Source organism: Mycobacterium sp. GA-2829 (assembly GCF_001499965.1).
GTDB lineage: Bacteria > Actinomycetota > Actinomycetes > Mycobacteriales > Mycobacteriaceae > Mycobacterium.
In genome coordinates this window covers 1-57,671 of sequence record NZ_LQIT01000024.1, presented here as the reverse complement: position 1 = coordinate 57,671, position 57,671 = coordinate 1, and the positions used below count along the sequence as shown (strand labels likewise).

Annotated in this window: 49 protein-coding genes and 2 pseudogenes (1 of these 51 running past the window's edge); 21 read left to right on the top strand and 30 right to left on the bottom strand. The window is 69.0% G+C overall.

All coding sequences use genetic code 11. The annotated features are described in order from the left end of the window. Positions 1-716 carry the 3' end of a carbon starvation CstA family protein gene (locus tag AU194_RS16240; protein ID WP_059090284.1) on the top strand. It extends 1,564 nt beyond the left edge of the window, so 716 of the gene's 2,280 nt are visible here — the last part of the coding sequence; its start codon lies beyond the left edge, outside the window; the stop codon is at positions 714-716. An 8-nt stretch (positions 717-724) separates the two neighbouring features. Then, the gene (locus tag AU194_RS31225; protein ID WP_231743407.1) at positions 725-862 is read left to right on the top strand and encodes a CstA-like transporter-associated (seleno)protein; all 138 of its coding nucleotides are present in this window, start codon (positions 725-727) and stop codon (positions 860-862) included. Here the strand turns inward: AU194_RS31225 and AU194_RS16235 are convergent. Next, the gene (locus AU194_RS16235) at positions 859-2,094 is read right to left on the bottom strand and encodes a cytochrome P450 (protein WP_059090283.1); all 1,236 of its coding nucleotides are present in this window, start codon (positions 2,092-2,094) and stop codon (positions 859-861) included. The two genes, AU194_RS31225 and AU194_RS16235, sit on opposite strands and share 4 nt — an antisense overlap. Continuing rightward, positions 2,091-3,149, bottom strand: a complete 1,059-nt coding sequence (locus AU194_RS16230; RefSeq protein WP_059090282.1) for an LLM class F420-dependent oxidoreductase — start codon at positions 3,147-3,149, stop codon at positions 2,091-2,093. The genes AU194_RS16235 and AU194_RS16230 overlap by 4 nt, the downstream gene beginning before the upstream one ends. 60 nt (positions 3,150-3,209) lie before the next feature. Here AU194_RS16230 and AU194_RS16225 point away from each other — a divergent pair, with 60 nt between their 5' ends. Next, positions 3,210-4,706: an acyl-CoA carboxylase subunit beta gene (locus tag AU194_RS16225; RefSeq protein ID WP_059090281.1), complete on the top strand. Its 1,497-nt coding sequence runs from the start codon at positions 3,210-3,212 to the stop codon at positions 4,704-4,706. A gap of 57 nt (positions 4,707-4,763) precedes the next feature. On the opposite strand, the gene AU194_RS16220 is transcribed toward AU194_RS16225, so the two are convergent. From AU194_RS16220 to AU194_RS16200, 5 genes are read right to left on the bottom strand one after another with little or no spacing between them, the layout of a single operon-like run. Beyond that, entirely contained in the window at positions 4,764-5,843 is a 1,080-nt protein-coding gene (locus AU194_RS16220; protein ID WP_197417638.1) for a TIGR03857 family LLM class F420-dependent oxidoreductase, read from the bottom strand. Then, positions 5,807-6,181, bottom strand: coding sequence for a nuclear transport factor 2 family protein (locus AU194_RS16215; protein ID WP_059090279.1), 375 nt, complete (start codon positions 6,179-6,181; stop codon positions 5,807-5,809). The genes AU194_RS16220 and AU194_RS16215 overlap by 37 nt, the downstream gene beginning before the upstream one ends. Further along, positions 6,178-7,260, bottom strand: a complete 1,083-nt coding sequence (locus AU194_RS16210; RefSeq protein WP_082698676.1) for a phosphotransferase — start codon at positions 7,258-7,260, stop codon at positions 6,178-6,180. Before AU194_RS16210 ends, AU194_RS16215 begins: the two co-directional genes overlap by 4 nt. Before the next feature lies 1 nt (position 7,261). Next, positions 7,262-8,881 (bottom strand): NAD(P)/FAD-dependent oxidoreductase, encoded by a 1,620-nt coding sequence (locus AU194_RS16205; protein WP_059090278.1) that lies wholly within the window; start codon positions 8,879-8,881, stop codon positions 7,262-7,264. Next, positions 8,878-9,939 (bottom strand): NAD-dependent epimerase/dehydratase family protein, encoded by a 1,062-nt coding sequence (locus AU194_RS16200; RefSeq protein ID WP_369804133.1) that lies wholly within the window; start codon positions 9,937-9,939, stop codon positions 8,878-8,880. Before AU194_RS16200 ends, AU194_RS16205 begins: the two co-directional genes overlap by 4 nt. A gap of 72 nt (positions 9,940-10,011) precedes the next feature. Here AU194_RS16200 and AU194_RS16195 point away from each other — a divergent pair, with 72 nt between their 5' ends. Genes AU194_RS16195 through AU194_RS16185 form a run of 3 tightly spaced genes read left to right on the top strand, consistent with a single transcriptional unit; the run spans position 10,012 to position 13,270 of the window. Beyond that, positions 10,012-11,010 carry an aromatic ring-hydroxylating dioxygenase subunit alpha gene (locus AU194_RS16195; RefSeq protein ID WP_059090276.1) on the top strand — a complete coding sequence of 333 codons (999 nt, stop codon included), beginning with the start codon at positions 10,012-10,014 and terminating at the stop codon, positions 11,008-11,010. After that, a complete protein-coding gene (locus tag AU194_RS16190) occupies positions 11,007-11,624 on the top strand; it encodes an isochorismatase family protein (RefSeq protein WP_059090275.1) in 618 nt (205 codons plus the stop codon). The genes AU194_RS16195 and AU194_RS16190 overlap by 4 nt, the downstream gene beginning before the upstream one ends. Next, complete coding sequence (locus AU194_RS16185; protein ID WP_059090274.1) at positions 11,624-13,270, top strand: acyl-CoA synthetase; 1,647 nt, start codon at positions 11,624-11,626, stop codon at positions 13,268-13,270. Before AU194_RS16190 ends, AU194_RS16185 begins: the two co-directional genes overlap by 1 nt. On the opposite strand, the gene AU194_RS16180 is transcribed toward AU194_RS16185, so the two are convergent. Both AU194_RS16180 and AU194_RS16175 read right to left on the bottom strand, forming a co-directional pair. Continuing rightward, on the bottom strand, positions 13,260-14,462 hold the full coding sequence (locus AU194_RS16180) for a cytochrome P450 (protein ID WP_059090273.1): 1,203 nt from the start codon (positions 14,460-14,462) through the stop codon (positions 13,260-13,262). The two genes, AU194_RS16185 and AU194_RS16180, sit on opposite strands and share 11 nt — an antisense overlap. A gap of 9 nt (positions 14,463-14,471) precedes the next feature. Further along, positions 14,472-15,961, bottom strand: a pseudogene (locus AU194_RS16175) (aldehyde dehydrogenase family protein). 88 nt (positions 15,962-16,049) lie between these two features. Between AU194_RS16175 and AU194_RS16170 the strand changes: the two are divergent. After that, positions 16,050-17,264 carry a cytochrome P450 gene (locus AU194_RS16170; RefSeq protein WP_231743406.1) on the top strand — a complete coding sequence of 405 codons (1,215 nt, stop codon included), beginning with the start codon at positions 16,050-16,052 and terminating at the stop codon, positions 17,262-17,264. Here AU194_RS16170 and AU194_RS16165 read toward each other — a convergent pair. Next, positions 17,261-18,724 carry an aldehyde dehydrogenase family protein gene (locus tag AU194_RS16165; protein ID WP_369804136.1) on the bottom strand — a complete coding sequence of 488 codons (1,464 nt, stop codon included), beginning with the start codon at positions 18,722-18,724 and terminating at the stop codon, positions 17,261-17,263. The two genes, AU194_RS16170 and AU194_RS16165, sit on opposite strands and share 4 nt — an antisense overlap. A gap of 186 nt (positions 18,725-18,910) precedes the next feature. On the opposite strand from AU194_RS16165, the gene AU194_RS16160 reads away from it, so the two are divergent. Further along, on the top strand, positions 18,911-20,122 hold the full coding sequence (locus AU194_RS16160) for a CaiB/BaiF CoA-transferase family protein (protein WP_059090308.1): 1,212 nt from the start codon (positions 18,911-18,913) through the stop codon (positions 20,120-20,122). Between the two features lie 12 nt (positions 20,123-20,134). Here AU194_RS16160 and AU194_RS16155 read toward each other — a convergent pair whose 3' ends face one another. After that, on the bottom strand, positions 20,135-22,309 hold the full coding sequence (locus AU194_RS16155; RefSeq protein WP_082698675.1) for a molybdopterin-dependent oxidoreductase: 2,175 nt from the start codon (positions 22,307-22,309) through the stop codon (positions 20,135-20,137). A gap of 66 nt (positions 22,310-22,375) precedes the next feature. On the opposite strand from AU194_RS16155, the gene AU194_RS16150 reads away from it, so the two are divergent. Next, complete coding sequence (locus tag AU194_RS16150) at positions 22,376-23,521, top strand: thiolase family protein (RefSeq protein WP_059090271.1); 1,146 nt, start codon at positions 22,376-22,378, stop codon at positions 23,519-23,521. A gap of 72 nt (positions 23,522-23,593) precedes the next feature. Here AU194_RS16150 and AU194_RS16145 read toward each other — a convergent pair whose 3' ends face one another. The 7 genes and pseudogenes from AU194_RS16145 to AU194_RS16115 form a co-directional block, all read right to left on the bottom strand. Then, on the bottom strand, positions 23,594-24,778 hold the full coding sequence (locus tag AU194_RS16145; RefSeq protein ID WP_059090270.1) for an acyl-CoA dehydrogenase family protein: 1,185 nt from the start codon (positions 24,776-24,778) through the stop codon (positions 23,594-23,596). Positions 24,779-24,781: 3 nt separating this feature from the next. Next, positions 24,782-25,822, bottom strand: a complete 1,041-nt coding sequence (locus AU194_RS16140; RefSeq protein ID WP_059090269.1) for an acyl-CoA dehydrogenase family protein — start codon at positions 25,820-25,822, stop codon at positions 24,782-24,784. After that, complete coding sequence (locus tag AU194_RS16135) at positions 25,822-26,703, bottom strand: amidohydrolase family protein (protein WP_059090268.1); 882 nt, start codon at positions 26,701-26,703, stop codon at positions 25,822-25,824. Before AU194_RS16135 ends, AU194_RS16140 begins: the two co-directional genes overlap by 1 nt. Then, the gene (locus tag AU194_RS16130) at positions 26,652-28,277 is read right to left on the bottom strand and encodes an acyl-CoA synthetase (protein ID WP_059090267.1); all 1,626 of its coding nucleotides are present in this window, start codon (positions 28,275-28,277) and stop codon (positions 26,652-26,654) included. Before AU194_RS16130 ends, AU194_RS16135 begins: the two co-directional genes overlap by 52 nt. Positions 28,278-28,280: 3 nt before the next feature. Then, positions 28,281-29,483 carry an amidohydrolase family protein gene (locus AU194_RS16125; protein ID WP_059090266.1) on the bottom strand — a complete coding sequence of 401 codons (1,203 nt, stop codon included), beginning with the start codon at positions 29,481-29,483 and terminating at the stop codon, positions 28,281-28,283. After that, positions 29,480-30,310 carry an enoyl-CoA hydratase gene (locus AU194_RS16120; protein WP_059090265.1) on the bottom strand — a complete coding sequence of 277 codons (831 nt, stop codon included), beginning with the start codon at positions 30,308-30,310 and terminating at the stop codon, positions 29,480-29,482. Before AU194_RS16120 ends, AU194_RS16125 begins: the two co-directional genes overlap by 4 nt. Positions 30,311-30,429: 119 nt before the next feature. Beyond that, a pseudogene (locus AU194_RS16115) lies at positions 30,430-31,228 on the bottom strand (SDR family NAD(P)-dependent oxidoreductase). 288 nt (positions 31,229-31,516) lie between these two features. Between AU194_RS16115 and AU194_RS16110 the strand changes: the two are divergent. Continuing rightward, positions 31,517-32,251 (top strand): TetR/AcrR family transcriptional regulator, encoded by a 735-nt coding sequence (locus AU194_RS16110; protein WP_059090306.1) that lies wholly within the window; start codon positions 31,517-31,519, stop codon positions 32,249-32,251. Between the two features lie 2 nt (positions 32,252-32,253). On the opposite strand, the gene AU194_RS16105 is transcribed toward AU194_RS16110, so the two are convergent. The 4 genes from AU194_RS16105 to AU194_RS16090 all read right to left on the bottom strand — a co-directional run bounded on the left by AU194_RS16105 (position 32,254) and on the right by AU194_RS16090 (position 35,844). Next, positions 32,254-33,429, bottom strand: a complete 1,176-nt coding sequence (locus tag AU194_RS16105) for a thiolase family protein (RefSeq protein ID WP_059090264.1) — start codon at positions 33,427-33,429, stop codon at positions 32,254-32,256. A 101-nt stretch (positions 33,430-33,530) separates the two neighbouring features. Further along, the gene (locus AU194_RS16100) at positions 33,531-34,442 is read right to left on the bottom strand and encodes an enoyl-CoA hydratase/isomerase family protein (RefSeq protein WP_059090263.1); all 912 of its coding nucleotides are present in this window, start codon (positions 34,440-34,442) and stop codon (positions 33,531-33,533) included. After that, positions 34,439-35,194: a FadR/GntR family transcriptional regulator gene (locus AU194_RS16095; protein ID WP_059090262.1), complete on the bottom strand. Its 756-nt coding sequence runs from the start codon at positions 35,192-35,194 to the stop codon at positions 34,439-34,441. Before AU194_RS16095 ends, AU194_RS16100 begins: the two co-directional genes overlap by 4 nt. Next, positions 35,191-35,844 carry a hypothetical protein gene (locus AU194_RS16090; RefSeq protein WP_059090261.1) on the bottom strand — a complete coding sequence of 218 codons (654 nt, stop codon included), beginning with the start codon at positions 35,842-35,844 and terminating at the stop codon, positions 35,191-35,193. Before AU194_RS16090 ends, AU194_RS16095 begins: the two co-directional genes overlap by 4 nt. 113 nt (positions 35,845-35,957) lie before the next feature. Between AU194_RS16090 and AU194_RS16085 the strand changes: the two genes are divergently transcribed. From AU194_RS16085 to AU194_RS16060, 6 genes are read left to right on the top strand one after another with little or no spacing between them, the layout of a single operon-like run. After that, a complete protein-coding gene (locus AU194_RS16085; RefSeq protein ID WP_197417637.1) occupies positions 35,958-36,758 on the top strand; it encodes an enoyl-CoA hydratase/isomerase family protein in 801 nt (266 codons plus the stop codon). 29 nt (positions 36,759-36,787) lie between these two features. Next, the gene (locus tag AU194_RS16080; RefSeq protein ID WP_059090305.1) at positions 36,788-37,600 is read left to right on the top strand and encodes an enoyl-CoA hydratase/isomerase family protein; all 813 of its coding nucleotides are present in this window, start codon (positions 36,788-36,790) and stop codon (positions 37,598-37,600) included. Beyond that, positions 37,597-38,379, top strand: coding sequence for an enoyl-CoA hydratase/isomerase family protein (locus AU194_RS16075; protein ID WP_059090304.1), 783 nt, complete (start codon positions 37,597-37,599; stop codon positions 38,377-38,379). Before AU194_RS16080 ends, AU194_RS16075 begins: the two co-directional genes overlap by 4 nt. Then, positions 38,379-39,845: a class I adenylate-forming enzyme family protein gene (locus AU194_RS16070; RefSeq protein WP_059090259.1), complete on the top strand. Its 1,467-nt coding sequence runs from the start codon at positions 38,379-38,381 to the stop codon at positions 39,843-39,845. Before AU194_RS16075 ends, AU194_RS16070 begins: the two co-directional genes overlap by 1 nt. Continuing rightward, on the top strand, positions 39,838-41,385 hold the full coding sequence (locus tag AU194_RS16065) for a class I adenylate-forming enzyme family protein (protein ID WP_059090258.1): 1,548 nt from the start codon (positions 39,838-39,840) through the stop codon (positions 41,383-41,385). The genes AU194_RS16070 and AU194_RS16065 overlap by 8 nt, the downstream gene beginning before the upstream one ends. After that, positions 41,378-42,943 (top strand): class I adenylate-forming enzyme family protein, encoded by a 1,566-nt coding sequence (locus AU194_RS16060; protein ID WP_059090257.1) that lies wholly within the window; start codon positions 41,378-41,380, stop codon positions 42,941-42,943. Before AU194_RS16065 ends, AU194_RS16060 begins: the two co-directional genes overlap by 8 nt. 37 nt (positions 42,944-42,980) lie before the next feature. Here the strand turns inward: AU194_RS16060 and AU194_RS16055 are convergent, their stop codons facing one another. Genes AU194_RS16055 through fabG form a run of 4 tightly spaced genes read right to left on the bottom strand, consistent with a single transcriptional unit; the run spans position 42,981 to position 46,792 of the window. Next, a complete protein-coding gene (locus AU194_RS16055; RefSeq protein WP_059090256.1) occupies positions 42,981-43,649 on the bottom strand; it encodes a GntR family transcriptional regulator in 669 nt (222 codons plus the stop codon). Position 43,650: 1 nt separating this feature from the next. Continuing rightward, positions 43,651-44,841 carry an acyl-CoA dehydrogenase family protein gene (locus AU194_RS16050; protein WP_059090255.1) on the bottom strand — a complete coding sequence of 397 codons (1,191 nt, stop codon included), beginning with the start codon at positions 44,839-44,841 and terminating at the stop codon, positions 43,651-43,653. Then, entirely contained in the window at positions 44,838-46,052 is a 1,215-nt protein-coding gene (locus AU194_RS16045) for an acetyl-CoA C-acetyltransferase (RefSeq protein WP_059090254.1), read from the bottom strand. The genes AU194_RS16050 and AU194_RS16045 overlap by 4 nt, the downstream gene beginning before the upstream one ends. Next, positions 46,052-46,792 (bottom strand): 3-oxoacyl-ACP reductase FabG, encoded by a 741-nt coding sequence (fabG, locus tag AU194_RS16040; RefSeq protein ID WP_059090253.1) that lies wholly within the window; start codon positions 46,790-46,792, stop codon positions 46,052-46,054. The genes AU194_RS16045 and fabG overlap by 1 nt, the downstream gene beginning before the upstream one ends. Positions 46,793-46,912: 120 nt before the next feature. Between fabG and AU194_RS16035 the strand changes: the two genes are divergently transcribed. Next, a complete protein-coding gene (locus tag AU194_RS16035; protein WP_059090252.1) occupies positions 46,913-48,082 on the top strand; it encodes an acyl-CoA dehydrogenase family protein in 1,170 nt (389 codons plus the stop codon). Then, positions 48,079-48,897 carry a mycofactocin-coupled SDR family oxidoreductase gene (locus tag AU194_RS16030; protein ID WP_059090251.1) on the top strand — a complete coding sequence of 273 codons (819 nt, stop codon included), beginning with the start codon at positions 48,079-48,081 and terminating at the stop codon, positions 48,895-48,897. The genes AU194_RS16035 and AU194_RS16030 overlap by 4 nt, the downstream gene beginning before the upstream one ends. On the opposite strand, the gene AU194_RS16025 is transcribed toward AU194_RS16030, so the two are convergent. The 4 genes from AU194_RS16025 to AU194_RS16010 all read right to left on the bottom strand — a co-directional run bounded on the left by AU194_RS16025 (position 48,884) and on the right by AU194_RS16010 (position 52,347). Beyond that, positions 48,884-49,810: an alpha/beta hydrolase gene (locus AU194_RS16025; protein WP_059090250.1), complete on the bottom strand. Its 927-nt coding sequence runs from the start codon at positions 49,808-49,810 to the stop codon at positions 48,884-48,886. The genes AU194_RS16030 and AU194_RS16025 overlap by 14 nt on opposite strands. Beyond that, on the bottom strand, positions 49,807-50,457 hold the full coding sequence (locus AU194_RS16020; protein WP_231743405.1) for a TetR/AcrR family transcriptional regulator: 651 nt from the start codon (positions 50,455-50,457) through the stop codon (positions 49,807-49,809). The genes AU194_RS16025 and AU194_RS16020 overlap by 4 nt, the downstream gene beginning before the upstream one ends. Then, on the bottom strand, positions 50,454-51,806 hold the full coding sequence (locus tag AU194_RS16015; RefSeq protein WP_059090248.1) for an NAD(P)/FAD-dependent oxidoreductase: 1,353 nt from the start codon (positions 51,804-51,806) through the stop codon (positions 50,454-50,456). The genes AU194_RS16020 and AU194_RS16015 overlap by 4 nt, the downstream gene beginning before the upstream one ends. A gap of 88 nt (positions 51,807-51,894) precedes the next feature. Further along, positions 51,895-52,347 carry a MaoC family dehydratase gene (locus AU194_RS16010; protein ID WP_059090247.1) on the bottom strand — a complete coding sequence of 151 codons (453 nt, stop codon included), beginning with the start codon at positions 52,345-52,347 and terminating at the stop codon, positions 51,895-51,897. Between the two features lie 1,159 nt (positions 52,348-53,506). On the opposite strand from AU194_RS16010, the gene AU194_RS16005 reads away from it, so the two are divergent. The 3 genes from AU194_RS16005 to AU194_RS15995 form a co-directional block, all read left to right on the top strand. Further along, a complete protein-coding gene (locus AU194_RS16005; RefSeq protein ID WP_059090303.1) occupies positions 53,507-54,247 on the top strand; it encodes a hypothetical protein in 741 nt (246 codons plus the stop codon). Then, positions 54,247-56,373 (top strand): Rv1355c family protein, encoded by a 2,127-nt coding sequence (locus tag AU194_RS16000; RefSeq protein ID WP_059090246.1) that lies wholly within the window; start codon positions 54,247-54,249, stop codon positions 56,371-56,373. Before AU194_RS16005 ends, AU194_RS16000 begins: the two co-directional genes overlap by 1 nt. Continuing rightward, the coding region (locus AU194_RS15995; RefSeq protein ID WP_304438549.1) for a diguanylate cyclase domain-containing protein at positions 56,370-57,671 on the top strand (1,302 nt) is incomplete at its 3' end. The genes AU194_RS16000 and AU194_RS15995, both read left to right, overlap by 4 nt.

Below are 57,671 nucleotides of genomic sequence, written 5' to 3'. Positions count from 1 at the left end.
ACGCGGGCACCCGCGTGGCGCGGTTCATGCTGTCCGACGGGCTGTCGAATCTCGGTGGGCCGCTGCGCAAGTTGAAGGATCCGAGCTGGCGGGTCGGGGCCTGGGTGTGCAGCGTGATCGTCGTGGCCGCATGGGGCAGCATCCTGCTGATGGGGGTCACCGACCCGCTCGGCGGCATCAACACCCTCTTCCCGCTGTTCGGTATCGCCAACCAGTTGCTGGCCGCGATCGCGTTGACGGTGGTGACCGTCGTCGTCCTCAAGCGGGGGTACTTCAAGTGGGTGTGGGTGCCCGGGGTTCCGCTGGTGTGGGATCTGGTGGTCACGCTGACCGCGTCGTGGCAGAAGATCTTCTCCGGTGACCCGAAGGTCGGCTACTGGACACAGCATTTCCAGTACAAGTCGGCGCTCGCGCAGGGCAACGAATCGTTCGGGGCGGCGAAGAACGTCGATCAGATGCACGACGTCATCCGCAACACGTTCATCCAGGGCACCCTGTCGATCGTGTTCGCGCTGCTGGTGGTGATCGTGGTGGTGGCCGGGGTGGTGATGGCGGTGCGGGCGTTCCGCGGCACCGCGCCCCCGACCACCGACGACGAGCCGGTGCCGTCGCGGATCTTCGGTCCGTCGGGATTGTTCGCCACCGCAGAGGAACGGGAGGTGCAGAAACAGTGGGACGCGTTGGGCGTGCGGTCGGTCAAATCCGTTGGTACGTGAGCTCGTTGATGGGCGACAACCACTACCGCCGGTACGTCGAGCACCGGCGGCGCCGCCACCCAGGTGAACCGGTGCTGAGCGAGCGGGAGTACTGGCGGATGCGGCACGCGGCCGCCGACGCCAATCCCGGGGCGCGGTGCTGCTAGCCCAGTGCGTAGCGGATCGGCAGGTGTTTGAGGCCGCCGACGAACGTCGTCGCGACGTGCTCGGGGCGGCCGGCGAGTTCGACCGACCGCAGCCGGGGCACCAGCTCGGCGAAGAAGCTGTTGACCTCCATGCGGGCCAGCGCCGCGCCGAGACAGAAGTGCACCCCGTAGCCGAAGGAGACGTGCCGGTTGGGGTCGCGTCCGACGTCGAAGCGGAACGGGTCGTCGAACACGTCGGCGTCGCGGTTGCCCGAAACGTAGGACAGCAGTAGCGATTCCCCCGCCGCGATCGGCACACCCCGCACCGCGGTGTCCTCGGCGGCGGTGCGCATGAACGCCTTGACGGGGGTGACCCAGCGGATCATCTCCTCGGCGGCCAGCCCCATCAGACCCGGATCCGCCTGCAGGCGCCGCAACTGGTCCTGATGTTCGATCAACGCGAGCATGCCGCCGGAGATGGTCGCGCTCGTGGTGTCGTGCCCGGCGGCGGCCACGATCGCGTAGTAGGACATCGTGTCGATGTCGGACAGCGGTTCGCCACCGAGCCGTGCGTTGGCGATCGCCGACGCCAGGTCCTCGGTCGGGCGCTCCCGGCGGGAGGCCGTCAACGCGGTGAAGTACTGGAACATCTCCAGCAGCGCCGCCATCTGATCCTCCTGCGTGGCACCGCGTTTGAACTCCTCGTCGTCGCTGCCGAACAGCTCCTGGGTGAGTTTGAGCATCAACGGGAAGTCATCCTCGGGCACCCCGAGCAGCGACATGATCACGTACAGCGGGTAGTTGACCGCGACCTCCTGCACGAAATCGCATTCCGGGCCGCGCTCGAGCATCTTGTCGACGTAGATCTTGGCGAGCTCGTCGACGCGAACCTTCAATGCGCGCATGGCTTTCGGCCGGAACCAGTCGGCACCGATCGTGCGCAGCTCCCGGTGCTCGGGGTCGTCGAGGTGGATGAGGGTGCGGATACCGACGCCGGCCTGCAGGTCGTCGGCCGCCGCGGTCATCAGGACCGAGCGCGGCGAGTTGGTGAACAGCGTGTTCGCGCGTTCGATCGCCATGATGTCGGCGTGCCTGGTGACGGCCCAGAACGGCCGGTAGCCGTCGACCTCCACCCAGGACACCGGTGCGTGCTCACGCAGATGGGTCAGCGCGGCGTGCAGCGCCGGTTCGTCGGTGTAGGCCTTGGGCGTGGCGAAGACCCTGGCGGCCTCGTCGATGATGGGGGCACTCACGGCACACTCCTTCCTGCGGCCGACAGCCCGCGCAACTCGCGTAGGACCGCCGTGACGGCGTCGTCGGGCACGCCGGCCGGAAACGCGGGCAGCACACGGTCGATCACCCCCGCGCACCGGTCGCGCAGTCTCTCGGCGAGCGTGTCCAGCGGGGCGACGACGGCGAACGCGTCGAGCACGTCGTCGTCGATCAGCGCTCCCATGGCATCCCATTCGCCCTGCCGGGACAGCCGGTGCAGTTCGGTGTGCAGATCGCCCCAGCCGTGCAGGTCGAGCACTCTGCGATAGGCAGGTGTCGACCCGTAGAACGCGAGCTGTTTGCGCGTGGCGACCGACGCCTGCCGGATCTCCTCGGAGGTCCGCCCGGTGACCACGAAGACCGGACAGGACACCTGGAAGTCGACACGGTCGCGTCCGGTGCGAGCCATCCCGTCGAGCAGTGCCGGCGTGGTCACCTCGTCGAGGTAGCGCCTGGTGGTGAAGGCGTGGGCGAGAAGGCCGTCAGCCACCTCGCCGCACATCCGCGTCATCGCCACACCGACCGCGGCGATGAAGATCTTCGGCACGCCGTACGGATGCGGTTCCGGGACGAACATCGGCGTCATGATCTTGTGGGTGTAGAACTCGCCCTCGAACCGCAGTGGGGTGCCGTCGTGCCAGCAGGTCCAGATCGCGCGCAGCGCGGTGACGAATTCGCGCATCCGGCGCACCGGGTGGCTCCACGTCATCGAGAACCGCTTCTCGATGTGGGGTTGGATCTGGGTGCCGAGTCCGAGGTTGAAGCGGCCGCAGGAGTACGCCTGCAGGTCCCAGCCGATGTTGGCCACGGTCATGGGATTTCGGGCGAACGCCACCGCGATGCTCGTCCCGATCTCGAGGCGGGTGGTGTGTTCGGCCGCCAGCAGCAGGGGCAGAAACGGGTCGTGGTTGATCTCGCCGGTCCAGCCGCCGTCGAAACCCTGGTTCTCGGCGTCGGCGGCGACGCGGGGGACGCGGGCAAGTCGACTGGGGATGCCTCGGTCCACCTTGAGGCCGGGCACGGCGCCGTCACCCATGCGTGATGACGCTACAGTAAGCAATTCAGTATGGTCAACGACGGTGAGTGAGGACCGCGCATGACGGACGCACAGGACTGGCAGGAGACACTCGACGACCTCGACCGTCGGCGTGTGCACGCGTACGGGATGGGCGGTCCGGAGCGGGTCGCCAAGCACCGCGGCCGCGGGAAACTCGACGCCCGCGCGCGGATCGCCCGCCTGCTGGACCCGGATACGTTCTGCGAGTTCGGCACACTCGTCGGCGGCGACATCGCCGCTGACGGCCTGATCGCCGGTTCGGGCCGCGTCGGCGGCACACCGGTCATGGTGGGCGCCGAGGACTTCACGACGCTGGCGGGCAGCATCGGCCCCGGCGGGAACGCCAAACGGTACCGGCTTGCGGAGTTGGCCCTGCGCAACAAGATTCCGTTGGTGATGCTGCTGGAGGGCGCGGGGTTCCGGCCCAGCGGCGAACACTACGGCCGGACCCCGACCGATCTGCTCGCCCAGGCCCGCTGCTCGGGGAAGGTCCCGACGGTCTCGGCGGTGCTCGGGCCGTCGGCGGGGCACGGCGCGCTGGTGGCTCCGGTGTGCGACTTCACGATCATGAGCTCCGGCGGCGCGATCTTCACCGCGGGGCCGCCGGTGGTCAAAGAGTCGACGGGAGAGGACATCTCGAAGGAGGATCTCGGCGGTCCGGACGTGGCGTTGGCCAGCGGCGTCATCCACAACCACGCCGACGACGACGAAACCGTCATCGACGACATCCGCCGCTACCTGTCGTACTTCCCGTCCAGCGCATGGTCCTACCCCCCGACCCGACTGGCCGACGACACCGCGGGCCCGCGCCCGACCCCCGAATTGCTCGACATCGTCTCGCGCGACAACCGGCACATCTACGACATGCGCACCGTCCTCGACATCGTCTTCGACCGGCCGGACTGGTTCGAGGTGCAACCCCGCTTCGGCCGCGCCATCATCTGCGCGCTGGCCCATCTCGGCGGCTATCCCGTCGCGGTGGTGGCCAACCAGCCCGAGGTGATGGCGGGTTCCATCGACGCCGACGCCGCCAACAAGGCCGCCCACTTCATCACCGTGGCCGACTCGTTCCATCTCCCGATCGTCTTCCTCGCTGACAATCCGGGGATGCTGCCCGGCAGTCGATCCGAGCGCAGCGGTGTGTTACGCAGTGGCGCACGGATGTTCGCCGCGCAGACCGCCGCCACGACGCTCAAGTTGCACGTCACGCTGCGCAAGGCGTTCGGCTTCGGGTCGATGGTGATGTCGCTGCTGGGTTTCGACGATCAGGTGGCGACGTTCGCCTACCCGGGTGCCACGATGGGCGCGATGAGCGCGGCGGCGATGAGCCGGGCCACGCACGCCGGCGAGGACTACACCGCGGTGCTCAAGAAGATGGAGCTGGAGGCCAGTTACCGGTCGGCAGGCCACCTCGGCTTCGACGAGCTGATCTCCCCCGTCGAGACCCGCGACCGGTTGCTGGCCGCGTTGCAGCACGGGGTGTTCAGCCGCCAGCAGGTCGCCGAACCGGTGAGCCGCACGGTCATCATGCCGTAGCCCCCGGGGCGATTTCGGTGTAGTTGGTTGCGCTCAGCGCAACCAACTACACCGAAATCACGAGGTGCGGCGGTACTCCGCGACGATCGGGGCGAGTTCGTCCGGGGTGGCGCCGTGCATGATCAGCGCATCGGCGCCGTAGTCGAACTCCTTGCGGATTCGGTCCACGCACTGCCGGGCCGAACCGGTCGCCGCCGGGGCCAGCCACTCGTCGGGCAGCAGCGTCGCGATGTGCTCGATCTGTTCGGGGGTGGCCTTGTGGTCGATGCCACCGGGCACCGACTTGACCACCTCGTCGTCGCGAAACCGTTGCAGCACAGCGGGATCCCAGCCGTTGGTCGTGACCAGCAGATCGCCGTAGCCCTGCAGATAGGTGGCGAGCCGGGCGACGGTCTTCTTCAGCCGCAGCTCCTCGGGCAGGTGGTCCCCGACGGTGGCGAAACACGACCACACCCGCACGCTGTCGGGGTCGCGACCGGCCTGTTCGGCGGCCTGTTTGACCGTCTTCACACACCGCTGCAACGTCTCCGGCGTGAAGTAGGTGTGCAGGATGACGTCGTCGAAGGCGCGGCCGCCCAGCGCGAGCGTCTGCGGTCCGAACGCGACGATCGCCAACCGGATGTCTTCCTTGAAGTCGGGGTCGAGGAACAGCACGGGGTACTTGCCGAGCGGCCCGTCGTGGTTGAAGATCAGCTCCCCCTGCCACAGGCGCCGCATCACCTGCGCGAAGTCCTCCATCTGCGCGGTCGTGACCGCGGGGATGCCGAACGCCCCGTAGATGGCGCCGATACCGCGGCCGATGCCGAGCGTGAACCGGCCGCCCGACAACCGGTGCATGGTGGTGGCCCACGATCCGGTGATCAACGGGTGGCGGGTGTTGTGATTGGTTGCCGCCGTGGCGATCTGCATCCGGCTGGTCACCGCGCACGCCGCGCCCACCAGCGACGACGCCTCCTTGACGTTCCACCGTTCGGAGATGAACGCGGTCCCGAATCCGAGCTCCTCGCCGCGGCGGGCCTCGTCCATCAGCGTGGCCGGGCCCTCCCCGCCGGCACCGGCCAGCAGGTAGTACCCGAGTTCGTCCAGTACGCCGTCTCTGCTCAACACCAGATCCCTTGTTTGTAGCCGCAGTTCCACACCTCGGTGATCCTGCCATCGACGACGCGGAACACCTCCATACTGCTGATCGTCGTCGTGGTGCCGTCCGTCAGCGTCATCGGTGACTGGTAGACGATCGCGACGTGCTCGCCGTCGTCACCGGCGATCACGAGGTTCAGGTCGAACCGCACGGTGTCGAACATCGCCCAGTGGTCGACGATGCGCTGCACGGCCTGTTCGTGAGTGAGGGTGACCGGCTCCCCCACGTCGTGGCGGATCACGGTTTCTCCCATCAGTTCCTCGGCCAGAGCGAAGTCGCGCTCGTTCCACACCTGAAGGTTGTAGAGTTCGACGACCTCGCGGGCCGTGCGGCTCATCCGAACACCGCCAGCGCGTCGGTCTCGTCGATCGCGGCGACCGCGCGGTCGGTCAGGGTCAGGCACAGCTCCCGGGACCGCTGCGGCAAGCCATCCCATCCGATCAGCGTGATCACCGGCAGCACGATCAGATAGGCGACCGCGACGCGGTAGTGCCGCCACGCCTCGTCGAACGCGTAGTCGGTGACGCCGCCCCGGGTGAGGTGGTCGAGGTAGTCGCGCACCAGCGCTTCGTCGTGGCCGGAGCGGACGGCCGTGGGCAGCCCCTGGCTGACCAGGTAGGCGACGTCGGCGGCCCCGCAGCCGCGGGACGCGAACTGGAAGTCGACCACCTTGAGCCGGTCGCCGTCGAAGAACAGGTTGTCGGCGCGGATGTCGCCGTGCAGCAGCATCGACCGCTCGCCAAGGGCGGTCAGTGCGGTGGGCGCGTGGTCGGTGAATCGTTCGGCGTAGCGGGCGACGGCGGTGGGCACCCGCGCTTCGGTGTGCTCGCGGTAGATGTCCCAGCCGGCGGCGAACGCGGGCACCAGCAGGTCCCGGGCGATCGGCGTGTCGATGCTCGGAAATGCCTGCAGCGACACGGGTTCGGCGTCGGTGACCGACCAGGCGTGCAACCCGGCCAGCGCGGCGAGGCAGGTGCGGGTCTGCGCCAGGGTCAGGCCGGCGAGATGATCGGCGTTGTCCCAGCCCTGCAGATCCTCGAGCAGCAGTACGAAGTCCGCGGAGTCCGGAGCGATCGCGGCGGCGTAGACGTGCGGGCTGTCCATCGGCGCGTGTCCGGCCACGTCGCGGTAGTACGCGACCTCGCGCCGATAGCCGCCCAGCAGTTCCATGGCGCCGCGGGCCTCGGACACGGCGGCGAACTTCGCGATGAGTGTCGGCGGCACACCGTCGCCGCTCAGGTGCACGCGGTACAGCAGCGAGGAGAAACCGCTGTCCTCGGCGATCCGCTCGGCGCGCAGCGCGGTCACGGTCACCGTGGCGGGCAGCGCATGGTCCGCGCGCAACACCTCGGTGAGCCACTGCGGGGTGAGGTCGTCGATGCCGGAGGGGATCTCCGCGGTCGCTGACGTCGGCACCTCAGCTCACCTTGAACCCGAGGTACCCGCCCGCGGCGATCTCGTCGCAGCGTCTGCGGTACTCCGGCAGGCCCGCGGTGTACCCCATGTACATGCGTTTCTTGCCGGGGACGTTGCCGCCGTTGTACCAGGAGTTGCACGACGGGTGCGCCAGCACGGTGGGTGCCACCAGCGCGGTGGTGTGTTCGATCCACTCGGTCTGCGCACCGGGCAGCGCCTCGATCGTGCGGTGCCCGTGGCTGCGCAGGTACTGCAGACAGTCGGCGATCCAGTCCACGTGCTGCTCCAGCGCGGCCACGAAGTTCGTTGCCGCACTGGGGCTTCCGGGACCCTGGACGGTGAACAGGTTGGGGAACCCCGCGACGTGCAGCCCGAGGTACGAGACGGGCCCCTCGGCGGCCCAGACGTCGCGCAGCAGCACCCCGTCGCGGCCGCGGACGTCGATCCGGCTCAACGCGCCGGTCATGGCGTCGAATCCGGTGGCGTAGACGATCACGTCGAGATCGTGGGAACCCTGTTCGGTGTCGATCCCCGCCGGCGTGACCGACCGGATCCCGCCGCGCCGCAGGTCGACCAGCGTGACGTTGTCGCGGTTGAACGTCTCGTAGTAGCCCTGGTCGATGATGGGCCGCTTGCACGCGAACGGATGGGTGGGGACGAGGGCGGCGGCCGTCTGCGGGTCGTGCACGATCCGGGCGATCGCCTCACCGTAGAGTTCGGCGGCCATCCGGTTGGCATCGATGTCGAAGAAGACGTCACCCCAGTTGAGCGCCCCCATGATGCCGTCCTCCTCGACGGCACGGCGCCGCTCCTCGGCGCTGGCGGCCTTCAGCGGCGGCCGGACCAGCATGTCGAGCAGCACCGAGAACGCGCTCAGGCGGGCCGCGCCAACGGGGTGCTCGCGTTGCGCGGCGCGGATATCGCCGTAGCCGGCCTTGAGGTCGTCGAGTTCGCCGGGTTCGAACGGCCGCACCCGCCACGGCAGTGTGTAGGCCGGGGAGCGCTGGAAGACCACGAGCCGCCGGGCCTCCCGCGCCACCACCGGAATCAGCTGCACCCCTGTCGAACCGGTGCCGATCACCCCGAGCCGCCTGCCGGTCAGGTCGACACCCTCCCTGGGCCACCGGCTGGTGTAGAGCGATGTCCCGGTGAACGTGTCCATTCCGGGGATGTCGGGTTCGAGCGGAACCGACAGGATGCCGGTCGCGGCGATGACGAACGGTGCGACGTACCGGTCGCCGGTGGCGGTCTCGAGCAGCCACTCGGCGGCGTCCTCGTCGAAGGTCATCGCGACGATCTCGGTGTCGAAGTCGATGTCGCGGCGCAGGTCCAACCGGTCGGCGACGAAGTTCAGGTACGCCTCGATCTCGGGTTGGGCCGGCATGGTCTCGGTCCACACCCACTCCTGCTGGATCTGCTCGGAGAAGCTGTAGGAGTACTCGATGCTCTCGATGTCGCAGCGCGCGCCGGGGTACCGGTTGTACAGCCAGGTGCCGCCGACGGCGTCGGCCTTGTCGATCACCCGGACGCGCACCCCGAGTTCGCGGAGTTTGTGCAGAGCGTAGAGGCCGGAGAACCCGGCGCCCACGATGAGCACCTCGAAGCGCCGCGGTTCGGTCACAGCGCCACCACCTGCTCGTCACGGCCGCGACGCTCGAGGTAGAACCGGGCGGCGCGGCGGATCGCGTCGGCGGTGGGGCCGGGATGCCAGCCGAGATCGCGGGTCGCCTTGCCGTGGTCGGCGGGTGAGGTCAGCGCCATCAACCGCGCCGACGCCGGGTTGATCGGGAAGTCGGTGCCCAGCAACCGATTCGACAGGCCGACGCCCGCGGCGACGGTGTGCACCAGCGCCATCGGGACGCCGAACCGCGGCGGCGCCGTGCCCGCCGCCTCCGCGGCGATGGTGAGCATCTCGCGCTGGGACATCCAGCGTTCGGAAACGATGTACCGCTGCCCGACGCGGCCGCGCTCGCCGGCGAGTACCAGGGCGGCGGCGGCGTCGTCGATGTCGACCACCTCCGCGCCGACGCCTCGGACGTAGCAGGGCATCTTACCGAACGCGGCGAGCGCGACGAGCGCGCCCTGTCTGGGGTTCCAGTCCGGCGGGCCGTACGGGTTGGACACGCACATGGCCACCGCGGGCAGGCCGCGTTCGCGGGCGTAACGCAGCACCAGGTCCTCGGCCTGCCTGCGGGATTCGATGTACGGACCGCCCTTACCGGCCCAGTTGAACGGGGTGTCCTCGTCCACGCTCTCGCCGTCGAGCCCGACGGCGATGGTTCCGATGGTGCTGAGGAACACGAAGCGCCTCAACTCGGCGCGCACCGCGATGTCGAGTACGCCCCGCAGACCCTCGACGTTGGTGTGGAACAGGGGTGTGGGGTCGACCAGGTGGGCCCGGGTGTCGACGACGCAGTAGAAGACGACGTCCCGGTCGGCCATCGCGGCGGTCACCGCCTCGGTGTCGAAGACGTCGCCGTAGCGCCGCTCGACGTCGAGTCCGTCGATACCTCGGGTGGAACTGCTGCGACGCAACAACACTCGTACATCGTGGCCGTCGGCGACCAGGCGCCGCACCACCGCGGCGCCGACGTTCCCGCTGGCGCCGAGCACCAGTGCCTTCATTCGCGCGGAGGCGCCGTCCATCGCCGATCCCGTCCGTCCAAGGGCGTTCTGCATGACCGCGAGGATGTTACTGTAACTCTTACAGTAGTTGGCCGGAATGAGGTGGATCCGATTGAGGGGTACGGCATGAAGGTCCCGTTCACCTGGAAGGTGACCGGCTGGTTCATGGTCGGATGGTCGGCGGAGTTCGAGCGGGGCGAGACCAGGGCGTTGCACTATTTCGGCGACGACCTGGTCGCCTACCGCGACGAGTCGGACACCCTGCACGTGCTCGAGGCGCACTGCAAACACCTCGGTGCGCACCTGGGTCACGGCGGCACGGTCGTCGGCGACTGCGTCGAATGCCCGTTCCATGGCTGGCGCTGGGGTCCGCAGGGCGACAACACCTACATCCCGTACCAGCCCGACCGGCCGAACCGGGCCCTGAAGCTGCGGGTCTATCCGGTCGTGGAGCAGTACGGCTGCGTGTTCGTGTGGCACCACCCCGCTGGCGACCCGCCCCAGTGGCCGATGCCGGATCTCTTCGAGAAGTTTCCCCAGTTCCCCACCGATCCGGACGCCTACTACCGGCCGTTCCCGGAGTTCTCCCGCCGCGCCGAGAATGAACCGGTGCACCCCCAGATCGTCGCCGAGAACGGCCCGGACAGTTCCCACTTCCGGTACGTGCACGGGGCGTCGGTGACGCCGGTGTGCCTCAACTGGGAGGTCGTCGGCGAGGAATGGCGCTTCCTCACCGGATGGCCGGACGCCCGCAGCGACGATCCGGACAAGATGGCGCTGCTCATCCACAGTCACTTCTCCGGACTGGGCTTCGCGATCAGCGTGTTCGAGGGATCCTCGAACCATCGGCTGATCTTCGCCTGCACACCTGTCGACGACGGGCGCTCCGACATGTTCTATTCGATCTGGTGGCCCAAGGTCGACGGGGAGACCTCCGACGTCCCGCCCGAGGATGTTCGGGCCCGGGTGGAGAAACAGTTCCTGCGCACGGTCTGGGAGGACCTCGACATCTGGCGCTATCAGCGCTACGTCGAGCGACCGCCGCTGGCCAAGATCGATGCGAAACCGTACATGACGATGCGGGAGTGGGCCAAACAGTTCTACAACGTGCCCGCAGAGGTATGAGCCTTCGGCTGGCGGACCTGGTCGCGCCGGCGCACACCGCGGTGGTCACCCAGGAGCTGCAGGGCGCGGTGGTCGGCCCCGACGCCGGCCTGGCGGCGCTCGCCGACGAGGCGCGCCGTATCGCACTGCCCAACATCGCCCGCCTGCTGCCCGCGGCCCGCGCCGCGGGGGTAAAGGTGGTGCACTGCCTGGTGCAGCGCCGCGCCGACGGGCTCGGGTCGAACCACAACGCCAAGCTGTTCGCGGTCGGCCGCAGTGGGGTGGCCATCGAACCGGGCAGCCCGGGCGCCACCCTGCTGACCGAATTCGGGCCGCAGGCAACCGATCTCGTGCTGACACGGTGGCACGGCGTCGGGCCGATGGGCGGCACCGACCTCGACGCGATTTTGCGCAACCTGGGTGTCACCACGATCGTCGCGGTCGGCGTCTCGCTCAACGTCGCGATCCCCAACCTGGTGATGGACGCGGTCAACGCCGCCTACCGCGTCGTCCTGCCGCGCGACGCGGTGGCGGGGATCCCCGCCGAGTACGGCGACGCCGTCATCGACAACACCCTGACGCTGCTCGCGACGATCACCACCACCGACGATCTACTGCACACCTGGGAGATCTGATGCAGTTCACGATGCCGCAGGTCGCCGATGCCGTCGCCGCGGCGCTGCCCGACCGGGAACTGGTGGTCCAGGGCGACCACCGCCACACCTACGCCGACGTCGTCGCCCGGTCGAACCGGCTCGCGTCACATCTCTACGACGCCGGATTGGGTTGCCACACCGAACGTTCCGCACTACAGGGCCACGAGACGGGCCAGGACCTGCTCGGCATCTACGCCCTCAACGGCAGCGCCTACGTCGAAGGGCTGCTCGGGGCGTTCCGGGCACGGGTGGCCCCGTTCAACGTCAACTACCGCTATGTCCGCGACGAACTGCGCTACCTGCTCGACGACAGCGGCGCCACCGCACTGCTCTACCACGCGTGTTTCGCGCCGCGCGTCGCCGAGGTGCTGCCCGATCTGCCGCGGCTGCGCACCCTGATCCAGATCGCCGACGACTCCGGTAACGGATTGCTGCCCGGCGCCGTCGATCACGAGTCGATCGTGGCGTCCGGACCGTCCGCCCCACCACCGGTGCAGCCCTCCCCCGACGACCTCTACGTCCTGTACACCGGCGGCACCACGGGGATGCCCAAGGGAGTGCTGTGGCATCAGCACGACATCTTCATGACCGCGTTCGGCGGCCGTTCGCTCTACGGCGGCGACAGTGTGTCCACGCTCGAGGAGGTCGCCGCCCGGGCCGCGGCCAACCCCGGCGCCAAACTGCTGATCCTGCCGCCGCTGATGCACGGCGCGGCGCAGTGGGCCGTGATGACCGCGCTGACGACCGGTCAGACGGTCGTGTTCACCTCGGTCGTCGACCGGTTCGACGCCCACGACGCGCTGCACGCGATCGCCCGCGAGCAGGCCTCGGTGGTGACGGTCGTCGGTGACGCGATGGCCCGCCCGCTGGCCGAGGCGCTCGAAACGGCCGTGCGGACAGGCGAACCCGACATCTCCTCGCTGGCGGTGATCGCCAACGGCGGGGCGTTCCTGACCCCCGCCACCAAACAGCGCCTGATCGACCTGCTGCCCAACGCGATGGTCGTCGACGGGGTCGGTTCGTCGGAGACCGGTGCACAGATGACGCACCTGTCGATGAACGGCGCTGTGGCCACCGGCAGGTTCACCGCGGGTCCGGACACGTGCGTGATCGCCGAGGACCTCGGTTCGGTGCTGTCGCCGGGGCACGACGGGCTCGGGTGGCTGGCTCAGCGCGGCTATGTCCCGTTGGGCTACAAGGGCGATGCGGCCAAGACCGTCAAGACGTTCCCCGTGGTCGATGGGGTGCGGTACGCGGTGCCCGGTGATCGCGCCCGCCTGCACGAGGGTGGTGTCGTCGAACTGCTCGGCCGGGATTCGGTGACCATCAACTCCGGCGGCGAGAAGATCTTCGCCGAAGAGGTCGAGGCCGCGCTCGCGTCGCATCCGGCCGTCGAGGACGTCCTCGTCGCGGGTCGCCCGAGTGAGCGGTGGGGTCAGGAGGTGGTCGCGGTGGTCGCTCTCGCCGACGGTGCCACCGCCGACGGTGACGAGCTGATCGCCCACGCCGCCACCACCATTGCGCGGTACAAACTGCCCAAGGCGGTGGTGTTCCGTCCGGCGATCCAGCGCAGCCCGGCCGGGAAGGCCGACTACCGCTGGGCCCGCGCGCAGGTCACCGGCTGACCCGCACCGGGACGTTCTGCCAGCCGGCGACGTTCTGCATGTTCACCCGCCGGCAGCCGTCCCGGTCGACCTCGTAGCGGGGCATGAAGTCGAGCATCCGCTCCAGCGCGATCACGCTCTCCATCCGGGCGAGCGCCGCCCCGAGGCAGCTGTGGATGCCGTAGCCGAAGCCGAGGTTCTGCGCCTCGGTGCGGTCCCGGTCGATGTCGAAGGTGTCCGGATCGGTCCACGCGGCGGGATCGCGGTTGGCCGAACCGCCGATGAGGAACACCGGTTTCCCCGCCGGGATAGTCACACCGTGCATTTCCACATCGGTCTGCGAGCAGCGCACGTTGTACTGTGCGGGCGCCTCGTAGCGCAGGAGTTCCTCGACGGCGGCGGGCACCTTGGCGCGGTCGCCGAGCAGTAGGCGCCACTGGTCCGGATTCTGCGCGAACACCACCGCGGCGTTGCCGATCAGTTTGGTGACGGTCTCGGCGCCCGCCCCGGCGAGCAGCATCGCGAACTGGGTGATCTCGATGTTGTCGAGCGGACCGTGTTCGCCGTCCTCCCGCTCGATCTCGGCGGTGATCAGCCGGCTCAACAGATCCTCACCCAGGTCACCGCGGCGGTTCTTGGTCAGTTTGTAGAGGTACACGGCCATCTCGGTGCCTGCCTGGATCCCGCGCGCACCCATCTCGACCTCACCGGGTTCGCGGTGCAGGAATTCGTCGACCCACAGCCGCATCTGTTGCCGGTCCTCGGCGGGCACCCCGATCATCCGGCTGATGATCTCGATCGGGAACAGCGCCGAGAAATCCTGCACCGCATCGAATTCCGTGCCGAGGTCGCGCAGGCAGCCGTCGACGACGCTCTCGACCATCGGCCGCAACGACTGGATGGCCCGTGGCGTGAACACCTTGTTGAGCAGGCTGCGCATGTGACGGTGTTCGGGCGGGTCCATCATGATGATCGACTTGTGCGGGGGCGGATCCTCGTTGCGCACCATGGCCAGATCCACGCCGCGCGCCGAGGAGTACGTCGTGAAGTTCTTGAACGCCGCGGCGACGTCGGCGTGCCGGCTCAACGCGTAGAAGTCGTACTGGTCGCTGTAGTAGACCGGGGCCTCGTCGCGCATCCGCCGGTAGGTGTCGTACGGCCCGTTGAAGAAATCCTCGGAGAACGGGTCGAACACGAGTGTCGTCTGGGTCATCTCGTCCCTTCAAGCGTTCCTGCGCCGGAGCCTGCGGTGGGTGCGCCGACGGGCCATCCGCAGCCGGAGTTCGGTGCCGCGCCGCATGGCGGCGCCGAAGGGCGGTGCGGCGCCGCCGGTGATGGAGAACGGCAGGTCGCTGCCCACCACGGACCGGTGGTGGCTGAACGTGTCGAACCCGGCCTTGCCGTGATAGGCGCCCATCCCGCTGCGTCCCACCCCGCCGAACGGCGCGTCCGACGGGATCATCTGCGCGGCGAAGTCGTTGCGGGCGACCCCGCCGCTGCGGGTGCGGTGCACGAAGGTGCGGAAGTCGTCGTCATCGGGTCCGAACCAGTACGCCACCAGCGGGGCGGGACCGCTGTTGACGATGCCGACGGCCTCGTCCGTCGTGGTGTAGCCGGTCACCGACAGCACCGGGCCGAACACCTCCTCGGACGCCACGCGCATGGTCGGCGCCACGTCACGTACCACGGTGGGCGGGATCTTGCGCGTCACCCGGTCCGGCAGCGATTCCCCCGGCGGGACAACGCTGTCCACGCGCGCACCACCGGCCCGGGCGTCGTCGATCAGGCCGACGACGCGGTCGAAGTTGGCCTCGTTGACCGACGAGCAGTAGACGTCGCTACCGGTGATCGACGGGAACATCCGCCGCCACGTGGCGAGCACGGTCGCGCTGAACTCGTCGACGAGGTGGCCGGGCACCAGGACGTAGTCGGGGCATACGCACACCTGGCCGCCGTTGACCATGCGGCCGCGGGCGATCCGCTCGGCGGCGCGGCGGAGGTCGGCGCGCGGGCTGACGACGACCGGATTCTTGCCGCCGAGTTCGAGGGTGACCGGGACGAGGTTCGCGGCCGCGGCACGTTGGACCTCCACGCCGACGCCCGGTGACCCGGTGAAGAACAGGTGGTCGAACGGCAGCGTCGCGAACGCGGCCGCGGTGTCGGGTCCGCCGGTGACGACGGCGAGTTCGGTGTCGTCGAAGTACTCGGACGCCCGCGTCTCGATCAGTTCGGCTGTGCGGGACGTGATTTCGGACATCTTGATCATCACCCGGTTGCCGGCGGCGAACGCCGCGGCGGCGGGCAGCACGACGAGGTTGACGGGGAAGTTCCACGGTCCGACGATGCCGACCACCCGACCGGTGTCGGCACCACCTCGGCCCGCAGACCCGTCAGTCGCGCGGGCCGCAGCACAGGCCTCGGGCGCATCCACTTCGGGAAGTGCGATCTGGTGTGCTCGATCACCGGGAGTGCGCCGAGGATCTCGGTGAACACGGCCCCGGTCCGCGGACGCGTCCCGTAGTCGGCGGCCATCGCGTCGACGATCGCGTCGGCGTTGTCGAGCATGAGCGCGGTGAGGCGGTCGATGCGGTCCCGGCGCACGGCGACGCTCGGCGGTCCCTCCGCGAGGAAGGCGCTGCGCTGGCGCTGCAGGGTGGTGAGCAACCGGCCGTGATGCCCGGCGTTGTCGACGCGTTCGGCGACTGTGGTCATCGGTGCTCCAGACGAGTTCTCGTTGCCCGTGCGGTCAGGGTAACGGTGCACACGGCACTACTGTAATGGTTACAGTAAAGTCGGTGCCGTGGCACGTTCGATTCGGGACACCGTCGTCACGGCCGCGAAGCCGGCCGGCTATCTGCGTGACCCCTACCCGTACTTCGCCGAGAAGCGGTCGGTAGGCGGCGTCTTCCACGGCACGGTCATCGACTACTCGAAGACACCGGAATCCCTGCGGCCCGCCGACGGGTACGCGGCGATGTCGTTCGACGCGGTCAACCGCGTCCTCCGCGACGGCAGGGTGTTCAGTTCCGCCCACTACGACACGACGATCGGGCTGTTCACCGGACCCACGATCCTGGCGATGGAGGGCCATCCGCACCGCGGCCACCGCAACCTCGTCGCGGCGGCCTTCAAGTCGAGATCGCTGGCCCGGTGGGAGCCGGAGATCGTGCGGCCCGTGGTCGACGCGCTGATCGACGAGTTCGTCGACGCCGGAACAACGGACCTGGTGCGGTCCTTCACCTTCGAGTTCCCCACGCGGGTGATCGCGCGACTGCTGGGCCTGCCCGAGGACGATCTGCCGATGTTCCGGCGGCGTGCCGAGGAGTTGATCAGCTACACGGTGAACTATCAGCGCGCGTTCGACGCGTCGGCGGCACTCGAGGCATACTTCCTCGAGCAGATGCAACGGCGCCGGTCCCACCCCACCGACGACATCATCGGTGACCTCGTCACCGCCGAGGTGGACGGCGTGAAGCTCGACGACCGCGCGATCTACTCGTTCCTGCGGCTCTTGCTGCCCGCGGGTCTGGAGACCACCTACCGCTCCTCGGGCAACCTGCTGTTCCTGTTGCTCACCCACCCCGACCAGTTGGCCGCGGTGGCAGCCGACCCCGGGCTGATCCCGCAGGCCATCGAGGAGGGGTTGCGGTACGAGACGCCGCTGACCACCGTGCAGCGGTTCACCACCGTCGACACCGAACTCGACGGGGTGGCCGTGCCGAAGCACACCGTGATCGACGCGTGCATCGGCTCGGCCAATCGCGACGAGCGACGCTGGGACCGCGCAGAGTACTTCGACATCTTCCGCGACCGCACCTCGCACCTGTCGTTCGCCGCAGGCGCGCACACCTGTCTGGGCCTGCACCTGGCCCGCATGGAGACCCGTGTCGCACTGGAATGCCTGCTGACCCGCGTTCGCGACCTGCGGTTGGTGACCGACGACGATCCGCACATCTTCGGCCAGCCGTTCCGGTCGCCGTCGGCGCTCCCGGTGACGTTCGCCGCGACCGGTTAACCCCGGCGGGGCGCGCGGTGGGCGATGGTCTTGGTCTCCAGGTACTGCTCGAAACCCTCGATGCCGCACTGCCTTCCGACGCCGCTCTGCTTGTAGCCGCCGAACGGCGCGTCGGCGCCGTAGAACATGCCGCCGTTGACGCCTATCGATCCGGTGCGCACGCGATGGGCGACGCTCATCCCCCGTTCCAGCGAGGACGACAGCACGGCGCCGGCGAGCCCGTACGCGCTGTCGTTGGCGATCCGCACCGCCTCGTCGTCGTCGCGGAACGGCAACACCACCAGCACCGGCCCGAAGATCTCCTCCCGCGCGATCGCGGCGCTGTTGTCCACGCCGGTGATCAGCGTCGGGGCGACGAAGTGACCGCCGGCGAGGTGCTCGGGCAGACCGTCGACGAGCCCACCGCCGGTGACGATCTCGGCTCCGTCGCTGCGCGCCTTGGCGCACGCGTCGAGCACCTTGCGCTGCTGGGCGGCGCTGATGAGCGGACCGACGAACGTCGTCGGCGCCGCGGGATCGCCGACCGGTACCGCCTCGAACGCCGCGGCGATCTCGCCGACCGCCCGCTCGACCAGTGATTCGTGGATGATCAGCCGGGTGGTCATCGCGCATGCCTGGCCCGCGTGGGCGAGCACGCCGATCGCGCCGGGCAGGATCCGCGCGGGGTCGGCGTCGTCGAGCACGATCAGCGCCGATTTGCCGCCGAGTTCGAGAAACGTCCGCTTCATCGTGTCGGCGCCCTGACGCATGAGGTGCTTGCCCACGGCGGTGGAGCCGGTGAACGACACCATGTCCACCCGCGGATCTGCTCCGAGGATGCCCGCGACCTCGTTGGAGGGGGTGGGGACGACGTTGACCACGCCCGGCGGGATGTCGGTGCGCTCGGCGATCAGCCGCCCGAGGCGGGTGGCGTTCCACGGTGTGTGCGGATCCGGTTTGAGGACGACGGTGTTGCCGGTGGCCAGCGCGGGGCCGAGCTTGTTGAGAATCACCTCGATCGGATAGTTCGACGGGGTGATCGCGGCGACCACACCGACGGGCTCCTTGACAACGGTGCGGACGTTGCGCTCACCGAAGAGGCCACCACCGGGAAGGGTTCGCGCCCAACCGAAGTCGTCGACGAGCGTGGCGGGATAGCGCAGCGATTCGGTCAGCGGCCAGTCGAGTTGGGCGTCCCGGGTGGACATCACCGGACAACCGACCTCGGCGACGAGTTCCTCGCGCAGGTCCTCGCGTTCGGATTCGATGGCCTCCTGCAGTTGCTGCAGACACCGCACACGCAGTGCGCGGTCGGTCGACCACCCGGTGTCGTCGAATGCCCGGCGCGCCGCGGCGATCGCCCGGTCCATGTCCTCGGCGCCCGCCGCCGCGGTCTGCCCCAGCACCCGACCGGTCGCGGGGCTGTGGTTGTCGAATCGCTCGCCCGAAGCCGATTCGGTCAGGTCGCCGTCGATCAGCATGCGGGGCTCGGCCCGGCGGGCCGCCCGCTCACCGACCTCGACACTGGTCTCGGTCCGCTCATCGATCACGTCGGCCACCGGCCCTCCTATAGGATCGCTCGAGATGGTGCCGTCAACTGTAACCATTACGGTAACGCCGCACCCGTCCCACCCGTCGACAGGTCAGGAGCTCACGTGATCAAGGTGATGCAGGGTGTGCGCGTCCTCGAGGTCGCCCAGTTCACCTTCGTCCCGGCGGCGGGCGCGATCCTCGCCGACTGGGGCGCCGACGTCATCAAGGTCGAACACCCGGTGCGCGGGGACACCCAGCGCGGCTTCATCAACATGGGTGGCTTCCAACTGGATCCGAACCGGCACCCGCTGATCGAGCACCCCAACCGCGGTAAGCGCAGCGTCGGTATCGACGTCTCGACGCCCGACGGCCAGGAGGTGCTCTACGAGATCGCCAAGACCGCCGACGTGTTCCTCACCAATTACCTGCCCGCCCAGCGGCAGAAGAACAAGTTCGATGTCGAGCACATCCGCGCGGCGAACCCGAACATCATCTACGCCAGGGGCAGCGCCTACGGGGACAAGGGTCCCGAACGCGACGTCGGCGGCTTCGACGGCACCGCGTTCTGGACCCGCAGCGGCGTCGGGCACGCGCTCACGCCCGAGGAGATCGGCGGCGCACTCCCCCAGGGCATTCCGGCGTTCGGCGACTCGATCGGCGGGATGAACATCGCCGGCGGCATCTCGGCGGCGCTGTTCCACCGCGAACGTACCGGCGAGGCCGTCGAACTCGACGTCTCGCTGCTCAGCACCGCCTGGTGGGCCGCGGGCGCCAGCGTCACCCAGGGGTTGGAGACCGGTGAGACCATGCGCTCGCTGATGCCGGGCACCACCGCGTCGGTCAACCCCTTCATGGCGAACTATCTGACGTCGGACGGCGGCACCATCAACCTGTGCATCGTCAGCCCGACCGGCTACATCCGCGACGCCTTCGAACACCTGGGCCTGCCCGAGTTGGCCGACGATCCGCGCTTCAACGACGTCATGCCGCTCATCCAGAACGCCGAGGCGGCAGTCCAACTCATCGCCGAGTCCATCCGGAGCAAACCGTTCGACTACTGGCGCGAACACCTCAAGACCATGAAGGGACAGTGGGCGCCGTTCCAGAGTCTGGTCGATCTGGGTAGCGACGAGCAGGCCATCGCCAACGACATGATCGTCGAGGTCGCGGCGAGCGACGGCGGCGAGCCGTTCAAGGTGGTGCGCGGCCCGGTGCAGTTCAACCACGAACCGCTGGAGACGACGCGCGCACCACAGGCTTCCGAGCACACCGAACTCGTGCTCATGGAGGTGGGCCTGGACTGGGACCGCATCGAGGCGCTCAAGGACTCCGGCGCCATCGCCTGACGACGGCGAACATCAAACGCGCTGCACCCGCACCGGGACGCCGGTCAGCCACGCCATCCCGGACAGCGCCTCCACGTCGGCGGGGTCGCTGGACGTCAGCTGGTTGACGTTGGCGCCACCGGCGCGGTTGGCCAGCCGCCAACCGCCGGTGCCCTTGTGACCCCAGCCGTGGGGCACCGCGACGACGCCCGCCATCAAATCCTTCGTCGTCAGCACCGGGACGGTGATGCTGCCGTAGGGCGAGGTGATCCGCACATCGTCGCCGTCGGCGATGTGCTGCTCGGCGGCGTCGTCGACGTGCATCAGCGCGTGCTGGCGGCGGTCACCGCGCATCAACAGCGGGGAGTTGTGCATCCACGAGTTCTCCGAGCGCGGCTCGCGTAAGCCGATCATCCGCAGCGGGTAACCGTCGGGCACCGCGCGTCGCGACAGCGCGTCGACCTCGGCGGCAATCCCCGGCTGCGCCAACCGCACTCGCCGTGACAGGTAGCCGACGGCCTCGCGCAGCACACCGGTGCGGATGTGCGGCGCCACCACGACGCCATGCGGATGCTGCTCGGTCAGCCGTCGCAGCGACAGCCCGCCGCGGCGCAGCCCGAATCGGTCCCCACCGTCGGACATCCGCACCAGGGCGTCCATCACCGCCCGCGGTAACGCCCCCGGGCCGAACACCTCTCGCACACCGGCGAACATTGCGAAGGCGGGCACGCGCCGCGCCAGCCGTCCGGCCAGGTCCTCGACGATGTCCCACTCCGCGCGCGCCAGCCCCATGGGCGCGAGGACGGCCTCGGTCGCCTGACGGAACGACGTGGCCTGGAAGCCCTGAAAGGTGTAGGGAAAATCGTCGCGTTCGTACATCGTGGTGACGGGCAGGATGTAGTCGCACCGCGAACTCGTCTCGGTGACGTAGAAGTCCAGCGCGACCGACAACTCGAGGTCGTCGAACGCCGCCTCGAGTTCCTCGCCGTTGGGCACCGACAGCACCGGATTGCCCGCCGAGACGAACATCGCCCGGATGCGACGGTCACCCGGGGTCGTGATCTCCTTGGCCATCAGTGCCGCCGGTTCCGACCCGATCGCATAAGGCGTACCGCTGATCCGCGAGCGCTTGCGCCGGTAGGACCGCCGCATGACGGCACCCATCGCCACGTTCTGCCACTTCTGCCCGACGGTGTGCATGGAGCTGAACACCGAACCGCCCGGCACGTCGAGGTTGCCTGCCACGAGGTTCACCGCGTCGATCAGGTAGGTGGTCAGCGTGCCGTGCGTGCCGACGCAGGTGCCGAGCCGGCCGTACACCGCCGCCCGCGGTGTGCGCACCAAGTCGTGCGCCAATGCGCGCACACTGTCGGCCTCGACACCGGTCCGGGCCGCCGTGTTCTCCGGGGCGAACGGCAGGCACAGCATGCGCAGCCAGTCCACGCCGTCGGCCTGACGTCGCACCGCGGCGACGTCGACCAGGTCATCGGTGAACATCACATGCAGCAGCGACAGCAACAGCAGCGAGTCGGTGTCCGGCATGATGCCGAGCCATTCGAACGTCGCCGCGGTCTCACTGCGCCGCGGGTCGACGATCACCACGCGCCCACCACGTTTGACGATGTCGTGCATACGGTCCCTGATGCGCGGTGCCGTCAGGAAACTACCGTGCGACACAACGGGATTGGCGCCCATCATGACCAGCAGCTCGGTCCTCGTCAGATCCGGGATGGGCACCGACGTCGGTACCCCGTAGAGCAGCTGGCTCGCGATGAGCCTGCTGTTGGTGTCCTGCGAGGACGCCGTGAAGTAGTGACCGTGGCGGCCCAGGCCCTTCATGAACAACAGTGCCGCGAAGGTGTGCGCATAACTGAAGGCGCCGGGGTTACCCATGTACCAGCCGACGGCGCCGGACCCGTCACGGCGCAGGATGGCCGTCAGCCGAGAAGCGATGTCGGCCATCGCCTCATCCCACGTCACCTCGACGAAGCCGGCCGGTCCGCGGCGCAGCGGTCGCGTCACCCGGTCCGGATCGTTGACCACCTCGGTGAACGCGATGCCCTTCTGGCAGGCGAAGCCGGCCGACAGCGGGTGATCCTTGTCCGGCCGCAGGGCCGTCAGCCGACCGTCTTCGACCGTCGCGATCATCCCGCACAGCGGTTCGCAGATCCGGCAGAACGTCGGCTTGTGCTCGATCACCGATGCCACGCCGCCTACGCTACTGTAAGGGTTACAGTTACACGTCGGATCGGCGTTGATCAGAGAGGACCACGCATGAACGACGTTGCGATCATCGGTGTCGGCCTGCACCCGTTCGGCCGGTTCGAAGGTAAGAGCGCGATGCAGATGGGTGTCGACGCGATCTTCGCCGCCGTGGACGACGCCGGCGTCGCATGGTCGGATGTCCAGTTCGCCACCGGCGGCAGTTGGACGGTCGCCAACCCCGACGCGATCGTCGGCATGGTCGGGCTGTCGGGCATCCCGTTCACCAACGTGTTCAACGCGTGCGCGACCGCGGCCAGCGCGCTCAAGGCCTGCGCCGACGGAATTCGGCTGGGCGACTACGACATCGGCATTGCGGTCGGTCTGGACAAGCATCCGCGCGGTGCCTTCACCGAGGATCCCGCGCTGGTGGGTATGCCGTCGTGGTACGCGGAGAACGGCCAGTACCTCACCACCCAGTTCTTCGGGATGAAGGCCAACCGCTACCTACATGAGCACGGCATCTCCCAGCAGACGTTGGCCAAGGTGGCCGCCAAGAACTTCCGCAACGGTGCGCTCAACCCCAACGCGTTCCGCCGCAAGCCGATGTCCGAGGAGCAGATCCTCAGCTCGACGATGCTCAACTACCCGCTCACGCAGTACATGTTCTGCGCCCCCGACGAGGGCGCCGCCGCGGTGGTGATGTGCCGCGCCGAACTCGCCCACCGCTACACCACCACGCCCGTCTACCTGCACGCGGTGGAGGTCCGTACCCGTCGCTACGGCGCCTACGAGGTGAACACGACCTTCGCCCCCGTCGAGGAGGACGTCGCGCCGACGGTGTACGCGGCCAGGTCGGCGTTCGAGAAGGCGGGGATCGCCCCCGACGATGTCGATGTCATTCAGTTGCAGGACACCGACGCCGGCGCCGAGATCATCCACATGGCCGAGTGCGGGTTCTGCGCCGACGGCGAGCAGGAGAAGCTGCTGGCCGACGGGGCGACCGAGATCGGCGGCCCGCTGCCGGTCAACACCGACGGCGGTCTGATCGCCAACGGCGAGCCGATCGGCGCGTCCGGTCTGCGCCAGATCCACGAACTGGTGCGGCAATTGCGCGGCGAGGCGGGCGAACGCCAGGTGCCGGGCCAGCCGAAGGTCGGGTTCGCCCAGCTCTACGGGGCGCCGGGCACCGCGGCGGCGACGATCGTCTCGACCTGATCCGCCGAGACTACGGATGTTGACGGATTTCGCGGAGAATGCGTCACCAACCGTAGTCTCGGCGCGCGGTTGTCAGGTCGACGCGTAACTCGGCTTGCCGAGGCCGAGCACGTACTGGGCGATCATGTTCCGGAACACCTCGAGGGTGCCGCCGTAGATCCCGACGAGCGGGGCGAACCGGTACACGTACTCGGCGCCGCCGTCGTCGGCCGCGCCGTCGGTGTCGATCGGCAGCGACGACGCGGTGCCGAGGATGTCCATCAGGTCCGGTGAGATGTCGCGCATCGTCTGGGCGATCGCGACGCGGCCGAAGATGCTCGGGGCGCTGAGTGCGGCCTCCAGGCGCGCGACGCTGCGTCCCAGGCGGTAGGCGACCGCGCCGTCGTCGATCAACCTGCGGCCGTTGGGATCCGGGACGGTCGATCTCTCGGCGGCCTTGTCGACGGCCGTGGCCATGAACATGGCCTGGTGCATCATGATCGACACGTCGGCCAGGCCGTCGTCGGCGGCGGCGACGTCGCCGTGTTCGGCGTTGAGCGGTTCGCGCACCACCGTCCATCCGCCGTTGACCTCGCCGAGGCGGTAGCGGTCGTCGACGCGTACATCGCTGTAGTAGACGATGTTGGTCCGGTCACCGTCGACGGTGCGGATGCCCTGGATCTCGATGCCCGGAGTGTCGAGCGGAACCAGGAACATGGTCAGGCTCTTGTGTTTCGGCGCGCTCGGGTCGGTGTTGGTGATGAGGAAGACGTACTGGCAGTTGTGCGCACCGGTGGTGAACATCTTCGACCCATTGATGATCCAGCTCGATCCATCCGCTTCCCGCACGGCGCGGGTCTTGCAGGTCGCGACGTCCGAACCGCCTTCGGGCTCGGTGTAGCCCAGACACATCCGCACATGGCCGCTGTACACCCGTGGCAGCACTTCGGCTTTGAGTTCGGGCGAGCCGAACTTCTCCACCGACTTGGTGATCATCGCCGTGGTGCCCGAGGTCACCCACGGGGCATGGGCGCGGCGCTTCTCCAGTTCCCAGATCCGCCGCTCCACCCGCGAGAACGGCCGCTCGGTGGCCGGATTCCAATCACGGTCGAGGTAGCCGGCCGCGCCGAGGGCGAGGTGTACGCCCTCGTCGAAGTTGTCGCCGGTCTCGCGGTCGCGCCGCCTGACCTCGTCGGTGACGGTCTCGCTCAAGATGGCCCGGACCTCGTCCTGGAACTTCTGCTCTTCGTCGGACAGCTGTACCCGTGAGAAATCCATGGTTCAGCTCCGCCCTTCACGGTCGGCGACGATCGCCGCGATGCGTTGGGCGGTCAGCCCCGGGTCACCACCGGCCAGCGGCCAACCGCGGGCGCGGACGAGGTAGGCCGTCGCCGCGGCCTCCGCGGACACCCCGAGCCCGCCCTGCACATGCACGGCCATGGTCGCGGCCTTGGCGGCCTCCTCGGCCATGAACACGAACGCCGACGGCGCGAGCTCCGGACGCTCGTCGGGTTCGTTGTCGAGGAACCAGGCCGCGCGCCGCACCAGATTGCGCCCGCCCGCGACGACGATCGCGATGTTGGCCAACGGGTGCGAGATGCCCTGCAGCGTCGAGATCGGCACGCCCAGCGTGTACCGGTTCTTGGCGAACTCGGCGGCGATCGTCATCGTCTCCTCGACGAGTCCGACCAGCGCGGCGGCGGTGAGCAGCCGCCACTCGATCAGCGCCCGGTCGTAGGCGGCCACCGCGTCCGGCCCCGAGGCGAGAACCGTGCGGCTGTCGGCGGTCGACGGATCCACCCACGCCATCGGGAGTTTGCCGATGTTGTCGACGCGGACCGGGCGCGTGCCGAAGCCCAGCCGCACCACGTCGTCACCGTCGCGGACGACGATCTGGTCGGCGATCGAGGCGCCGCTGATCAGCCGTAGACCCGGCGCGGGGTCCAGCCGCAGGTCGAACGCCGCGAGGTGGTCGCCGGCGACGACCCCGTCGTCGAGCGCGTCGAGTGTGGCGAGCAGACGAGCGGCCACCACGTGTTCGATCCACGGCACCGGCGCCAGGCTGCGGCCGATCTCCTCGGCGACCAGGGTGAGATCGACCAGCGTCGCACCGTCGCCGCCGGCGGATTCGGGCAGCGCCATCGTGGTCGCGCCCATCGCGCACAGCCGTTCCCAGAGACTCTTGTCGAACCCCGAAGCCTCTGCGGCGCGGACGGTCTCGATCGGACAGTGGGACTTGAAGAACTGACGGTAGGCGTTCTGCAGGTCGACGTGATCCTCCGACAGGCTGTAGTCCAGCCTGCGCAGTTCGTACCGGTCCATCAGAGCTCCCGTTCGGAGAAGAAGAAGTCGTTGGCGTTGTTGTACAGATAGTTGTCGAGCACGTCGGGTGGCAGGTCGAGCGCGAGCGCCTCGGGGACCACGCGACTCTGCCGCAGCACCGGCCAGTCCGAAGCGAAGATCACCTTGGTCTTGCCGCGGGTGCGCATGAAGTGAAGCAGGCTGTCGGGCAGGCGTTTCGGGGACCATGCCGAGGTCATGATGCGCAGGTTGGCGTACTTGATCAGCAGCCGGATCGCGACGTCCCACCACGGGTCGGCGCCGTGGATCATGCACAGTTTCAGTTCGGGGAAGCGCACGCACACCCGGTCGAGGTGGATCGGGTTCTGCACCTCGCCCGGGATCGGCGGGCCCGGCAGCCCGGTGTTGACACACAGCGGCAGCCCGAGTTCGGCGCACTTGGTGTAGAGCGGGTAGTAAACCGCATCACTGGGCGGATACCTGCCGTCGCCCCAGAAGCTCGGTCCGACAACTGCGTACGCGACCGGAAGATCGGCGACGACCGACGAGAGCTCGCGCAGCGACGGCATCGGCCGCAGCAGGTTGACCCCGCCGACGGCCAGCGCGAACTTGTCCGGGCGCTCTTGAGCGAATTTGCGTGCGGTGATCGACGGTTTGGCGAGGTTGTCCATCAGGATGGCCTTCTCGACACCGTGTTCGGCCATCTCGTCGAGCAGTGCGGGCAGCTCGACCTGGTCGTAGAGCGACTGCGGGCCCTTGAAGTAGTCGTCGCGGACCTTGAGCATGAACTCAGGCTGTCTGGCGGTCTCACCGAAGTGCACGTTGACCAGGCCGTCGATGACTCTCTGGATCACGGCTGACCTGCCAGCGTGTTCGGCTGCGCCACCAGGTCTTTCGCCCATCGATAGTCGGCCTTTCCGTTGCCGAGCCGGCGCACCTTGTCGACGAAGACGAACTCCTTGGGCGCCTTGAACCGGGCCAGCACGGCGGTGCACGCCTGCAGCAGCGCGTCGGCGTCCACGTCCGCACCGGGATGTCTCTCGATCAGCGCGACGATCTCCTGTCCCCAGCGGTCACTGTCGCGGCCGATCACCAGCGCGTCGGCGACACCGCCGTGCGCGCGCAGCACTTCCTCGACCTCTTCGACGAACACCTTCTCGCCGCCGGTGTTGACGACGAGCGCATCGCGCCCGTACAGCCGGATGGTTCCGTCGGCCTCCAGTGAGGCGCGGTCGCCGGAGATCACCACGCGCCGCCCCTCGACCACCGGGAAGGTGCGGCCGGTGGCCTCGGCATCGTCGAAGTAGCCCAACGGGATCCGGCCTTCGCGCGCGACCCAGCCGATCTCAGGGTCACCGGGCTCCAGGAACCGGTTGCGGTCCTCCGACAGCACCACCACGCCGTCGCGCCGTTCGAAGGTGTCCTTGCGGTCGTCGCGCTGACTGCGCCCGAACGCCATGTTCCCGGTCTCGGAGGACCCGTAGCCGTTGATCAGCGTGATGTGTGGGAGCAGTTCCAGCAGTGCGTCCTGGTGGCGCTGGTTGGTCGCCGCGCCGCCGGTGCCGATCGCAAAAAGGGACGACAGATCATAAGGGTGACGGCGCATCTCGGCGATCAACGGCCCGGCGTAGGCGTCGCCGACCATCGTCATCAACCCGACCCGTTCGCGTTCGGCCGTGGCCAGCACCGCCGCCGGGTCGAGTGTCGGCTTGTCATAGAGGATCACGGTCTGGCCGTTGAGCAGCGCCGCGAACGCGGTCCACATGCCCGCGGCGTGCATGAGTGGGGACACCGCGAACCACGGCGGTCCGGCGTGCGCCACCTTGGCGTGGATCTCGTCGACCGCGTCGTGGTCGGCGCCGTTCATCGACACCACGTAGGTGTCGGATTGGCGCCACATCACGCCTTTCGGGCGGCCGGTGGTGCCGCCGGTGCAGATCATCATGACGTCGTCGGGTGAGGGGGTGATCGGCCGGTCGACCGCACCGGCGGCGAGCGCGTCGTCGAGGGTGACGGCACCGTTCGGTTCCGGTGCGTCGCTGCCGTCGTCGATCGAGATCATCACCTCCACCCCGTCGCGGGGCAGGACGTCGGCGAACTTCGCGCCGAGCGAGCGGTGGAAGATCACCGCCTGCGGCCGCAGATACGCCAACAGTTCGTCGACCTCGCGCGGGGTGTAGTGGAAGTTCACGTTGACCGGCACCGCACGCGCCTTCAGCGCGCCGATCACCATGTCCGGGTACAGGTCGTTGTGCATGATCAGCGCGACCCGGTCCTGCCCGCACTGCCAGCCGTCCAGCACACCGCGCTCGTGGTGGGCGCCGATTCCGTTGGCCGACAGGAAGTTCGCGAGCCGCCGGGTGCGGTCGGCGGTCTCGGCGTAGGTGCTCCTGCGGTCGCCGCAGACCGTCATCAGCCGGTCCGGCACGGCCTCGGCGATGGCGTCGACGACACCGCCGATGGTCCACTCCCCCATGTGTCAGGCCCGCACGTGGGTGCCGACGAGGGTGAGAGCGTTGTCGCGCATCACCTTCCGGGTGTCCTCATGGCTGAACTCGGGGAACTGCGGGATGTCGGCGGTGAACGACGTGGGGTCCGCCAACCCCTCACCGTGCGGCCAGTCGGATCCGAACAGCACCTTGTCCACACCGATGGTGTGGGCCAACTGCTTCACGTCGTCCTCGTAGTACGGCGCGATCCATACGTTGTTGCGCAGCTGCTCGACCGGATCCTCCCTGTAGTGGTACGGCGCGTTGTTCGCAGACTTCTTGAGCCGCTTGATCAGCCGGTACACGAAGTAGGACCCGTTCTCGATGCTGGCCACCTTGAGCGTGGGGTGCCGGGTGAACACCTGGTGGACGATCATCGAGGCGATGGTGTCGTGGATGGCACGGTCATCCATGATCACCATGTCGAGCGGATCGCGTTTGCCGAAGCCCTTGAACACGCCACTGCCGCCCCACAGTGCGGGGATGGCCATGTAACCGGAGTCGGACAGGTGGAAGATCACCGGGACGCCGGCTTCGGCCAGCCGCGCCCACACCGGGTCGTGCACCGGGTCGCCGAGCGAACGGGGCCGGACCTCGCCGGGCACCGGTGCGGGCCGCACACACACGATCTTGGCGCCCCGGCTCAGGACGAATTCGACCTCTTCGACAGCCTGCGGTACGTCGGCCAGCGAGATGATCGGCGCGGCGAGGATCCGGTGATCCGGCCGGTCGAAACCCCAGTCCTCGTCGAGCCACAGGTTGAAGGCGTGGACTGAGGCCATGGTCGCCGGGATGTCGTGTTTGAGGCCCTCCTCGACGCCGCACGCGAACGTCGGCAGCATGAACACGGTCTCGAGGTTCTGCTTGTCGAGGATTTTCACTCGGGCGTCGCGGTTCTGGTACTCGGGATGGTCGGCCAGCCGGTCGACCTTCATCAGCGAGGCGGGGTCGACACCCTCGGGGATCTCACCGCGGAACAACAGGTCCAGGCAACCGGGTTCGATGATCGGGTCGAAGGTGGGGTTCGGGATGAAGTGGTTGATCACCCCGCCGAACACGGCGTACGTGCGCTTGCCGTCGGTGAGCATCTGCACACCGCGGCTGCGGAACTCCTTGGGCAGGTGCCGGGTGAAGGCGTCGATCGGTTCGTAGTAGTGGTTGTCGACGTCGATCGCCATGTAGTCGAGCGTCATGGGGGTCCCTCCTGCAACATCGGAAAACTCGGTGGCCGCTTCTCGAGGAAGCTGACGATCCCTTCGATGACGTCGGGCCGCAGCAGCGATTCGCCCATCAACTTCTCGGCCCTGGCACTGGCGTCGACGACGTCGCGTTCGGCGTCGCCGTAGGTCTGTTCCTTGATGATCGCGAGCGACGCCGGTGAGCAGTTCGCGGCGATGTCCTCGGCGTACTCGATCGCCCGCGCAAGCAGCTGATCGGGCGCGACGACCTCCTTGACCAGACCGAGCCGCGCCGCCTCGTCGGCGTAGAAGGTCCGGCCGGTGAGCAACAGGTCCATCGCGGGCCCGAATCCGGCCAGCCGCGGCAGGATCCACGAGATGCCGTATTCGGCGATCAGACCGCGGCGGGCGAACGAGGTCGCGAACTTCGCACCGTCGGCGGCGAACCGGACGTCACACATCAGGGCGTGGGTCAGGCCGATGCCGACGCACGACCCGTTGATGGCGGCGATGACCGGCTTGCGCAGGGTGGTCAGGAAGTGCGGGTGGCGCTCGCCGACGATCTTGCTGACGTCGTGGGTCTTCCCGTCGCCGAGGGCATCGCCGATGGTCGCCATCGAGCCGAGGTGGGCGCCCGCGCAGAAGGCGCGGCCACTGCCGGTGAACACGATCGCCCGGACCGCCGGATCGGTTTCGGCATGGTCGATGGCGCGGTAGAACCCCGACGAGATGTCCCCACCCCAGGTGTTGAGACGTTCGGGCCGGTTCAGCGTGACGACGGCGACACCGCTCGGCCGGACGTCATAGCGGACGGCATCCGGATCGGCATCCCCGGCAGTCACCGCATCGGCTCCTCACGGTCGGCGAACCCCCCATTGGGTATTCATACTGTATACCTATCGGTAGCGCATTCCACAAGGCGAGACCGCAGGTTGCGAGGGGTGGTGAGATGCGTTGCGGCTCAGGTGAAATCGCTTCCACCGTCGACGTTGACATTCGCCCCGGTCATGTACGAGTTCCTGCGGGAGGCGAGGAACGCCGCGACCGGCCCGATCTCCGACGGCAGGCCGGCCCGCGGCAGGTGCGCCGGATGCCCGAAATGCTCGGTGATGGCCGCCATCAACCGGTAGGGATCGCTGCCGTCGACGCCGACGGATTCTGCCCACCCGGTCAGCGCCTCGGAGGCGATGCTGCCCGGGGACACCACGTTGACCAGGATCTCCTCCGGGGGCGAGCGTCAATGACAGGTTCTTCGACACGCTGGTCAGCATCGACTTCGCGGCGGTGTAGGCGGTCAGCGCCGCACTCTGCCGCTGGGTCGAGTGGGCCGAGAAGTTGACGATGCGCGCCCATTCCGCGGTACGCAACAGCGGCAGCGCCGCGCGCACACACCGCACCATGCCGAGTACGCCGCTCTCGACGGCGCTGCGCCACTGTTCGTCGGTGAGCGTGTCGAAACCGCCCGGGGCGTCGGGGCCCACCGTGTTGATCAGGATGTTGAGCGCACCACCCCACCGCTCGGCCACCTCGGCGAACACCCGCTCCACCGCGTTCGCGTCGCCGATGTCGGCGGCGATGCCGAACGCGTCGGGACTCCCCCGTTCGGCGAGGTCCGCTGCGGCCGTGGCCAACACGCCACCGGTACGGCCCACGAGCGCGATGCGCGCCCCGTCCTCGGCGAGGCACTGCGCGGTGGCCAGTCCCATCCCGCGTCCGCCGCCGACCACCACCGCGGTGGCGTCGCTCAGTCCGAGATCCATGGCTGCGCCTCCGGCTGGTGTGCGAAACATGGTGCGGGCGAGCAGGTTTCGATGGCGACCTCCACCGGCCGCACCTGGCTGGCCCAACAGTCACAGAAAAGCGTACTATACGGCTTACTGTAGGCGAGGAACGAGTTGTGGCCGAGCACCGCGAGCGCTTCACCGCGAGCCGGCCGGTAAGGTCGACGGCACCGGCCGACCCGCGGCGTGCAGGTGGAGCCGCGGCTCACCCCGCCTCGGCCGAGCTATTCGGCGAGCATGTGACGAGTTCCGACGGAGGTGGCCGAGGTGGCCAGACAAGCGAGCCCCGAGAAGCGGCAACGCCGCGAGCGCGGGTCCATCAACCCCGAGGACATCATCAAGGGCGCGTTCGAACTCGCCGAAGAGGTGTCGGTCGACAACCTCAGCATGCCGCTGCTGGGTAAGCATCTCGGCGTCGGTGTCACGAGCATCTACTGGTACTTCCGCAAGAAGGACGATCTGCTCAACGCGATGGCCGACCGCGCGTTGGGCCAGATCGCGTTCGAGGCGCCGTACGTCGACGCCGAGAACTGGCGTGAGTCGCTGCACAACCACGCCCACAACATGCGCAAGACGTTCCTGGCGAGCCCGATCCTGTGCGACCTGGTGCTCATCCGCGGGGCGCTGTCGGCCAAGGCATTGCGTCTGGGCGTCGAGCAGATCGAGGCTGCGGTGTCCGGTCTGGTGGGCGCGGGGCTGTCACCCGAGGACGCGTACGACACCTACTCGGCGGTGTCGGTGCACGTCCGCGGTTCGGTGGTGCTCGCGCGGCTCTACCAGAAGACCCGCTCGCTGGAGAGCGCGGAGTTCCTGCTCGACGACGCCTCGGCGGTGAACGCCGAGACCACACCGCTGATGGCCGAACTCAGCGCCAAGGGGCATCACATCGGCGTGCCGAACGACATCAACTTCGAGTACGGGCTCACCTGCATCCTCGACCACGCGGCCCGCCTGATCGACGAGCGCGCGAAGCCGAAGCGGGCACGCAAGACGTCACGCTGAGGTCAGACCTCCACGACGACCGCGCCGCCCTGGCCGCCGCCGGCGCACATCGCCGCGACACCGATGCCGCCGCCGCGCCGCTGCAGTTCGTAGACCAGCGTGGTGACCATCCGCGCGCCGGATGCGGCGATGGGATGGCCGAGGCTGCAGCCGCTTCCGGAGAAGTTCACCTTCTCCTCGTCGAGTCCGTACTCCTTGCAGGCCGCGATCGGGACCGAGGCGAACGCCTCGTTGATCTCCCACAGCGCCACGTCCGACGGGGTCAGCCCGGCCCGGTCGAGCACCTTGCCGATGACCTTGACCGCGCCGAGGCCGGTGTCGCGCGGGGCCACCCCGGCCGAGGCCCAGGCCCGCACCTTGGCCAGCACGGTCAGGCCCTCGGCCTCGGCGTAGCCGCGCTCGACGAGCACGGTGGCCGCGGCGGCGTCGTTGGTGCCGGAGCTGTTGCCCGCCGTGATCGAGAAGCCCTCGATCTCGGGGTGCAGCACCTTGAGCCCGGCGAGCTTCTCCACCGTGGTGTCGCGGCGCGGATGCTCGTCGACGCTGAAGTCGACGACCGAACCGTCGAACTGTTCGACCTTGAGCGGGACGATCTCGTCGACGAACTTGCCCGCGTCCTGGGCGGCCACGGCCCGCTGGTGTGACCGCGCCGCCCACGCGTCCATCTCCTCGCGGGTGATACCCGCGGCCTGGGCGGTGTTCCAGCCGACGGTGATCGACATGTCCTTGGTCGGGGCGTCGGGTGTCTCGACGTGCGTCGGCGGCATCCACCGCTCCTCGAACTTGAGCTCGGGGCCCGGGATGCGCCAGTTCACCAGCGGCGTCATCGACAGCGACTGCACCCCGCCGGCGACCAGCACCCGCTCCATCCCGGAGCCGATCTGGGCCGCCGCGTTGCCGATCGCGGTCAGGCTGCCCGCGCAGTGCCGGTTCACCGACTGGCCGGGCACGTGCTGCAGACCGGTGGCGTCGGCCGCGTAGCGGGCGAGATCGCCGCCGCCGTAATGGGATTCGGCGAAGATGATGTCGTCGATGGCCTGCGGGTCGACACCGGAGCGCCGGATGACCTCCGGCAGCACCGTGGTGATCAGCGTCTCCGGAGGGGTGTTGACCAGGGTGCCCTTGAACGAGCGTCCGATCGCTGTGCGGACGGCGCCGACGATGACGGGTGTGGACATGGACTCGACCTCGGCGTGTCAGGCCGCCGCGGCGGCGGAGGCAAACGGGCGGCGTTTACAGAAACGGTAGCAGTTGTAAGGCGGCGCGACCAGCGGCAGGGTCACTCACCGCTCGGCTCGGGCACATGGAAATGCTCGTCACGCAGCCGGAACGCCTCCTTGGTGCCGTGTTCGGCACGGGTCTTGACGAAGTTGAACTCGCCGGGTGCGAACTGCAGGTTGGTGCCGTAGGCGTGGAACAGGTAGCTGGCGACCTCCTCACCCTGGTAGGCCTGACTCTGCTCGACGAGCCGGAACGCCTCCTTGGCGATGACGACCCCGTCGGCGGGCATCTTCGCGACCTTCTGCGCCCAGTAGCGCGCCCGTGCGGGCACCTGCTCGTCGGCGCACGTCTCGGTGAAGATCCCGAGGTGCTCCAACCCGGCGGCGTCCACGATGTCGCCGGTGAGCAGCAGTCGGCGCGCCAGCACCGGGCCCAGCCGGTGGAAGAACATGTGCAGGCTGCCCAGCGCGGGCCCGAGGAAGCGGGTGGCGGGCATCCCGAGCTGCGTGCTCCGCCCGACCACGGCGATGTCGCACATCAGCGCCATCTCGAAACCACCGCCGAGTGCGAATCCGCTGACCTCGCCAACGGTGACCTTCGGGAAGCCCATGAACTCGTGGTAGAAGCCGAACGACTTACGGTCGACGGCCAGGCGCCTGCGCTGACTGGGCCGGCTCTTCTGTTGTGGCTCATCGCCGCCTTTCCGCTCTTCGTGCGAGCGCTCATCGCCCGACCCGTACCAGCCGTACGCGTTGTTCATGTCGGCACCGGTGCTGAACACCCCACCGGCCCCGCGCAGCAGAACGACCGTGAGATCGTCGTCGTCGGCGACGCTGTCGAGGTGGCGCGCCAACTCACCGCGCATCGCGGCGTCGTAGGAGTTGCGCCGCTGGGGATTGTTGAGCGTGATCGTCGCGATGCGGGTGTCGTGGTCCGCCTCGAACAGCACCCGGTCGTCGGCATCGGTCATCGTTGTCGCCCTCCTGTGTTCACGACCATGCGGCTGGCCTCGATGGTGCGGTCCCGGCCGACGGCCAACGTGTGCCGTCGCGCCGCCGTCAGGTGCGTCTGCGCGGCCTCGACCGCGCGCGCCGCATCCCCGTCGGCGATCGCGGCCAGGATGCGCTCGTGGTCGCGCAGCGCCGCCCGCATCGTCGCCGCGACCATCGCGTCGTCGTTCCACACCGCGGATTCGTGTGCCGACCAGATGCGTTCGAGCGCTCCGATCAGCAGGATCATCGGCTCGTTGCCGCAGTGCGACACCAGCGCCTCGTGGAAACCGCGGGCGTCGGCGACGTACCGCGCGGGATCGTCCAGACATGCCCGCTGCCGTGCGATCTCGGCCTCGAGGTGGGGTACCACCTCGGCGGACCGGTCGGGTCGCGCCGCGCACATCCCCGCGCAGACCGGCTCGAGGTGCAGCAGCGCGCCGCTGACCTCGGCAGGCGTGGCCGAGCGGGTCTGCAACGCCATCGCGATGGTCTGGGCGGTGCGGTCCGCCGACGGCAGATGCACCACCGCCCCACCGACGTTGCCCCGCCGCACCGATACCAGTCCGTCGGTCTCCAGGATGCGGAACGCCTCACGCAGTGCCGGTGGGCTGACACCGAATTCGGTGAACAGCTGCTCCTGGGTCGGCAGGAGGTCGCCTTCGCGGAGTCGTCCGGACAGGATGTCGTCGCGGATGCGCGCGGCGACCACCTCGGCAACCCGTGGTGTCACGTCCGTCGCCGCCCGTAGCGCGCACCCGCCAGCTGCTCCGGCGACAACGCCACGGTGTCGACCTCGGCCGTGCACAGCACCTCACCGTCACGCAGCAGCCGCGCGGTGGACAGCAGGCCCCGGTCGGTCTCGGTGCGCGTGATGTCGAAGGTAAGTTCGGTCAGCACCGGGGTGGGCCGGCGGTAGCGCACGGTCAGTGAGCGCGTCTTACCCGACCGGCCCACCGCACAACTCTGATGCTGGGTGACGCAGTCGAAGAAGGCGCCCAGCGTGCCGCCGTGCACCAGACCGGGCGGACCCTCGAACGCCAGTGGGAAAGTGACCGAGCCCGAGGCGGTTTCGGCGTCGAGACGGTCGAACCGGTACTCCGGGAAACACGGGTTGTACGCCCCGACGTAGAACGCGTGCTGCAGGTAGACGCGGCGCCCGTAGTCGCCGTCGGCCTCGCCGATGCGAGGTGCGTAGTCGGTGGGGGCGGTGGCCGTCAGCTGCGCCTCCCAGTCGGCGAACCGGGTGAGCATGTCGTCGACGGCGGGGTGCGGACCCTCCTGGACGAGGAGGAGGTCGACGAGTCGACGCATCGCCGCTGCCGCGGCCGCGGTCTGGGGCAGCGGGTCCTCCCCGAGCCGTCGTTCGGCGTTCGCGGACATCGTCGGTGGCGCCCCTGTTCCCTCGAGCCGGATTTCGCTATCTTGTACAAGATAGCGAATCGTAGCGCCTACTGTAGGGCTAACCGTAACGACTGCGAAGGGTGGGAACACCGGTGGGTCACCAGGACGGGTCGGTGTCCGCACACCGCGAGGGTCAGGTCCTCCAACTGACCCTCGACCGGCCGGATCGCCGGAACTCGTTGAGCCACAGCATGATCGGCGACCTGGTTATCGAACTGACCGCCGCGGCGACCGATGACGCGCTGCGCGCCGTGCACATCCGCGGCGCCGGCCCCGATTTCTGCACGGGCGCCGACTGGGTGGCCACCAACTCCGCCGAACGACGGCCGCGCACCGGCGATCTGGTGCGGCGCGTCCCGCACGGTGCGAATCGCGTCGTCGAACTGATCCACACCCTGCACCTGCCCGTGGTGTGCAGCGTGCACGGCTGGGCGGTGGGCCTGGGCTGCAACCTGGCGCTGGCGGCCGACTTCACCGTCGCCTCCGCCGACGCGGTGTTCTGGGAACCGTTCATCGCCCGCGGGTTCACCCCGGATAGCGGGGCCAGCTGGCTACTCCCCCGTCTGGTCGGTCTGGCGCGCGCGAAACGGATGCTGCTGTTGGGTGAGAAGGTCAGCGGCGCCGAGGCCGCCGCGTGGGGTTTGATCCACCACAGCGTGCCCGCCGAGCAGGTCGACGACGCCTCGGCGGGGCTGCTGGCCCGGTTGGCCGCCGGGCCGACCGTCGCGATCGGCCTGGCCAAACAGACCGTGCACCAGGCCCTGGACGGCCCGCTCGCCCAGGCCATGGACCGGGAACTGTTCAGCGTCGAGCTCTCCTCCCGCAGCGCGGATTTCAAGGAGGGCCTGGCCGCCTTCCGGGAGAAGCGCGACCCGGACTTCCAGGGCCGATGACCGCCGACCACACCGACCCGAGGAGTTCGATGACGGACCGTTCGTACGACACGATCACCTACGAGGTCGACAGGCACACCGCGACGATCACGTTGAACCGGCCGGATGCGCTCAACGCCCTGAGCCCCCACATGATCACCGAACTGCGCAGCGCGTACGACCAGGCGGAGAACGACGACGACGTGTGGCTGCTCATCGTCACGGCCACCGGGCGGGCGTTCTGCACCGGAGCCGATGTCAAGGAGATCCCCGAGGACGGCAAGGTCCTCAACGAACGGCCGTTCCTGTCCACCTACGAACAGTGGGAGGCCCCGCAGGAGGGGACGCCCCCGTTCCGCCGGATGGCCAAACCGGTGCTCGCCGCGATCAACGGGATCTGTTGTGGCGCAGGGCTGGACTGGGTGACCACCGGGGACATCGTGATCGCCTCGGACCGGGCCACGTTCTTCGATCCGCATGTGAGCATCGGCCTGGTGTCCGGCCGCGAGGTGGTGCGATTGGCCCGGGTGCTGCCGCGGTCGGTCGCGCTGCGGATGGCGCTGGTGGGCAAGCACGAGCGGATGAGCGCCCAGCGGGCGTACGAACTCGGCATGGTGAGCGAGGTCGTCGAACACGACCGGTTGCTCGAACGCGCACACGAGATCGCCGACCTCGTGACCCGCAACGCGCCGCTGGCCGTCCGCGGCACCCGGTTGGCGATCCTCAAGGGACTCGATCTGCCGGTGCACGAGGCCGAGATGCTCGCGGAGGCCTTCCGCGAACGCAACCTGCACACCGAGGACGCCCTGGAGGGCCCCAAAGCGTTCGTCGAGAAGCGCACACCGGAATGGAAGTGCCGATGACGTTCACCACCATCGGATTCGAGGTCGACGCCGACGACCACGTCGCGACCGTCACGCTCGACCGCCCCGAGCGGCTCAACGCGTTCGACCGCACCATGTGCGAGGAGATGGCCGAGGCCTGGCGCCTGGTCAAGGCCGACGACGCAGTGCACGCCGTGGTGCTGCGCGCCGCCGGTGACCGCGCGTTCAGCGCCGGGTTGGACGTCAAGAGCTCCTACGGTCAACCCGACAACATCTGGCACCACGAGGATCCCGGCGAACTCCTCAGCCCCAAGTGGCAGAAGATGTGGAAACCGGTGGTGTGCGCGGTCCAGGGCATGTGCACCGCGGGTGCGTTCTACTTCCTCAACGAGGCGGACGTGGTGATTTGCTCCACCGACGCGACGTTCTTCGACTCGCATGTGAGCGCCGGGCTGGTGTGCGCGCTGGAACCGATCGGCCTGATGCGCAAGGTGGGGCTCGGGGACGCGCTGCGTATCGCGTTGATGGGCAACGACGAACGCGTCGGCGCCGACACCGCGCTGCGCATCGGTCTGGTCACCGAGGTCGTCGAACGGGACCGGCTCTGGGCGCGCGCACACGGGATCGCCGCGACCATCGCGGCCAAACCCCCCGCGGCCACCCAGGGCACGGTGCGGGCCATCTGGGAATCCCTGGACCGGCCGTACCGGGCGGCGATGGAGCAGGGGCTGATCTACACCCGGCTCGGCAACCCGATCGGGCAGGCCGAGCTCGCCGCCCAGCCGGCACCGCTCCGCACCCAGCCGACGGTGCGGTGATGGCCGGGCACCGACTGAGCCGGCGCATCGCCCACGTCCTCGACCTGCGGCCCGGGGCACGCGCGGTCGAATACGACCGAGAGTGGTTGTCGTGGGCGCAGATCGGGGTGGCCGCACGACGAATCGCCGAATCGGTCACCCGGTACGGCGGGGACACACCCCAGGTCGGCATCCTGCTGCGGAACCGGCCACCGCAACTGGCCGCCCTGCTCGGGGTGCTGCTCGCCGGCGGCACCGTGGTCGTGATCAACCCCGCACGCGGTGACGACCGCACCCGCGCCGACATCGCCGACCTCGCGCTGCCGGTGCTCGTCGGCGCCCCCGAGGACGTCGCCGCGCTGGTGAGCCCGGCGAAACACACCACGGTGCTCACGCTGCCGTCGCTCACCGCGGACCCCTTTGTGGCGGCCGCCGCGACCCCCGGCGGGGCCGGGCCGCGCGCCGGGGTGGCGGTGCGGATGCTGACCAGCGGCACCACCGGGCCACCCAAGCGCATCGACCTCACCTACGACATGCTGGCGCACAGCGTCCTCGGCCCCGAACCCGACGCACCGCGCAACGGCATCGCGATCGTCAACGCACCCCTGGTGCACATCGGCGGCGTGTTCCGGGTGCTGCAATGTGTGGCCGAAGCGCGGTCGTTCGCACTGCTCGAGCGCTTCGACCTGCCGCAGTGGGCCGACGCCGTGCGCAGGCACCGCCCGCGCGCGGTGTCGCTGGTGCCGACCGCGCTGCGGATGGTGCTGCACTCCGACCTCACCCGCGAGGACTTGGCCGGGATTCGCGCCGTCACCTCGGGCACCGCCCCGCTGTCGGCCGCCGACGCCGACGCGTTCACGCAGAAGTTCGGCATCCCGGTGCTGACGTCCTACGCCGCAACCGAATTCGGCGGAGGGGTGGCCGGATGGACCCTGGCCGACCATCGGCGTCACTGGCACACCAAACGCGGCAGCGTCGGACGCGCCAGCGGCGGTGCGCAGCTGCGCGTCGTCGGTGAGGACGGCACCCCACTCGGACCCGATGCGCCGGGCCTGCTCGAGGTGAAACCCGGACAGCTCGGACCCGACGCCGAGTGGATGCGCACGACCGACATGGCCCGCATCGATGCCGACGGCTTCCTGTGGATCCTGGGCCGCGCGGATCAGGCGATCATTCGCGGCGGGTTCAAGGTGATGCCCGACGACGTCCGCGCCGCGCTGGAACACCACCCCGCCGTGCGGGGCGCCACCGTCGTCGGCAGGCCCGACGACCGCCTCGGCGAGACCCCGGTCGCCATGGTCGAATTGCGCGACGGTTTCACCGCCGACGCCGACGAACTCACCGCCCACCTCCGTCACCACCTCGCACACTACGAGGTACCCACCGACATCGCCGTCGTCGACGCGATCCCCCGCACCCCCTCGGGCAAGGCCGATCTCGGTGCCGTGCGGCGGTTCTTCGCGACGGCCGCCGCCGACCATGGCTGAACCGCAGACGGTGGCCGCGGTGCTGCACCACTGGGCCGACCGCCGGCCCCGGCACCCGCTGCTGATCCGCGACGACGAACGCCTCGACTACGGGGACGCCGAGCGTCGTTCGGCGCAGGTGGCGCGCGGCCTGCTGGCGCGCGGCGCAGGTAAGGGCACCCACGTCGGGCTGCTGTACCCCAACGGCGCCGACTTCGTCGTCGGCATGCTGGCCGCCGCCCGCATCGGCGCGGTGGTGGTGCCGTTCAGCACCTTCGTCACCGCCCGCGAGCTCCGAGAGCAGTTGCGCCACAGCGATACCGAGATCCTGCTCAGCGCGTCGCGGTTCCGCTCGAACGACTACACCGCGCGGCTGCGTGAGGTCATCGGCGGCGAGGTCACCGACGCACCCCTCTACAGCACCGCCGTACCGCACCTGCGCTACGTGTTCGTCGACCGGTATCCCGACCCCGGTACCGACGCCCCCGTGCTCACGGCCATCGAGGACGACGTCCACCCCGGCGACCCGCTGACCATCGTCTACACCTCCGGATCCACCGGCGCGCCGAAGGGCGTCGTGCACACCCACGGCGCGTTGATCACCCACCAGCGCAACCTCAACGCGATCCGCGGGCTGACCGCCGACGACCGGCTGTTCTGCAACTCCCCGTTCTGCTGGATCGGCGGCATCGCGTTCTCGGTGTTGGCCACCCTGGTCGCAGGCGCCACCCTGGTGTGCTCCACCGCCGAGGACCCGGCGGCCACCCTCGATCTGCTCGAGGCCACCGCACCCACCGTCACCAACGGGTACGTCGCCGGAATCGCCGCGCTGGCAGCCCATCCCAGCCTGCCGCACCGCGACCTGTCGTCGATGCGGCGCGGGAACCTGTACCCGATCATGGCGCCCGACGCGCGTCCTACCGACCCGGACCTGCGCCACCACATGCTCGGCATGACCGAGACCGGCAGCGTGGTCCTCCTCCATCCCGACGACGGCGATCAGCCCGAACACCGGCGCGGATCGTTCGGCCTACCCGCGCCCGGGTTCGAAACCGCGATCGTCGACCCCGACACCGGTGCGCCGGTCGCCGCCGGTGAGATCGGCGAGCTGTGCGTCCGCGGACCGTACGTCATGCAGCGGTACTACAAGCGCAGCCGCGAGGAGTGCTTCGACCCCGAGGGCTGGCTCCACACCGGCGATCTCGTGCGCACCGACGCCGAGGGGCTGCACTACTTCCTCGGCAGACGCGGCGCGCTGATCAAGACCGCAGGCGCCAACGTCACCCCCGCCGAGGTGGAACGGGCGATCAGCCGGATCACCGGCGGGCCCGCCCACGTCGTCGGCGTACCGGACCCCGACCGCGGGCAGGCCGTGGCCGCAGCGGTGGTCGTCGCCGACCCCGGTCGGTTCGATGCCGACGCCCTCCGCACGGCACTGCGAGAGGAGTTGTCGGCGTACAAGATCCCACGCCATGTCGTGGCACTCACCGCCGCCGACCTACCCGTGCTGGCCAGCGGGAAGGTCGACCAACCCCGGTTGAGGGAGCTCTTCGATGGCTGACGTCACGGTCGACCGACTGCTGCGCCGCAACGCCGCCGCCCACCCGGACAAGGACGCCGTCGTCGATCCGGTGTCACGGGTGACCCACGTCGAGCTCGAACGCACGACCCGCGAGCTCGCCGCCACATTCGTCGCCGCGGGCATCGGCAAGGGGTCGCGCGTCGGACTGGTCATGCCCAACAGCGTGCAGTGGGTACGGATCGCGTTGGCGCTGACGCGGATCGGCGCCGTCCTCGTACCGTTGAGCACGCTGCTCGCGCCGCGCGAACTGGTGGCGCAGCTGCGCACCGCGTCGGTACGGGTGCTGATCGCCGTCGAGGAGTTCCGCGGCCACCGCTACCTCGACGATCTGCGTGGCGAACTGGGTGTGGGCGACCTCGACCCGCCGTCCTCCGCGGAACTGCCCGCGCTGCGCGAGGTTTGGACGCCGGACACGATCGGGACCGACCGTGGTCCGGTCAGCGACGCACTGCTCGACGAGCTCTCCGCCGCCGTCACGCCCAGCGACACCCTCGCGGTGATGTTCACCTCGGGCAGCAGCGGCCCGCCCAAGGGGGTGGTGCATTCCCACGGCAGTGCGCTGGGCGCGGTGGCGGCGGGTCTGCACGCCCGCTGCATCGACGCCGGCACCCGGCTGTACCTGCCGATGCCGTTCTTCTGGGTGGGCGGTCTCGGCAGCGGTGTGCTCTCGGCACTGGTCGCGGGCGCGACGCTGGTCACCGAGCAGGCGCCGCAACCGGAGTCGACGCTGCGTCTGCTGGAACGCGAACGCGTCACGCTGTTCCGCGGCTGGCCGGATCAGGCCGAGGCACTGGCCCGGCATCCGGACACCACAGGGGCGGACCTGTCGGCGCTGCGGCCCGGCAGCCTCGAGGCGCTGCTGCCCGCCGATCAGCGGAGCAGGCCCGGCCGTCGCGCACGGTTGTTCGGGATGACCGAGGCCTTCGGACCGTACTGCGGCTACCGCGCCGACGTCGACATGCCCGAAAGCGCGTGGGGCAGCTGCGGAAAACCGTTCGCGGGCACGGAGGTTCGCATCGTCGACCCGGACACCGGCGCACCGGCGGCGACCGGCCAGATCGGCGAGATCCAGATCCGGGGTCCGCACGTGCTGCGGGGCATCTGCGGACGCACCCGCGAGGAGGTGTTCACCCCCGACGGGTACTACCCCACCGGCGATCTCGGCCACCTCGACGAGGACGGGTTCATGTTCTACCACGGTCGCTCCGACGACATGTTCAAGGTCAGTGGCGCGACGGTGTATCCGAGCGAGGTCGAGGCGGCGCTGCGCACCCTCGACGGCGTCGCCGCGGCGTTCGTCACCAACGTGCCCGATGCCGGCGTCGACCGGGTGGGCGCCGCGGTGGTGTGCGCGACGCCGACGACGGCCGAGGAGCTACGGGCCGCGGCGAAACGGGTGCTCAGTGCGTTCAAGGTGCCGACCGTGTGGCTGCTGACCGACTCCGACGACGCCATCCCGCGTAAGGCCACCGGCAAGGTCGACGTGCGCGCCCTGCGGGACCTCCTGCGCGAGCAGACACAGAATCGCGTTCCCTAGGCGCAATCCACGCGAATCTGTGTCTGCTCGCGCAGAACTAGGAGACCACGCCGCGGGTCTTGAGGTGTTCGATCAGCGGTCCGGCTCCGGCGGCGAGATGCTCCGACATCGCCACGCGCGCCCGGTCGGCGTCGTGGGCCGCCAACGCGGCGAGCAGTTCGCGGTGATGGCGCACCGATTCCTCAGGCCAGCTCTCGATCGTGGGGAACACCGACTCGGGCGCGTAGCGGGTGATCAACGACATCATCTGCGCGAGCTTCGGCGAATCGGCGGCGACGTTGACCGCCCGGTGGAAGTCGTGGTTGAGCCGCACCGCGCCCTCACCGTCGTCGCGCCGGTAGGCGTCTTCGAGGGCATCCTGGATCGCCGTGAGCGCGCGCAACTGGTCGTCGGTGATGGTGTGCGCGGCCCGGGCGGCCAGTTCACCGCCGACGTAGGCTTGGACGTTCGACACGTCGGCGATGTCGCGGCCGGTGACCGGCAGCACCACGAAACCGCGCCGCGGCTGTTGGGCGAGAAGGCCTTCGGCGCGCAGCTCGAACAACGCCTCGCGCACCGGGGTCACGCTCACGCCGAGTTCGGAGGCCAACTGTTCGAGCCGGATGTACCCGCCCGCCGGATAGGTGCCGTCGAAGATCCGGCGCCGGACGAACCGCGCGATGTCCTCCGACAGTTGGGGCCGCGCGGCGAAATCGGGTGCGGTCACGTCAGATCCGGTAGTCGGCGAGCAGTCGCTTGCTGATGATGTTCTTCTGGATCTCGCTGGTGCCCTCGCCGATGAGCAGGAACGGCGCATCGCGCATCAGCCGTTCGATCTCGTACTCCTTGGAGTAGCCGTATCCGCCGTGGATGCGGAAACTCTGCTGGGTCACCTCTGCGCAGAACTCACTGGCGAGGTACTTGGCCATCCCCGCCGCGACATCGTTGCGCTCGCCGGAGTCCTTGAGCCGGGCGGCGTTGACCATCATCAGGTGCGCCGCTTCGACTTTCGTGGCCATCTCGGCGAGCTGGAAGGCGATGGCCTGGTGGTCGGCGATCGGCTTGCCGAACGTCTGGCGCTGCTGGGCGTAGCGCACCGCGAGTTCGAACGCGCGCAGCCCGACCCCGCAGGCCCGCGCCGACACGTTGACCCGCCCCACCTCGACGCCGTCCATCATCTGGAAGAAGCCCTGTCCGGGGCGCTCGCCGAGGATGTCCGCGGCGTCGGCCCGATAGCCGTCGAAGATCAGTTCGGTGGTGTCGATGCCCTTATAGCCCAGCTTGTCGAGCTTGCCGGGGATCGTGAGGCCGGGCACGACTTCGCCGAAACCCGTGGGCTTCTCGACGAGGAACGCGGTGAGGTTGCGGTGCGGTTTGTCCGCCCCCTCGTCGGTGCGGACCAGTGCGGCGACCAGGGTGGAGCTGCCGCCGTTGGTGAGCCACATCTTCTGCCCGTCGATGACGTAGCCGTCACCGTCACGGCGCGCGCGGGTGCGGATCGCGGCGACGTCGGAGCCCAGTTCGGGTTCCGACATCGAGAAGGCCCCGCGGGTCTCGCCGGTGGCCATGCGCGGCAGGAAGCGTTGCTTCTGGGCGTCGGTGCCGTGCTGGCGGATCATGTACGCCACGATGAAGTGGGTGTTGATGACGCCGGAGACGCTCATCCAGCCGCGGGCCAGTTCCTCCACACACAGCGCGTAGGTCAGCAGCGATTCGCCGAGCCCGCCGTACTCCTCGGGGATCATCAGCCCGAACAGGCCCATCTCCCGCATCGCATCGACGATCTCCTGCGGATAGGCGTCGGCGTGTTCGAGCTCCTGGGCGTTCGGGATGACCTCCTTGTCCACGAACTGCCGCACCGTCGAGACGATCTCGGTCTGGAACTCGGTCAGGCCGAGTGTCTGCGCCAGTCTGGTCATGCCGCCACCCTCTCGAACACCGCGGCCAGCCCCTGCCCGCCGCCGATGCACATCGTCTCCAACCCGTACCGGCCGTCGCGCCGCACGAGTTCGCGCGCCAGGGTCGCCAGCATCCGCCCGCCCGTGGCGCCGACGGGATGCCCGAGCGAGATCCCCGAACCGTGCACGTTCGTGCGGTCCAGGTCGGCGTCGGTGAACTTCCACTCCCGCAACACCGCGAGCGCCTGCGCGGCGAACGCCTCGTTCAGTTCGACCAGATCCATGTCGGCCAGGGTCAAACCGGCCTTGGTCAGTGCCACCTCGGTGGCCGGGACGGGACCGATCCCCATCACGTTGGGCGCCACGCCCGCGACGCCCCATGAGACCATCCGCACCAGCGGCCGCAGCCCGAGTTCGGCAGCCTTCTCCGCGGTGGTCACCACACACATCGAGGCCGCGTCGTTCTGCCCACTCGAGTTGCCCGCGGTCACCGTGGCCTCCGGATCCGATTTCAGCAGAACGGGTTTGAGCTTCGCCAGGGTCTCGACCGAGGTGTCCGCACGCGGGTGCTCGTCGGTGTCGACGATCTCCTCGCCCGCCCGGGTCCGAACCGTCACGGGGATGATCGTCTCGGCCAGCAGACCGTCCTTCTGGGCGGTGACGGCGCGGCGGTGCGACCGCACCGCGAGCTCGTCCTGCTCCTCGCGGCCGATGCCGTATTCGCGGCGCAGGTTCTCGGCCGTCTCGAGCATGCCGCCCGGCACCGGGTAGTTCTTCCCGCCTGCGGTGGTGCGGCCGCGGGCCAGCGCATCGTGCACGGTGACGCCGCCCCGCGCACCGCCCCAGCGCATGTCGGTGGAGTGGAACACCACATTGCTCATCGATTCGGCGCCGCCGGCGACCACGAGGTCGTTGGCGCCCGAGCTCACCTGCATGACGGCCTGGATCACGGCCTGCAGCCCGGATCCGCAGCGCCGGTCGATCTGCATGCCGGGCACGGTGACCGGCAGCCCGGCGTCGAGGGCGATCACCCGCCCGATCGCGGGCGCCTCCATGCTCGGATAGCAGTGTCCGACGATGACGTCCTCGACCGCATCGGGGGCGATACCGGTGCGGGCGAGCAGACCCTGCAGCGCGGCGACCCCGAGTTCGACCGCGGTCAGGGATTTGAACATCCCGTTGTACCGGCCGATCGGGGTGCGGACGGGTTCGCAGATGACGACGTCGCGCATCAGATGTGCCGTCCGCCGGTCACTTCCAGCACGGTGCCGGTCATGTACGACGACAGGTCCGAGGCCAGGAACAGCGCGACCTTGGCCACCTCGGCCGGTTCCCCGGCGCGTCCCATCGGGACCTCGGCGAGCTTCTGGTCCCAGATGTGTTGCGGCATGGCCTCGGTCATCGCCGACCGGATGAGGCCGGGCTGGATCGCGTTGACCCGCACGCCGAGGTGCGCCAGTTCCTTCGCCGCGGCCTTGGTCATCCCGACGATGCCGGCCTTGGCGGCCGAGTAGTTCGTCTGCCCGATCAGGCCCACCTTGCCCGAGATCGACGACATGTTCACGATCGCGCCGCGCTTGTTCTCCCGCATGATCGCCGCCGCCGACTTCAACCCGTTCCAGGTGCCCTTGAGGTGGACGGCAATGACCTGGTCGAACTGCTCCTCGGTCATCTTCCGCAGGGTGGCGTCGCGGGTGATGCCCGCGTTGTTCACCATGACGTCGAGGCCGCCGAAACGCTCGACCGCCGCGGCCACCAGCGCCTCGACCTCGTCGGCCCGGGTGACGTCGCACCGCACCGCGGTGGCCACGTCCGGCCCGCCGAGGCGTTCGGCCGCCGCCGCGGTGGCCTCGACGTCGAGGTCGCCGAGCACCACCCGGGCCCCTTCTGCCACGAAGCGCTCCGCGATCGCGAAGCCCAGTCCCTGGGCACCGCCTGTGACGACCGCGGTCTGTCCGGTCAGCAATGACACTCGATCACCTACCTGACTCGTCGGGGCCTCCGAGGGGCCCGGTCGAACGGCATCATATTTCATATACGATATTGGCGGCCAGCCACCCCAACGGGCGCCGACTGCGACTGGAGGTCGTCGATGAGCGAAGTCAGTGACGAGGATTTCCGCGAGATCCTCGCGCAGACACGACAATTCGTCCGCACCGCGGTGGTACCGCGGGAACCCGAGATCCTCGCCGAGGACAAGGTGCCCGACGATCTGCGTGACCAGGCCAAAGAGATGGGTCTGTTCGGCTACGCCATCCCTCAGGAGTGGGGCGGACTGGGACTCGATCTGCGCCAGGACGTCGAACTGGCCATGGAGTTCGGATACACCTCGCTGGCGTTGCGCTCGATGTTCGGCACCAACAACGGCATCGCCGGACAGGTGCTGGTCGGCTTCGGCACCGACGAGCAGAAGAAGCAGTGGCTCGAGGGCATCGCCTCCGGTGACGTCGTGGCGTCGTTCGCGTTGACCGAACCCGGCGCCGGTTCGAATCCGGCGGGCCTGCGCACCAAGGCCGTCCGTGACAACACCGACTGGGTGATCAACGGCCAGAAACGGTTCATCACCAACGCCCCGACGGCGAACCTGTTCGTCGTGTTCGCCCGCACCCGGCCCGCCGACGAGCAGGGCGCCGGGATCGCGGTGTTCCTCGTGCCCGCCGACGCCGCCGGCGTGGAGGTGGGGGTCAAGGACGCGAAGATGGGCCAGGAGGGTGCCTGGACCGCCGACGTCAACTTCACCGACGTCCGGGTACCGGACGCCGCACTGGTGGGCGGCAGCGAGGACATCGGCTATCGGGCCGCGATGACGTCGCTGGCCCGCGGGCGGGTGCACATCGCCGCGTTGGCCGTCGGCGCCGCGCAACGCGCGCTCGACGAATCCGTCGCCTATGCCGCGACCGCCACCCAGGGCGGTCAGCCGATCGGCACGTTCCAGCTCGTCCAGGCGATGCTGGCCGATCAGCAGACCGGTGTGATGGCGGGCCGGGCGCTGGTCCGCGACGCCGCGCAGAAGTGGGTGACCGACGAGGACCGCCGCATCGCACCCTCGGCGGCCAAACTGTTCTGCACCGAGATGGCCGGTCAGGTCGCCGATCTGGCCGTGCAGATCCACGGCGGCAGCGGGTACATGCGCGAGGTGCCCGTCGAGCGGATCTACCGCGACGTGCGGTTGCTGCGGCTCTACGAGGGCACCAGCGAGATCCAACGCCTGATCATCGGCGGCGGTCTGGTGAAAGCCGCTGCGCGGGCGGCGAAGTCATGACCAGCCGGCTGGCGGGCAGGGTCGCCTTCATCACCGGCGCCGCACGCGGACAGGGCCGCTCGCACGCCGTGCGGTTGGCCTCCGAGGGCGCCGACATCATCGCCGTCGACATCGCGGGCAAGCTACCCGACTGCGTGCCCTACGACCATGCCACCCCGGAGGACCTCGACGAGACCGTCGCCCTGGTCGAGGCGACCGGCCGCAGGATCCTGCCGACGGTCGTCGACACCCGCGACCACGACGCGCTGCGGGAGGCCGTCGACGCCGGCGTCGCCGAGTTGGGCCGCCTCGACGTCATCGTCGCCAACGCGGGCATCACGGCGCCGCAGGCGTGGGACACGATCACCCCGGCCGACTTCCGCGACGTCACCGACGTCAACATCACCGGCACGTGGAACACCGTGATGGCAGGCGCCCAGCACATCGTCGACGGCGGCGAGGGCGGGTCGATCATCCTGATCAGCTCGGCAGCCGGCCTGAAGATGCAGCCGTTCATGGTGCACTACACCGCCAGCAAGCACGCCGTCACCGGGATGGCGCGCGCGTTCGCCGCCGAACTCGGCAAGCATCGGATCCGCGTCAACAGCCTGCATCCCGGCGCGGTGGCCACCCCGATGGGAACCGGGGACATGGTCGACGGGCTGATGCGCGCCGACGCCACCAACCCCGGCCTGATGAACATGGTCACCCCGTTCATCCAGGACATCGCGCAGCCCGAGGACATCTCGGATGCGGTGGCGTGGCTGGCCAGCGACGAATCGCGGTTCGTCACCGCCGCGGCGATCGCGGTCGACTGCGGGTCTACCCAGTTCTGACCGACGGCTCGGCGAAGACCCGGCCGAGGAACGCGGCCTGATCCGCCGCGGCCCGGTCGTGCCACTCGTGGCCGGGCCACACGTCGAAGTGGTCGCACGGATAGTGGTGCACCTGCGCGCGGGCGGCGGTCGCGGTCGTGGCCACCGAGTCGGCGGGGACGAACCGGTCGAAGTCCGCGATCTGCACCAGCACCGGCACCCGGAGCCGCTTGGCCTCCCGGGTCGTGCGAACGCTGATCAGCTCCATCCCGATCGCGGCGTCGATCTCGTTGCGCCACGTCGGACCGGCGATCGACAGATAGCTCTCGTAGGCGCCGTCCAGCGCGAGGGCGCCCGGCTGTCCGGGTCGCGCGGCCAGCGGCATCAACGACGGCGCGCGCCCGCGGGCCACGGCGATCCGGCTCTTGACCCCGACCAGCGACCAGCGCAGCGCGGACCCCACGTCGCGGTGGGCCACTGCGGCCCTGCTGGCCGCCAGCCCGCTGGTGAGCGGCGTCATGGCGATGACGGCCGCGACGTCGGCCCGGCTCGCCGCCACCCGGATGACGTGGCTGCCCGAGAACGACGAACCCCACAGCACCACCCGGGCGGGGTCCGCCCCGGGCAGGCGCTGTGCGGCCACCACCGCCGCGTGGTAATCCTGCAGCTGTCTGCTGACCGACACGCTCTGGCGCGGTTGGCCGTCGGAGGCGCCGAACCCGCGGTAGTCGAACGTCAGCACGTCGGCGCCCGCCGCGCACAGCCGTTCGGCGAACGGTTGGAGCCCGGAGTCCATGGTGCCGCCGAACCCGTGGGCCATCACCACCACCGGACGACCGAGCGGGCCGGTCAGGCGATCTGAGTCGCTCTGGAAATGCGTTGCGGCGCAACGGGTGTCGAAGGAGGTGAAGGTCACCTCGGCCGGGGTGCTCATGTGTCGGGATCCTCCTCGCCGTGGGTGATGCCGTAGATCGAACTCAGCCAGACCGCCGCGGCGCCCTGCCGCAGCTGATCGGCCGACAGCGGCCCGCCGATGGTGAGCCGCTCGAGCATGCGGTCGTTGAGCTCGAGGAGGACCGCGGCCAGCACGCGCGGATCGACACCCTCGGGCGCGGCGCCGACGGCGCGTTCGGCGCGGATCATGTCGGCGATGTCGTCGACGAACGATTCGCGTGCGTCGTCCCAGATCGACCGCACGGTGGGGCTGGACCCACGGACCTCGAGCATGGCCAGGAACAGGTGACGGTGCCGTTCGCACAGGTCGAACAGTCCTGCGAGCATCGCGTCGACCCGGCTGCGCGGTGCGCCCGGACCGCGGGTCAGCGCCCGGGTGACCGCGTGCGTCTCGTCGAGGATGCGCTCGGTCAGTGCGGCGACGGCGGCCGCCTTGTTCTCGAAGTAGAAGTAGAACGCCGACCGCGACACCCCGGCCTGCTGTGCGACCTCGGCGATGTTCACCGTCTCCAGGCTCGACTGCTGCAGCCAGCGGTCGAGCGCGTCGAGGATCGCATCACGGCGCCGGTCACCGCGCTGGACGGGACGCCGGTCGGTGACCGAACGCGCCGAGGAAACCACTGTCACACAACCGAATCCGCGAACGCGGGCCGGGCGCGGCGGGCCCGCTCGGCGCCGGCGGCCAGTTCGCGGGTGCGGATGTCGTGTTCGTAGACGAAGTAGTCGACCTGCTGGGTGTGCCGCGGCCGGTCGGTGCAGTGTCCGGCGTGCAGCTTCTGGTCGGCGTCGATCACCCGCTCCATCTCGGCACGGTCGGGCAGTGCGTACCGGCCGACGGCGTAGGCGGCCAGCAGCCGGGACTGGCATTCCACGAACGGGAACAGCGTCGGCACCGCCTGGGCGAACCCCATGAACACCACGTCGTCGACCCCCGGCAGGAACATGCGCTTGTAGAGCCGGATGTGGTTGTCGGGTGCGCTGATGAACGACGGGTCGAAGAACGGGAACGTGATGTTGTACCCCGTCGAGTAGACGATGACGTCGAACTCGTCGCTCGTACCGTCCTCGAAATGGACGGTGTCACCGTCCAAGCGGGAGACGTTCGGCTTCGGGATGACGTCGCCGGAGCCCAACCGCAGCGGCAGCTCCACCGACTGGGTGGGGTGGGCCTCGAACAGTTTGTGATTGGCCGGCGGCAGACCGTAACTCGTCGGATCCGTGCCCAGCATGGGCGCGATGAACTGGATCGCCTTGCGCTGCCACGACAGCGGCAGGTGGGGCGAGGTCCGGAAGAGCTGGTCCCCCGGGCGGCCGGCGATGTACTTCGGCACGATCCACGCGCTCGAACGCGTCGACAGCGTGACCCGGTTCTGCAGCGACCGCGCCGACAGTTCCACGGTGATGTCGGCGGCGCTGTTGCCCAATCCCACCACGAGGATGCGCTTACCGGTCAGGGCCAGCGGGGTCTGGGGGTCGACGTAGTGGTGGGAGTGGATGGTTTCCCCCGTGAACTCACCGGGGAAGTCCGGCCAGCGCGGATCCCAGTGGTGTCCGTTGGCGACGACCAGCAGATCGAAGTGCCGCTTGTCCCCGGCCTGATCGAGGATGTCCCAGCCGCCGGCGGGATCTCTCTCCGCCCGCACCACACCGTTGTCGAACTCGATGCCCTCGAGCAGTCCGAACGTGTCGGCGTAGGCGTCGAGGTAGGCCTTGACCTCGGTGTGGTGCGGGAACGACGGGTAGTGCTCGGGCATCGGGAAGTCCTTGAAGGACAGCCGGTGCTTGGAGGTGTCGATGTGCAGCGAGCGGTACGCGCTGCTGTGTCCGTTGGGGTTACCGAAGGCCCAGTTGCCGCCGATGCGGTCGGACGTCTCGAACGTGGTGTGCGGGACGCCGTAGTCCTTGAGCATCTTCGCGGCGGTCAGGCCGCTGATCCCCGCGCCGATGATCGCCGTCTGCGGTGCCGTTCGACTCACGTGCGCTCCTCACGGTGTGATGTCGGGCACACTAACAACCCCCGCAGACGCGCGTCAATGAAATCTGACAGGTGTCAGACGCGGTCACTCAGCCGATGAAGCGCACGATCGACTCGGCCACCGCCGCGGGCTTCTCGGCGCCCTCGATCTCGACGGTGATGGTCGTGGTGGCCTGGACGGCGCCGTCGAGGCGATCGACCTTGCTCATCTCGCCTCGCGCTCGCAGCCGTGCCCCCACCTTCACCGGATTGATGAAGCGGACCTTGTTGTAGCCGTAATTGATCGCCATCGCGATGTTCTGCACGGTGTACAGCTGATGGCTGAAGTGCGGCAGCAGCGACAGCGTCAACAGCCCGTGCGCGATGGTGCCACCGAACGGGCCGTTCGCCGCCTTCTCGGGATCGACGTGGATCCACTGGTGGTCCTCGGTGGCGTCGGCGAACAGATTCACCCGGTCCTGGGTGACGTCGAGCCATTCGGTGGGGCCGAACGCCGTACCCTCGGCGGCCGCCAGCTCGTCGAGTCCATTGAACGTCTTCATGGGTTTCTCCTCTCCGGCGCGAACGCGCCACCGACGACTCGCACCCTACGGTTCGCGGGGGCGCGGCCCCCCGCCGGGCACGCCGACGACCCCGGCTGTCGCCTGTTAGAGCGCCTTTGGAGTTTGCCTCGAATTCACCGGTCGAATGCACTCGTTGCGAATCATGAATTGGTTTCGACGTCGCGATATCGGCAATTCGCATAAATGGCCACTTCGCCGGTTTCACCGATCGAATCGGAACGCGGGTCGATCTCGCGGCGTCCGACCGCAACCGCACTCACATTCGAGGGATGGTATGTGGGCGTTCCACGGCGTCGACCGAGAAACTCGGGAGCAAGCTCGAAGTATTGTCCTCCGCAACGATCGGTGGCAAATTCCCGCAGGCTGAGGACGGGCTGTCCCCGGCGCAGGCAGCTCGACCGCGGGGTACGCGCACCGACGGACGCCGACCCGTCGAACTGGGGTCACGGCGTTTCGAGCCCCGGAGGCGCCACCCTGCCGCCGTCCAGGCGCACCCCACGAGGTGCCGCGCGGACGGCGGTCGGCGGGTGCCGGCGTCGCGCGTTGAACCAGATCGACGGCGGCCATTCCGGCAAACGCATCGCGCCGCGCCGACGATACTGCCGTGAATCGCCGAACCTTGCCGTCAGCGCACCGCGCGACCCCACCCGATCGGAGCGTCGTACCAGCACGGACGGCGTCAAATCCGGGCCAGGGGCCGACCCGCGCCAACCCTCGGCGCGTTCACCTCGAACGATGGAGTCTCCCGTCGACACACTGCGCCACCCGACCCGCCGTTGTGGGCGCGTGAGGAGTCTCACAGGATCGCCGAGCCGGCAAACCCCCCGAAAGTGGCAGATGATGCCACTCCGCACCCCCTCGGCGGTCGTCGCGATCGCAAAGTTCGCCGATGCCGTTCGCCGGACTAACAACCTGCGAAGACCGGCAAATGAGCGATTGCCATATTTGAAGTCGCGCGTACAAACGCGGACTGCGCCGTGGCACCCATAACGCAATACTGGACAAGATTTTCTCGCTAGCTGGAATGGAACCCACTATGAGCGGGATACTCAACTTCGCGTATTCGCAACCCCGCGAGATGCGCTACCAGATCAGCCGCCGCCAACCCCCGAGGTGGCTGCCCGAAGGACGGATACCGATGACTGTCGCCCAGCTAGACACCCCCACCCCCGGGCTTCTCGAACTGGACCGGAGACTCACCTGGTGGGATGACGCCAGCCAGTGCACCATCGTCGTGGCGCACCCCTCCACGGAACCCGAACTATGGGCGGACTATGTTCGCGGGGCGCAAACCAGCTATCACAAGCACGGGGTCGAGAAAGCCCTCGACACCACCGCGCTGGAGCGGGCGGACGACACCGCGTTGTTCTGCGCGGGAATCAACACCGCCGGTCAGGTGGTCGGCGGACTGCGGGCCAAGGGGCCGTACGCGGAGATCGACGAATGCCATGCGGTCGTCGAATGGAGCGGTCAGCCCGGTTTGACCGCGGTGCGGAAAATGGTCGGTGACCGTCTACCCTTCGGCGTCGTGGAAATGAAATCCGCGTGGGTGAGCGATGACCCCGAACAGAGCCGCGCGCTCACCGACGTCCTGGCGCGTATGCCGCTGCATTCGATGACGCTGCTGGACGCACAATTCGCCGTCGCGACGGCCGCGGCATATGTCCTCAATCGGTGGTTGTCGTCCGGCGGTGTACTGGCCGCGAAAATTCCGGCCACGCCATATCCGGATGCGCGTTATCAGACCAAGATGATGTGGTGGGACCGGCGCACTTTCGCCAATCACGCCGATCCCAAGCAGGTTTCGACGTTCTTCGCCGAGAGCCGCCAGGTCGCGGCCCAACTCGACGAGGTCGGCGGACTCGTGGCCACGGTCTGATGGCGAGACCGGCCACCGAGACCTCGCCCCACACCGCCACACTCCTCGACGACGAGGACGACGCACTCACCACGCTGCGCACCCGACCGGGGATCGAATTCGTCGACCGCGCCGCCGAACTGCGCTCCGCCCTGGCGGAACTGCGCCCACCGGTCGGGGACCTCACCGACGAGCCGACCCGGTGGGCCTATTTCCCGTGGCGGCACACCGTCGTCCGCGTCCTCGGACCCGCTGCGCACGCCCGGCTGCGACTCGACCGCAACCGCAACCTGATCACCGCCGACGAACAAGAGCGGCTCGGCCGGCTCAGGGTCGGCGTCATCGGCCTCAGCGTCGGGCACGCCGTCGCGCATACCCTTGCCGCACAAGGGGTTTGCGGTGAACTCCGGCTCGCCGACTTCGACGAGCTCGACGTGTCAAACCTGAACCGGGTGCCCGCGGGGCTGATCGACGTCGGGGTGAACAAGGCCGTGGTCGCCGCACGCCGGATCGCCGAACTGGACCCGTACCTGCCGGTGCGGGTGTTCACCGAGGGCATCACCCCCGCCACGGTCGAGGAGTTCCTCGACGGCCTCGACGTGGTGGTCGAGGAATGTGATTCCCTGGACGTCAAGGTTCTCGTGCGCGAACACGCCCGCGCCCGGCGTCTCCCGGTGTTGATGGCCACCAGCGACCGGGGCCTGCTCGACATCGAACGCTACGACCTAGATCCGTCGCGACCGCTGCTGCACGGGCTGCTCGGCGACGTCGACTCGGCAGCGCTGGCCGGACTCACGAGCAAGGACAAGGTGCCCCACGTCCTGCGCATCCTCGACGCGGGTGCGTTGTCCCCGCGAATGGCCGCATCACTGGTCGAGGTCGGTACCAGCCTGACCACCTGGCCGCAGCTCGCCGGTGAGGTCGCGCTGGGGGCCACCGCGGTGTCCGAGGCGGTGCGGCGGATCGGACTCGGCGAGCCGCTGCCCTCGGGCCGGGTCCGCATCGACGCCGCCGCCCTGCTCGACCACGTCGACGATCCGCTCACCCACGAACATCCCTCCGACACGGGCACCGCTGACGAGGCCGCCGACGGCCCCGAGGCCGCGTCGGTGGCCGAGAAGGTCGCCGCCGCCGCCGCGCGGGCACCGTCGGGCGGCAACTCCCAGCCCTGGCGCATCGAAACCCGTCACGACGCCGTCCGCCTGTGGGTGGCGCCGGAGGCCACCAGCGCGATGGACGTCGCGTACCGCGGCAGCGCCGTCGCGCTGGGCGCCGCGGTCTTCAACGCGCGGGTGGCCGCCGCCGCACACGGACGCGGGGGCGAGGTGACCCTCGAACACGGCGACGAACGCACCCCACTGCGCGCGGTCGTGCGCCTCGGCGACGCAGCCGACCCCGAACTCGCCCGCCTCTACCCCGCGGTGATGCGGCGAGAGACCAACCGCCACCACGGCTCCGGTGTGCCGATCGCACCCGCCGACCTGGAGGCGATGGCACTCGCCGCGCACGCCGAGGGCGCGCGGCTTCGGCTGCTCACCGATCCCCGCGACCTCGCCGAGGCCGCGGAGATCCTCGCGGCGACCGACCGGATCCGGTACCTCACCGCACACCTGCACGCGGAGATGTTCTCCGAGCTGCGCTGGCCCGGTGATCCGGCGCCCGACACGGGTATCGACGTGCGGACGCTGGAAGTCGGCGCCACCGACATGGTCAAACTCGACATCCTGCGCCGGGGCGAGGTGATGGCGAACCTGGCGCGCTGGGAGGCGGGTTCGGCGCTCGGCGACGACACCTACGACCGGCTGACCTCGAGCGCCGCGCTGGGCGTCGTCACCGTCGAGGGACGGACGCTGGCCGATTACCTGCGCGGCGGCGCCGCGACGGAAGCGGTGTGGGTCAGTGCAGAAGAGCACGGGGTCGCGACCCATCCGGTCTCGCCGGTGTTCCTCTACGCCCACGACGAACGCGAACTCACCGACCTGTCCCCCGCCTACGCGCGTCGGCTCGAAGAGCTGCAGCGCCGGTTCCGTACGCTGACGGGCACGGGTGCGCAGGAGTCCGAGGCGCTGGTCCTACGCTTCTCCATCGCGCCGCGCCCCACGTTGCGCAGCAGACGCCGCAGGCTGAGTACACCAGCACCGGCATGAGACCGGGATCGGAGAACAGGGTGCCGAGAAACCACGAGGTCCTCGTGACGACAGTCGCGACCGACCTCATGGCGGTCACGTCCGCGACCTCGGTCGAGGTGAGCCGGCGGGTGATGGGCGACCTGGTGTCCTACTTCGACGTCGACGTGAGCTTCTTGCGGCACAACGACCACCGGATCCGTGCCTCGGAACTCGTCGCCGAATGGCCGCCGCGTCCGGCGACCGCCGGACCGGACCCGCTCAAGATCGTCTACTTCTCCGACTCCGATCCGTTGTTCGCCGAGACCGAGCACCTCGATGCCCCGACGATCCTGCGGGCCGAACCGCCGCCGGAGATCGACTCCCGAGGGCCCGCCACGGTGGCCGAAGTGCCGCTGCGCTCCGGTGAGGTCACCACCGGGGTGCTCGGCTTCGTCAAATTCGGCGACCGCGTCTGGGAGCAGGAGGAACTCAACGCGCTCGAGGCGATCGCGTCACTGTTCGCCCAGGTACAGGCGCGGATCGCCGCCGAGGATCGCCTGCGCTACCTCGCCGAGCACGACGACCTCACGGGTCTGTACAACCGGCGGGCGCTGCTCACCCATCTCGACCGTCGGCTGGCCGCGGGTGCGCCCGGCCCGGTCGCGGTGCTGTTCTTCGATCTCGACCGGCTCAAGGCGGTCAACGACTACCTCGGTCACATCGCCGGGGACTGGTTCATCCGGATCCTCGCCGAACGCCTGCAACAGGGTGAGGAGGAGAAGTTCGTCGCCCGTCTGGGCGGGGACGAGTTCGTCGTCGTACCGACCGCACCGATGACCGTCGACGCCGCCGAGACGCTCGCGCACCGGTTGCAATCCGTTCTGCGCGAACGGGTTTCGATCGACGGCGAGATGCTCACGCGGACGATCAGCATCGGTGTCGCCGTCGGGAGACCCGGATGCGACGACACCTCGGACCTGCTCAGCCGTGCCGACCAGGCGGTGCTGACCGCCAAGGGCGCCGGTGGCAACTGCATCCGGGTCTTCAGCGAAGGGATGTCGCAGGAGATCGCGCTGCGCAACGACATCGAACTGCACCTGCAGAACGTCATCGACAGCGGCTCGTTGATCCTGCACTACCTGCCCGAGGTCGACATCCGCACCGGCGAGATCCTCGCCACCGAGGCCCTGGTGCGCTGGCAGCACCCGACGCGCGGACTGCTCCCCCCGGACCGCTTCATCGGCGTGGCGGAGTCGATCAACCTCGCCGGGGATCTCGGCCGCTGGGTATTGCGCAACGCCTGTGCGGAATTCGGGGGGTGGGGGGCCGCCGGGGTG

Excerpts from the sequence above, each read along its gene's own strand:
- AU194_RS31225 (WP_231743407.1), top strand. The coding sequence starts at position 725 with ATGGGCGACAACCACTACCGCCGGTACGTCGAGCACCGGCGGCGCCGC.
- AU194_RS16230 (WP_059090282.1), bottom strand. The coding sequence starts at position 3,149 with ATGGGTGACGGCGCCGTGCCCGGCCTCAAGGTGGACCGAGGCATCCCC.
- AU194_RS16225 (WP_059090281.1), top strand. The coding sequence starts at position 3,210 with ATGACGGACGCACAGGACTGGCAGGAGACACTCGACGACCTCGACCGT.
- AU194_RS16215 (WP_059090279.1), bottom strand. The coding sequence starts at position 6,181 with ATGAGCCGCACGGCCCGCGAGGTCGTCGAACTCTACAACCTTCAGGTG.
- AU194_RS16200 (WP_369804133.1), bottom strand. The coding sequence starts at position 9,939 with ATGCAGAACGCCCTTGGACGGACGGGATCGGCGATGGACGGCGCCTCC.
- AU194_RS16195 (WP_059090276.1), top strand. The coding sequence starts at position 10,012 with ATGAAGGTCCCGTTCACCTGGAAGGTGACCGGCTGGTTCATGGTCGGA.
- AU194_RS16190 (WP_059090275.1), top strand. The coding sequence starts at position 11,007 with ATGAGCCTTCGGCTGGCGGACCTGGTCGCGCCGGCGCACACCGCGGTG.
- AU194_RS16185 (WP_059090274.1), top strand. The coding sequence starts at position 11,624 with ATGCAGTTCACGATGCCGCAGGTCGCCGATGCCGTCGCCGCGGCGCTG.
- AU194_RS16180 (WP_059090273.1), bottom strand. The coding sequence starts at position 14,462 with ATGACCCAGACGACACTCGTGTTCGACCCGTTCTCCGAGGATTTCTTC.
- AU194_RS16165 (WP_369804136.1), bottom strand. The coding sequence starts at position 18,724 with ATGCTGATCGACGGCGACCTGACCGAATCGGCTTCGGGCGAGCGATTC.
- AU194_RS16160 (WP_059090308.1), top strand. The coding sequence starts at position 18,911 with ATGCAGGGTGTGCGCGTCCTCGAGGTCGCCCAGTTCACCTTCGTCCCG.
- AU194_RS16150 (WP_059090271.1), top strand. The coding sequence starts at position 22,376 with ATGAACGACGTTGCGATCATCGGTGTCGGCCTGCACCCGTTCGGCCGG.
- AU194_RS16145 (WP_059090270.1), bottom strand. The coding sequence starts at position 24,778 with ATGGATTTCTCACGGGTACAGCTGTCCGACGAAGAGCAGAAGTTCCAG.
- AU194_RS16140 (WP_059090269.1), bottom strand. The coding sequence starts at position 25,822 with ATGGACCGGTACGAACTGCGCAGGCTGGACTACAGCCTGTCGGAGGAT.
- AU194_RS16135 (WP_059090268.1), bottom strand. The coding sequence starts at position 26,703 with ATGGGCGAAAGACCTGGTGGCGCAGCCGAACACGCTGGCAGGTCAGCC.
- AU194_RS16130 (WP_059090267.1), bottom strand. The coding sequence starts at position 28,277 with ATGGGGGAGTGGACCATCGGCGGTGTCGTCGACGCCATCGCCGAGGCC.
- AU194_RS16125 (WP_059090266.1), bottom strand. The coding sequence starts at position 29,483 with ATGACGCTCGACTACATGGCGATCGACGTCGACAACCACTACTACGAA.
- AU194_RS16105 (WP_059090264.1), bottom strand. The coding sequence starts at position 33,429 with ATGTCCACACCCGTCATCGTCGGCGCCGTCCGCACAGCGATCGGACGC.
- AU194_RS16100 (WP_059090263.1), bottom strand. The coding sequence starts at position 34,442 with ATGACCGATGCCGACGACCGGGTGCTGTTCGAGGCGGACCACGACACC.
- AU194_RS16090 (WP_059090261.1), bottom strand. The coding sequence starts at position 35,844 with ATGTCCGCGAACGCCGAACGACGGCTCGGGGAGGACCCGCTGCCCCAG.
- AU194_RS16080 (WP_059090305.1), top strand. The coding sequence starts at position 36,788 with ATGACGGACCGTTCGTACGACACGATCACCTACGAGGTCGACAGGCAC.
- AU194_RS16075 (WP_059090304.1), top strand. The coding sequence starts at position 37,597 with ATGACGTTCACCACCATCGGATTCGAGGTCGACGCCGACGACCACGTC.
- AU194_RS16070 (WP_059090259.1), top strand. The coding sequence starts at position 38,379 with ATGGCCGGGCACCGACTGAGCCGGCGCATCGCCCACGTCCTCGACCTG.
- AU194_RS16065 (WP_059090258.1), top strand. The coding sequence starts at position 39,838 with ATGGCTGAACCGCAGACGGTGGCCGCGGTGCTGCACCACTGGGCCGAC.
- AU194_RS16060 (WP_059090257.1), top strand. The coding sequence starts at position 41,378 with ATGGCTGACGTCACGGTCGACCGACTGCTGCGCCGCAACGCCGCCGCC.
- AU194_RS16050 (WP_059090255.1), bottom strand. The coding sequence starts at position 44,841 with ATGACCAGACTGGCGCAGACACTCGGCCTGACCGAGTTCCAGACCGAG.
- AU194_RS16045 (WP_059090254.1), bottom strand. The coding sequence starts at position 46,052 with ATGCGCGACGTCGTCATCTGCGAACCCGTCCGCACCCCGATCGGCCGG.
- AU194_RS16035 (WP_059090252.1), top strand. The coding sequence starts at position 46,913 with ATGAGCGAAGTCAGTGACGAGGATTTCCGCGAGATCCTCGCGCAGACA.
- AU194_RS16030 (WP_059090251.1), top strand. The coding sequence starts at position 48,079 with ATGACCAGCCGGCTGGCGGGCAGGGTCGCCTTCATCACCGGCGCCGCA.
- AU194_RS16025 (WP_059090250.1), bottom strand. The coding sequence starts at position 49,810 with ATGAGCACCCCGGCCGAGGTGACCTTCACCTCCTTCGACACCCGTTGC.
- AU194_RS16010 (WP_059090247.1), bottom strand. The coding sequence starts at position 52,347 with ATGAAGACGTTCAATGGACTCGACGAGCTGGCGGCCGCCGAGGGTACG.
- AU194_RS16005 (WP_059090303.1), top strand. The coding sequence starts at position 53,507 with ATGACTGTCGCCCAGCTAGACACCCCCACCCCCGGGCTTCTCGAACTG.
- AU194_RS16000 (WP_059090246.1), top strand. The coding sequence starts at position 54,247 with ATGGCGAGACCGGCCACCGAGACCTCGCCCCACACCGCCACACTCCTC.